Consider the following 57671-nt stretch of genomic DNA (forward strand, 5'->3'; position numbering starts at 1 on the left):
GTTGCGGCGGAGCGTACCAGCCATTGACGTCGCGTCAGAGCGGGCTTGGCGCGAATCGCAATCGGCATCGAACACCCCTCGTCGAATCACGACGAAGGTGTGCCTGTTGAGTTTGACTCGCGGCTGAAGCTTTTACGACAGGTCGATGACGCGGCAGAATCGTAGGATGGGTAGAGCGACTTGTCCGCCGTAGCTCAACGAGCGAAGGCGGAAGCAAAACCCATCAATCCCAACGCGGAGGCATGATGGGTATCGCTTCGCTCCACCCATCCTACAAATGAATTACCGCTGCCAGTCGCAGATGCCGCCGGACTTGCACGGCCAGGTCTGGATCCGCGTGTCGCGGGCCTGGGCGTCGAGCGGATTGGTATGGCGGCGCGCCTGCTTGGTGCTGACAGCAGCGCGCGGCTTCTGCACGCGCTCCTGCACGACACGAGTCCTGGGTGCAGCGGCCTTGGGTGCAGCAGTTTTGGGCACAGCAGTCTTGGGTGCAGCAGCAACCTTTGGCGCAGCCCCCTTGGGCACGACCACGCGCTCCGTCTTCACCGGCTTGCGATCGGTTCTGGCCTCGATCCGGACCGGGGCGAATCGCGTCTCCGGGCCGAGTCGCTTCGGTGAGAGCAGGGCTTGGGAAGGATCGAGGCTGAAGAGTTCGCCCGCGCGATACTCGTCTGCCAGCGCGGCGCTGCCTGACATCAGGAGCCCCGTGTAAAGTGCTGCGGCAATAGCGCTTTTCAGGACCATTGCAGCCTCGTGAAATCAACCCAAAGAATCAAGAACGGCCGACATGTAGGGAGCCGGCCGGACAATTCCAGCCGGGTTACCGGTGACTGAGCCGGGCTGTGAAAGACTTCACGTGCCGGATGAACAGCCCCTATTCGGCCGCCTGCGCCACCGGCAGGCCGATCGCCGCTTCCAGCCGCGTGCACTCCGCACGGTATTTCGCGACATTGGCTTCCTTGACATGGCCATAGCCGCGAACGAGTTCCGCTGATTTCGCCAGCGCCACCAGACGCGGCCAGTCATGCAACTTGGCCCTATCGAGATGGCGGAAGATCATCGCGGAATATTCGCCCGGTAAGGCCCGCTCTATCCGCCGCTCGGCCGTATAGCCGAACGGATCGAATGCAGTGCCGCGCAGGAACTTGAAGCGGGTCAGGATGTCGAAGGCGCGGAATATCCAGGAGCCGAATTCGCGCTTGCGCAAATGCCCGGTCAGTCCATCGCGGGATACCAGCAGCGGCGGCGCAAGGCTCACCTTGACGCCCGGGGCATCGTCGAACTGCTCTTTCAGCGCCTTTGCAAACTCGCCATCGGAATAAAGCCGAGCGACCTCGTATTCGTCCTTGTAGGCCATCAGCTTGAACAAGCCCTTGGCGAAAGCCTCGGTCAGTTCATGCGAGCCCGGCGCGGCCTTGGCTTCCGCGGCGCGGACGCGCTCGACGTCGGCGAGGTATCGCTTCGAGTAGGCCTCATTCTGATAGTCCGTCAGGAACTTGGCACGGAACGCGATGCTTTCGTCGAGCGTGCGGCGGACCGGCGCCGCGCCCGAACTCTTGAAGCGGGCGGCGCTGACGACGCGCGGCAGATCGTGCGCCGCCAGCCGGCCCCAGGAGAACGCGAGCTTGTTCATCTCGATCGCCGCGCCATTGAGGTCGATTGCCTTCATGATCGCTTCCAGCGACAGCGGGATTGCGCCGCGCTGGAATGCAAAGCCGAGCATGAAGGCGTTGGTGGCGATGCTGTCGCCCATCAGCGCGGTGGCAAGCCCGGTGGCATCGAGAATGTCGAGGTCGGAGGCGCTGACCGCCTCATTCAGCGCCTCCCGCATCGTTCCCGCTTCGAAATCGATGTCGGGATTGATGACGAAGCTCGCGGTCGGCAGCAGGTCGGCATTGACGATCGCCCGCGTCACGCCGCGCTCGGCCCGGCTCAGCGCGGGAATGCTGGTGGCGACCACGATGTCGCAGCCGAGGATGAGATTGGCGCCGCCGGGGGCGATGCGGACGGTCGAGAGATCGTCGGCCTGCGGCGCGATCCGGACATGGCTCATCACGGCGCCGTTCTTCTGCGATAGCCCTGTGAAGTCGAGCGTCGAGCACGCCCTGCCCTCGACATGGGCTGCCATGCCGAGCAGCGCACCGATGGTGATGACGCCGGTGCCGCCGATGCCGGTGACGAGAATGTTGTAGGCGCCATCGAGCGCGGGTGTGGCGGGCGTCGGCAGATCGGCAAACAGCGCCGAGGGATCAGCCGCCGCGCGGTCGGCTTTCCGCAAGCGTCCGCCATGCACCGTGACAAAGCTCGGGCAAAAGCCCTCGATGCAGGAAAAGTCCTTGTTGCAGTTCGACTGGTCGATCCGTCGCTTGCGGCCGAACTCGGTTTCCAGCGGCTGCACCGAGACGCAGTTCGAAACGGAAGAGCAGTCGCCGCAGCCTTCGCAGACGCGCTCGTTGATGAAGACGCGCTTCGGCGGATCCGGATAGAGCCCGCGCTTGCGGCGGCGGCGCTTTTCCGCCGCGCAGGTCTGGTCATAGATCAGGACCGTGAGGCCTTTGACCTCGCGCAGTTCCTTCTGCACGGCGTCGAGTTCGCGGCGGTGGTGAACAGTCGCGCCTGCAGGAAAATAGTTGCTGGGATATTTCTCGGGATCGTCGGAGACGATGGCAAGCCGCTTGGCGCCCTCCGCCGAAACCTGGTGCGCGATCTGCGATACCGAGAGCCCGCCTTCGGCCGGCTGGCCGCCGGTCATCGCGACCGCATCATTATAGAGAACCTTGTAGGTGATATTGACGCCGGCGGCGGCCGCCGCGCGGATCGCGAGCAGGCCGGAATGGGTGTAGGTGCCATCGCCCAAATTCTGAAACACATGTGGTTCGCTGGTGAACGGCGCCTGCCCGATCCAGGTGACACCCTCCGCGCCCATATGCGAGATCGTTTGCGTCCGGCGGTTCGGCACCGACAGCGCCATGCCGTGACAGCCAATGCCGGCCATCGCGCGGCTGCCCTCGGGGATCTTGGTCGAGGTGTTGTGTGGACAGCCCGAGCAAAAATACGGTGTCCGCTGCAGCTTTGCGGCGCCGACGCCGTCCGCGGGACGGTCGAACGACTCGAGTTTTGCCAGACGCTGCTCAAGCGCCGGGCTGCGATGACCGAGTTTTCGCAACCGCGCCACGATGGCCGCCGCCACCATGGTCGGCGTTATCTCGCCTTCGCTCGGCAACAGCATGGCGCCGCTCTCGTCGCGCTTGCCAACCACCGAAGGGCGCTTCGCGGCGTCCATGTTGTAGAGAATGCGGACAAGCTGGTCCTCGATAAAGCCGCGCTTCTCTTCGACCACGAGCACGTCCTGCAGGCCTTCCGCAAAGGCCCGCGCGCCGGATTCCTCCAGCGGCCAGGTCAGCGCGACCTTGTAGATGCGCAAGCCCAGCGCCTGCGCTTCCACATCGGTAATGCCGAGATCGGCCAGCGCCTGGCGGAGATCGAGGTAGGCTTTGCCGGTCGCCATGATGCCGAGCCGTGCCGGCTTTGAATCCAGCACGATGCGGTCGAAGCGATTGACGCGCGCGAACGCGGCGACCGCCTGCATCTTCGGGCCGTGCAAGCGCCGCTCCTGCTCCATCGGCGCATCGGGCCAGCGGATCGAAAGCCCGCCCGGTGGCATCTCAAAATCGTCGGGCGTGATGATCTTGATGCGGTCGGGATCGCTGACGATCGAGGCCGAGCTTTCGACCGTCTCGGAAATCGCCTTGAACCCGACCCAGCAGCCGGAATAGCGCGACAGCGCAAAGCCCAAAATGCCGAGATCGAGATAATCCTGCAGCGTGGCCGGGTTGACCACCGGCATCAGCGCTGCCGCGAACACCTGCTCGCTCTGGTGGGCGAGCGTCGAGGACTGGCAGCCATGGTCGTCGCCGGCCAGCGCAATCACGCCGCCATTCGGCGAGGTGCCGGCGGAGTTGGCATGCTTCAGCGCATCGACGGAACGGTCGACGCCGGGGCCCTTGCCATACCAGATGCCGAATACGCCATCGACCTTGGCGCCCGGGAACATGCCGACCTGCTGGCTCCCCCATACAGCGGTAGCCGCCAGATCCTCGTTGAGACCCGGTGAGAACTCGATGTCATGCTGCTTGAGGAAAGTTTTGGCGCGCCACAGCGCGTGATCGTACATGCCGAGCGGCGAGCCGCGATAGCCGGAGATGAAGCCTGCGGTGTTGAGCCCCTGTGCGCGATCGCGTTCGCGCTGCAACATGGGAAGGCGGACCAGCGCCTGCGTACCGGACAGAAAGATCCGTTTCGCATCCAGACGGTACTTGTCGTTCAGTCCCACTTCCATCAACGCCATTCGTCCGCTCCCCGTCGCACGTTCCGCCGGCTATTTGAACCGGTCTAATTGCGAACAGCATGCACCGATTTTGCTATGCGTGCCCAGCGTGAATTCATGGCCGCAGGGCATATCTCGCCCGTGGTGTGGATCGGCGGGCCTCTTGCGGGAGCCCGCCTTCTTTGAAACGCTCGGGAATTAAAGGGAGACGCCACGGATGACAGAACCGGCCTTCAGGACCGAGATATTGGAGAGCGACAATCTGCTGGTCGGGCCGTGGCGGAGCCCGAGGCAGATGCTCCACGCGCAGGTCTATGATTCGCACGCCTCGATTCACGACGACGCGACCGCGCAGAAGCTCGGCTTTCAGGGCGGCACCATCGAGGGCCCGACCCATTTCAGCCAGTTCGCGCCGCTGTGTGAACGCATCTGGGGCCAGGCCTGGTTCGAAACCGGCTGCCTGTCCGCGCACTACCGCAATCCCGCCTTCGAAGGCGAAGAAGTGCAGGCCAACATCGAGAAACCGAAGCCGGGACAAACGCCCTGTGCGATCGGCATGACCAAGCACGACGGCACCGAGATTTTGCGCGGCACCGCTTCCGTCGGCGACGTAATGGAAACGGCGCTTTCCCGGCGGCTCGGCGAATTGAAGCCGCTCGTCGATCCGGTCATCCTCGCCGACGTCAAGGTCGGCATGAAGACGCCGCGTCAGACCGTGAAAATGGATTTCGATCAGCACATGGGCGATCTCCATCCGTTTTCGCTTGCCGAGAAGCTGAAGGTGATCACCGAGCCTTCAGCGTATTATTCGCAGGAGCTCAATCCCTGGGGCCGCGCGATCATCCCATTCGAAATGCTGAGCGTGTTGTTTCAGCACCGCGCCCGCGAGGACCGGCTGCCGGTCCGCGGGCCCGCGGTCGGGCTGTTCGCGGACCAGGAGATCCGGCTGCTGCGCGGCCCGCTATTCGTCGGCGAGAACTATGCAACCGAACGCGAGATCGTCGCCCTCAGCGGCAGCCGCCGCACCGAAAGCGTCTGGGTCCGCACGACCGTGTTCGCAGCCGACGACACACTGGTCGCCACCATGCTGTTGAACATGGCGAGCATCAAGGATTCCTACGCCAACTACGAGCGGGAGCACCAAGCGCTCTACGGCTAGAGCATGATCCGGAAACAGTACCCAATCCCGGGAGTGGAATGAGATGCGCCTGAAAGATCGTGTCGCCATCGTCGTCGGCGCCGGCCAGAGCCCCGGCGAAGGCATCGGCAACGGCCGCGCCACCGCGCTGACCTTTGCACGCGAAGGCGCCAAAGTGCTGTGTGTCGATCATAATCTAGCCTCGGCGCAGGAGACCGTCGATATGATCGCCGAGAGCGGCGGCACCGCGGCGGCCTTCAAAGCCGACGTTACCAAAAATGCCGAGCTCAAGGCGATGGTGGCAGACGGGCAGGCACGCTGGGGCCGCGTAGACGTGCTGCACAACAATGTCGGCGTCAGCCTGGCCGGCGGTGACGCCGAACTGCTCGAGATCAGCGAGGAAGCGTTCGACCGCTGCGTCGCGATCAATCTTAAGAGCTGCGTGTGGGCGGCCAAGCACGTCATCCCGATCATGCGGGCGCAACGAAGCGGCGCCATCATCAACATCTCCTCGATGGCCGCGATCACGACTTATCCTTACGTCGCCTACAAGGCGACCAAGTCGGCGATGATCGCCTTCACCGAACAGCTCGCCTACCAGAACGCGCAATACGGCATCCGCGCCAACGTCATCCTGCCCGGACTGATTAACACGCCGATGGCGGTCGACACCCGCGCCCGCGAGTTCAAGAAGAGCCGCGCCGAAGTCGAGGCCGAACGCGACAGCAAGGTGCCGCTGCGCCAGAAGATGGGCACCGGCTGGGACGTCGCCAACGCCGCGCTGTTCCTCGCCTCGGACGAAGCGAGTTTTATCACTGGCGTGACACTGCCGGTCGATGGCGGCGCGAGCGTGCGGCGGGGATAAAATTGTAGGGTGGGCAAAGGCGCCCTTGCGCCGTGCCCACCATCCAACACTCCGCTCGCTATGGTGGGCACGCTTGCGCTTTGCCCACCCTACAGCCGACGAAACAACCGCGCCATTTACCTATCGTTAGTAACTTTCTCTTAAGCCTTGCGGCGATTGGGCGGTCTTTTTGGCGCCCGTGCTCACGCGACCTGCGCCGGCGTCATTTGTTTTTGGCCCACGCGCGTGATTCGAAAAAATCGATCGATTCCAATGACACGATGATGTGACAGCAACGCCGTCGCTTGTCGAAATCCCGTCTCGTTGCGGTCGCACGAATTTCATGTGCGCTCGCTATGAGGCGCCACAAGAATTGTGGGAAGCCGAGGCACTATGAACGAAGAATTCGACTACGAGCTCACACCGGCCCAGTGGGAAACGCTGAGGGCATTGCGGACGCCGGAGTCGCGGCTGCCGCGCATGAGCCGCACCACGATCGACGGCCTGATCGCGCTCGAACTCGCCGTGATGCATGGCGACGCACCCGCCATCACGGCAAAGGGACGCAAGGTGCTGATTCGCGGCTCGTCGCTGCTGCTTCAGGATCTCGCGGCGTGATTCGTGACGCAAGCGCGACTGCAGTCCTGGGAGAGCATGAAGCGACAGGTGTTGGGCTGCGTTCCCCGGATGCCGCGCAGCGCGCCGCTTGCGGCGTGGTGCGCTGCTGATCCGGGGTCCATACGCTGGCGGGAGTGGTCCCGGCTCTGCGGAGCAGCGTTACACGCTGCGCCGCGGCCGGGACACGGAATGCTCACACCGGCTTTTCGTCATCCGTCACCGGAGAGGTGATCACCAGAAACACCAGATCGGCCAGCCCCGAATTCGAAATGGCGTGTTCGACGCCGGGCGGCAGGAAGATGACGTCGTGCTTGCGCACCACGTGATTTTTTCCCGCGATCTCCATCAGCCCCTCGCCTTCGAGCACGTGATAGATCTGCTCCTGCACAAGGTGCTTGTGACGCGCGACATGGGCCATCGGCTGGTACATCGAGATGCGATAGTCGATGTGGCGGGAGCCCGCGGTCTCCGGCATCACCAGCGGCTTTGATAGGGCGCCGCCAAAGTGATTGGGGAATTCGCGCCAAGGTACCTCGGCGATATTGCGGATGAAGGCGCCGTTGTTTTCTGGAGCCATGCTTGCCTCCTTTGCCGGTCAGATCACTAGCGCCCCGCCATCGATATAGACAATCGATCCCGTCGCAAAACCGTTCGCCATGAAGCTCAGGATTTGCCGCGCGATGTCCTCAGCCGCGCCGACGCGCCCGACCGGCAGCGCCGCCGCCGTCTTCGCCAGCATGTCGCGCCGCGCCTCTTCCGGCATCGCAGCGCGGATCGGCGTGTCGATCACGCCCGGCGAGACCGCATTGACACGCACCGGCGCCAATTCCAGCGCGAGCGCTCTCGCTAGCGATTCCAGCGCGCCGTTGGCGGCGCTGACGATCGCCGAGTTCGGCCGCGGGCGAACGCTGAGAAAACCCGAGACCAGGGTCAGTGATCCGCCGGCGCGGATTTCGGCCTCGCGCGCGACCCGCCACGCGCCCCAGAACTTTCCTTCCATGGTGGTCCGCACATCCTCCATCGCCACGGTCTTGAACGGGCCGGTGCGAAGCTGCGCCGCCGTGACCACGACATGATCGACCGGACCGCAACGGCGGAACAGCTTTGCCACGCTGTCATCGCTGGTAACGTCGGCGGGGATCGCGATGGCATTCAGCTTCTCCGCCACCTGGTCGAGCTTTTCGACATTGCGGGATGCGACGATGACATCGGCACCCTCGCGCTTCGCCATCTCCGCCGTCGCCAGACCGATGCCGGAGGAACCACCGACGACGACGACCTTCTTGCCTGCTAGCAGCATGTGATTTCCTCGAAGTGAGATCAGGCGGGCTGGTAGCGCGTGCCGATGCCGGCCTTGCTCTGCCCGAGCCCGGGCAATTCCCAGACGCCGGCACCGACCGGATTGATGTCGGCGGCGATATCGACGTCGATCAGGTAGGGCTTGTTCGCCGCGATGCCTTTGCGGATGGCCTCGCCGAGATCGCCGGCGCGATCAACGCGCACGCCCTCGACGCCGCAGGAACGCGCCATCGCGGCGAAATCCGGATTGTAGCGCTCGCCGGTGTTGGGATCGTGGAAATCGGTCGCGAGCTCGCGGCCACCGAGATAGCCGCGCTGCAGCCCGCGGATCGAGGCGTAGGCGTAGTTGTTCCAGACCACCCAGACCACGGGCAGATTATATTCGACCGCCGTCCCCAGCACGTTGGCGTGCATGAAGAAGGCGCCGTCGCCGCACACCGACACGCAGGGACGGTCGGGTGCCGCGAACTTCGCGCCCATCACGCCCGCAACGCCAAAGCCCATCGGACCGAACCCCATCGAGCCGATCAGCGAATCCGGCCGCTTCGGTTTGCAGAAGCCGAGCAGCCAGTTGTGATGCACGCCAATGTCGCTGACGAGGATCGCATCCTCCGGCAGCGCCTTGTCGATTTCGAGCGCGGCCCGCTGCGGATTGATAGGCGTGGTGTCGTCGGAAAATCCGGGGGCGACGAACTTGTCCCACTCTTTCCGATAGCCATCGATCTGCGAGAGCCACTTCTTGCGCGCGTCCAGCTTCTTCGAGAGATCTCCGCGGCGATCGAGTTCGGCATGAACCTGCCGCAGGAAGGTGCGCACGTCGGCCATCAGGCCGAGCGCGACCGGATAGTTGCGGCCGATCTCCTCGGGATCGATGTCGACATGGATCAGCCGTGTCGGCGGAATGGTGAAGGAATAGCCCGGGATCCACGAACTCGACGTGCGGTCATCGAACCGCATTCCCATTGCCAGCAGCACGTCAGCCTGACGCGTTGCATGATTGGCTTGATAATGGCCGGCGCGCGCGACGAGGCCCAGCGCCAGCGGATGGTTGCAGTCGATCGCGCCGAGGCCGCTGGCGGAAGCTGCGACCGGTATCTGCAGCCGCTCGGCGAGCCGCAGCAGTTCCTCCGCTGCGCCGCCATAGCGCACGCCCTGCCCGACAATGATCGTCGGCCGCTCGGCACCGAGCAGCATGTCGACGGCTTTCACCACGCCCTCCGGATCGGCGCCGCAGCGGCTCGATATGTTGGCATTCCATTCGATCGCATTCGGCGCCTCCTCGGCCGCCGATTCCATGAACGCGTCGAACGGCACGTCGAGCACCACGGGACCGGGCCGGCCGGTCGTCATGGTCTTCCAGGCCTGCCGCACCGCCAGCGGCACCATCTCACCGCGCGTCGGCTGGAACACCTTCTTGCAGATCGTGCGCACGGTGGAAGGAAAATCGGCCTGATGATGCCGGTACATCTCCTGGAAGGCGCCGCGGTTGAACTGGCTGGTCGGCACGTTGCCGGTCACCGCCAGGAACGGCACGGAATCGAGAAAGGCATTCGCAAGCGAGATCGGCAGGTTCGCCGAGCCGGGCCCGCAGGAGGTAAACGTCGCCGTCGGCCGGCCCGAGACGCGGTAGTAAACGTCGGCCATGAAGCCGGCGACGCTCTCGTGATGAACCGAGATCGTCTTGATATCGTGGGAACGTTCGTACAGCGCGTCGATGAACTGGATGTTGCCGTGGCCACACAGACCGAACACCTGCGGTACCTTCTCCTGGATCAGATAGTCGACGATGACCTGGGCGCCGTTGAGCATGTTACGCGACATCGACCACTCTCTCCCTAAGCCCAACGAATTCGCCTCCGCATCTTTACCGCGCGCGGTCGGCTGCCTCGCGAACCTATTTCTCATAATACTGTACGTCAATTGCTATTGTGGTATGCTTCGGATCGCGCCTCCGACCGGGGGTGATGCCGTTGAAGGGCAAGGGCGGCCTGCTAGACTTCGCCTCGCCCATTTGGAGAACTGATTCTGTGAAGCCGCGCACCAAGCCGAAGACGAGCGACAAGCCTGCAGGCCCACGCAAGGTTTCGATCGCAAGGCTGATGCCATCGAGCGAGCCCAATATCGACGACGAAGCCGAGGAGCGCGCACGCGGCGGGGTGCAGTCGCTCGGGCGCGCGTTTTCGATCCTGGAAGAAGTCGCGCGCCACCGCGAAGGCATTGGATTGGCTGATCTCAGCAAGCTGGTCGGCCTGCACAATTCCACCACCTTTCACCTCGCCAAGACACTGGTGTCGCTCGGCTATCTCAGGCAGGAGCGCGATTCAAAACGTTACCGCGTCGGCCGGCCGCTGTTTGCGCTCGCGGCAAGCGCGCTCGACGAAATCGAGATGGTCAATCTGGCTACGCCGATCCTGGAAGAGCTGTCGCGGGAGACCGGCGAAAGCGGCCACTTTGCCGTGCGCATGGGCGATGCGGTTGTGGTGATCGCCCGCACCAGCGGGGCTGGCGCGTTCCAACTGACCGACCGCGTCGGCGTGGTGCGGCCTGCGCACTGCACCGCGCTCGGGAAGATCATGCTGGCCTCGCTGCGCCCCGATCAGTTGAAGCGCTTTCTCGAACGCGTCGAGCTGAAGCCCTCGACGAAAAAATCGATCACCGATCCCGCCGTGCTGATGCGCGAGATCGCCGAAATCCGCCGCAGCGCGATCGCCTTCGACGACGGCGAATACAACGCAGAAGTCCGCTGTGTTGCGGTGCCGGTGTATCATTTCACCGGCGAAGTGATCGGCGCACTCGGCATCTCCGGCCCGATCTGGCGCATGACCGACCAGGTGGTGCAGAGCCGCGCCAAGCTGGTGCAATCGGCCGCCAGCCGGCTGTCGATCGAATTCGGCGCGCGGGGTCTGGCGAAATCCTCCTGATTTCCTGAACTCACTCTTTCTGAATTGCCTCAATGCGCGGTGCTGCGCGGCCGCGACGCATTTGGCGTTGACAGCCGACGCCGCGTCCGGAAATATCCTACAATAATAAAAGAACGTCTCTCACATTGTCGCATAGCGGTAATCGGAGGGAGAACGTCAAGGCGAACTCTCGGGAGGAGATCAGTCATGACCCGCTTTAGCCGACGCACTCTGTTGAAGGCCGGCGCCGCTTTTGCCGGCGTATCCGCTATCGGATCTCCCGCCATCGTTCACGCACAGGCCGCGCGGATCAAAATCGGCCATCTGGTGCCGCTGACCGGTTCCTCGGCGCGATCGGCAGCTACGCCCAGCTAGGGGTGAAGATGGCGGCGGAAGAGATCAACGCGTCCGGCGGCATCATGGGCAAGCAGATCGATCTGATGTCGGAAGACTCGGTCAATCCCGCCACCGCTTCGACCAAGGCGCAACGCATGATCGAGCAGGACGGCGCCGTGCTCTTGTTCGGCGAAATCTCATCCGCCTCGTCGCTGACCATCATGCAGGTCGCCGAACGCAACAAGAAGGTGTTCTTCTCGACCGGCGCGCGCTCGGACGCGCTGCGCGGCAAGGATTGCAACCGCTACTCCTTCCATTGCGACATTCCCAACACGGTGATGGTCAATGCCGTCGGCACCGCGCTCAAGCAGAAGGGCATGGTGAAGGGCAAGAAGTTCGTCACGCTGACGGCCGACTACATTTTCGGCCACGACCTCTTGAAGGCGGCGAAGGCCTTCTTCAGCGCCAACGACGCTACTTTGATCGGCGACGAGCTGATCGCGACAGACGTTACCGACTTCAGCCCGTACCTCCTGAAGGTGCGGCAGGCCAAGCCCGATGTCGTCTGCTGCAACCTCGCCGGCAACCAGGTCACCAATCTCGTCAAGCAATATGCCGAGTTCGGCTTCCCCTACCCGCTCGTCGGCTTCAACCTCAACACCGGCGACGCCTGGGCGATGGGCGAAGGCAATCTTTCCGGCACCTGGCCGACGGTCTGGTACCACACGCTCGAGAATCCGGCGTCCAAGGCCTTCGTCGAGGCCTTCAGCAAGAAATACGGCAAGCCGCCGGAGAACCATGCCTGGATCGAATACATCACGCTGAAAATGATCGCGCAGGCGATCACCGAGACCAAGTCGACCGAAAGCGACGCGCTGATCGGTTATTTCGAGAAGCAGACGCAGTTCGACATCATGAAGTCGCGCAAGGCGTATTTCCGATCCTGGGACCATCAGCTCGTCCAGGAGGCCTATCCCTTCACGGTGAAGGCGAAGAACGAGATGAAGGACAAGTGGGACATGCTGGTGCTCGGCGAAGCCGTTCCGGCCGCGGGCGCCGAGCTTGAAACGATCTACCCGACGAAGACGCAAAATCCCTGCAACATGAAGGCTTAAAAGCTCGAATCCGGGCGTCGGGCACACTGGCGTTAACGGCGCCGGCACACAACCGCCGGCGCCGTCTCTTTTTAATCTTGCAGGTCGCACATGCAGTTCGGATTTCTGCTGGAGCAGGTGGTGAATGGCCTGGTGCTCGGAGGCTATTACCTCCTGATTGCGCTTGGGCTGTCGCTGATCTTCAGCGTCGGCGGCATCGTCAATCTCGCGCATGGCGCGTTCTATGCGCTCGGCGCCTACATCTCCGTCGAAATCACGAAGTATCTCGGCTTCGGCTCGGCCGTGGTGCTGTCGCCGATCGCCGTGGCGCTGCTCGGCATTCTCTTCGAGCGTTTCATCCTGCGAAGGTTTTACGATGCCGATCCGATCCTGAGCCTGTTGGTGACGTTCGCCCTTGCCATGGTGACCGAACAGGCGATCCGCATTGTCTGGGGCGCGCCGCCGATATCGGCCGCGATCCCGCAGGCGCTTCGCGGCTCGGTGTTCCTCGGCGATTTCCTGTTCTCGCGCTATCGCTTGCTCATCCTCGCCGTCGTCGCTGCAGTCCTGCTCGGTGTCTGGCTCTTGCTGCACAAGACGTCGTTCGGTCGCGTGGTGCGCGCCGGCATCCAGCGGCCGGACATGGTCGCCGCACTCGGCATTCGCCTGCAGCCCTACATGACCGCGATCGTCATGCTGGGCGTCGGCATGGCCGCGCTCGGCGGCGCGTTCTTTGCGCCGATCACGATCGTGCATCCGGCGATGGGCGCCGAGATCATCACCGTCGCCTTTGTCGTCGTCGTGATCGGCGGCCTCGGCAGCTTCTGGGGCGTCGTAATCGCGGCGCTGCTCGTCGGGGTCGTCAGGGGCATCACCATCCACTTCGCGCCGGCTGCCGGTGAAGCCTCGATCTATGTGCTGATGTTCCTGGTGCTCATGGTGCGGCCGCGCGGGCTGCTCGGCGAACGTATCGAGAAGTTCGAATGATGACGTCTGCCGCCAAATATCGTCCGCTGCTGCTGGCCGCGCTCGCCGTCATCGTGCTGCCGTTCGGCCTCTATCTGCTCGGCCTGTCACTCAACACCGGCACCATGGTGGTGGCGCTCGCCATTGCCGCGATGGGGCTCAACCTCTGCATCGGTTATACCGGGCTGGTCTCGTTCGGCCACGGCGCCTGGTTCGGCATCGGCGCCTATGCGGCGGGACTGATCCAGCGCAACTGGTTCAACAACGACATCTTCCTGCCGCTGCTGCTCGCGGCGATCGTCGTCGCCGTCATCTCAACCTTCGTCGGCTTCGTCATTTTGCGCCGGCGCGGCGTCTATTTCTCGCTGCTGACGCTGGCGCTGTCGGCGCTGACCTACACGATCGCTTTTCGCTGGACCGCGGTGACCGGCGGCGAAGACGGCCTCGGCGGCCTGAAGCGGGGTAGCCTCGGCCCGTTCAGCCTCGATAACGCGCTCAACTATTACATCGTCGTCGCCGCACTCTGCCTCGGCGTGCTTTATCTCCTGCTGCGCCTGGTCCGCTCGCCGTTCGGCCATGTGCTGATGGCGATCCGCGAGAACCAGTTGCGCGCCAATTTCCAGGGCTATCCGGTCGAGCGCTATAAGCTCGGCGTCTTCGTGATCTCGGCGGTCGTGACCGGCTTTGCCGGCGGGCTGATCGGATTCCAGAACTATCTGGTCTCCGCCGAAGCGGTCTCCGTCCCCTTCTCAGGCGAACTGCTCGCCATCGTCGTGATCGGCGGCATGCGCAGCATGCTCGGGCCGGCGATCGGCGCGCTGTTCTTCATCCTGTTCCGCGAGTTGTTTTCGATCTGGACGCCGAACTGGCTGCTCTGGTTCGGTCTCGTCTTCGTCGCCTTCGTGCTGTATTCGCCAGGCGGCCTCGTCGGCATCTGGGCGACGCTGGCAAAGCGCTGGTGGCCGCCGCCGGAAGAAGCCGCCGCGATGAGCAGGCGAAAAATCTACCAAGGCCTGCCTTTGCCGGCCTTCCTGCGGCCCAAAGCGCTCGAGGGTATTGTGCTCGACGTGCGCGGCGTCTCAAAGAGCTTTGGCGGCATCCGCGCGGTGACCGATGCGAGCCTCACGGTCGGCGCGGGCGAAATCCACGCCTTGATCGGGCCGAACGGCGCGGGAAAAACCACGCTATTCAATCTGGTCTCCGGCCTCTATCCGACCGACAGCGGCACCATCAGGCTGAACGGCCGCGAGATCCAGGGCGTGCCGTCGGAGGCCATCTGCCATCAGGGGCTGGCGCGCTCGTTCCAGATCACCAACCTGTTCAAGGGGCTGTCGATCTACGAAAACCTCCGCCTGTCGCTGCAGGCGCAGAGCCCCGGCCGTTTCGACCTGTGGCGCGACATCGACCACTACAGGGACATCCACGCCGAGACCGCGGAGCTGATCAAGTTCCTCGGCCTCGAAGGCATCGAGACAATCGAAGGCGGCGAACTGTCCTATGGCGGGCAGCGGCTGGTCGATCTCGGCATCGCACTCGGCTCCAAACCGCAGGTGCTGCTGCTGGATGAACCGCTCGCCGGGCTTGCCGCCGCCGAGCGCGAGCGCGTCTCGAACCTCGTGAAAAACATCGCCGCCAACATTCCGGTCCTGATCGTCGAGCACGACATCGATCGCGTGCTCGGCTTCTCCCGCACCGTCACCGTGATGAACCAGGGCGAGGTGCTGATGACCGGCACGCCCGAGGCCGCGCGCGCCGACCGCAAGGTGCAGCAAATCTACACCGGCACCGGCGTTCCCGAGGTCGAGCACATCGCGAGCGAGCAGGCCCGCGAGAGCGCAGCGCAGATCCTGCGCTTCGAGCGCGTCAACACGTTTTACGGCAAGAGCCATATCCTGCACGACGCCACCCTCGGCGTGCGCGAGGGTGAAATCGTTGCGCTCCTTGGCCGCAACGGCGCCGGCAAGTCGACGCTCCTAAAGACGCTCGCGGGCTTGGTGCCGCTGTCATCGGGCACGATTGAGTATGCCGGCATGGACATCTCCCGCCTGCCTGCGCCCGAGATCGCGCGCGCCGGCATCGGCTATGTGCCGCAGGGCCGCGGCCTGTTCGCCGGGATGACGGTGCGGGAAAATCTGTCGCTCGGGCGTCTCGCGCGCAAAACCGACGGCAGCAACGGCGCGGTGTGGGACGAAGCGCAGATCCTCAACTATTTCCCGCGCCTGCGCGAGCGCATGGACGTTGCGGCGGATTATCTTTCCGGCGGCGAGCAGCAGATGGTGGCGGTGGCGCGCGTGATGTCGGGCAATGTCAAACTCCTGCTGCTCGACGAGCCCTTCGAGGGTCTGGCACCGGCCGTGATCCTCGAACTGTTCAAGGTGTTCGACCGGCTGCGGCAACACATCTCTATCGTGATCGTCGAGCACAATCTCGACCTGGTACTGGCGCTCGCCGACCGCGTCTTCGCACTGGAACGCGGCGCGGTGTTCCATCAGGGACCGGCGCAACCGCTGCTGACGGATCTTGAATATCGCAAGAAGATTCTGTGGCTGTGAACTTGCCACAGTCATTGCGAGGAGCGTAGCGACGAAGCAATCCATGGTTAAGCAGGCGGAAGTATGGATTGCTTCGCTTCGCTGGCAATGACGGCTTCTAGCTGGGCGCGATATCGGTCCACTCACGAAAGTAGAGAATCTTCCTGCGGCCGCGTGCGCGCGATAATCTCTGCCGCGCCCTTGTCGAGCAGATCGAGGCCGACGGCGCGACCGAGTTCGCGGGGCCGATCCGCCGCGCCGGTCCGCGACACCTCGATAAAGCGGTCGCCGGCTTCATCCAGCACGGCGGCCGTCAGCGTCATCTCACGATCCGCCAACGTCGCATGGCCGGCGATCGGCGAGTTGCAGTGGCCATTCAAAACCCACAGCACTTCGCGCTCGGCCTCGGCGCAGATGCGCGACGAGGCGTCCTCGATCTTGGCGAGCCGGCCGCGCGTGACCCAGTCCTTCTCGACGCATTCCACCGCGACGATGCCCTGTCCTACCGCGGGCAGCATTTCCCGGGCCGAAAAGTCATGCACGATGCGCGACGCCATTCCGATGCGCTCGAGCCCTGACCTTGCCATCACCAGCGCATCCGCCGGTCCCACCTCGCCGCCATCGGGAAGCCGCTGCTTGTCGCCGTGGTCGAGTTTTGCGACGCGGGTGTCGGCCGCGCCGCGGAAGTGAATGACGGTGGCCTCGGGAAACAGGCGGCGCAGATAGGCGGCGCGGCGCACCGCATTGGTGCCGATCTTGAAGCCTTTACCTTGCGATGCGCGAAACGCATCCAGCGAAAGGCCCGGACGCAACACCAGCGCGTCGTTGGCCGGATCGCGCGGCAGGGTCGCCGCGATGATCAGGCTAGGAGTCTCCTCGTTGCCGGGAACGTCCTTGAGCGAATGCATCGCCGCCTGCAATTCTCCGTCGCGCATCGCCTCGCGAATTTCAGCGACGAACGCGCCGCCCTTGCCGCCATGGCGCAGCAGCTTGCTGGTCTGGTCCTGGTCGCCGCGGGTTTCGAACTTGACAATCTCGACATCGAGCGCCGGATCGGCCGCGCGCAGCAGCCGCGCAATTCCTTCCGTCTGCGCCAGCGCCATCGCGCTCTTGCGCGTGCCAATCTTCAAGGTTTGTCCTGACACAAGGTCTCCGTTCGAACGTAAGCCACGGCTGTCGTTTCCAGCCAGTACGGGATAGAACAAGCGGCCCATCAGAACAATGACCTTGGCCAGCAGCGGAACGCGTTGCCGCCTGTGTGGACAGGGCGTGCCTATCGGCTCCGATGCTGCCGGGCTGCTATACCAAAACGCAGATTGTGCGCCGCAACACCATGAATAGATTGCGCTCCGCAAGAGGGTTTTTCGTTGTCCGATACCAGTGCCGATGCCTTGGCCGCTTCAGGCCACCGCCCGATGGGCTTCCCCGAATTCGTGATCGTGATCGCGTCGATCATGGCGCTGAATCCGCTTGCGATGGACATGATGCTGCCGGCGCTGCCGGACATCGCGTCCGCCTTCCACATCACCTCGGCCAACCGGCCGCAGATGGTGCTGTCGATCTTCCTGGTCGGCTTCGGCGTCGGGCAGTTCGTAATGGGCCCCTTATCCGACCGGTTCGGCCGGCGGCCGGTCCTGCTCGGGGGCATGGCCGTCTATTGCATCGCCAGCCTGCTCGCGATTGCCGCCCCGTCTTTCGAAACGCTGCTGCTGGCTCGCGCACTGCAAGGCCTCTGCACCTCGGCAACCCGCGTGATTGCGACATCAATCGTGCGCGACTGCTATGCCGGCCGGCGCATGGCCAGCGTGATGTCGCTGGCGATGATGATGTTCATCGCGGTGCCCGTGGTCGCCCCGGCCTTCGGCCAGGCCGTGCTGCTGCTGACGCAATGGCGCGGCATCTTTATCGTACTGATGCTGTATGGCGTGGTAGCGCTGATCTGGAGCGCGCTGCGCATGCCGGAGACGCTGCCAGTCGAAAAGCGCAGATCGCTCGCCGTCGGCGAGGTGTTTGATGCGTTCCGCCAGACTCTGACCAATCGCCAGACGCTGGGTTATGCGCTGGTCGCCGGCGGTATATTGGGTTCGCTGTTCGCGTTCGTGTTCATTTCGCAGCAGGTGTTCACCGAGATTTACAAGCTCGGATATTATTTTCCGCTTGCGTTTGCCGGCGTCGCCGTCGGAACCGCCATCGCCGGCTTCGTCAATTCCCGCCTCGTCGGCCGCCTCGGCATGCGCGTGATCTCCCACGCTGCTCTGCTGGGCTTCGTGGTCATCGCCGCAACCATGCTGGTCGCGGCGAAAATACAGATGCTGCCGTTGCCGCTGTTCATGGTGCTCTCGATATCCATGATGTTTGCGTTCGGGTTGATGATCGCCAATTTCACCGCGCTCGCCATGGAGCCGCAGGGCCATATCGCCGGCACCGCTGCGTCGCTGTACGGCTCGATCACCACCCTGCTTGGCATCGGCATCGGCGCCACCATCGGCCAGGATTACGACGGCACGCTGGTGCCGTTCGCGACCGGTTTTCTGCTCTGCACGCTGGCGGCGCTCGCGGTGGTGCTGGTGGTTGAGAAAGGCCGGCTGTTCAGGCCGCACGTCTTGAAGCTGTGACGAGCATGGCAGATACCTGCCCTGCGCTGGGCGTTATCTCGCGAAGCTGATAACAATTGCTCACATCGCCTTTAAGTCAGGAATCGGAAGATGGATAACCGCAGTAGCATCTGGCGTGGCGTTGACACCATCAAGCCGCGCTTCATAGAGTTGAGCAACCGGGTCTGGGCGACGCCCGAGATCTGCTACACCGAGGCGCGTTCTTGCGCCGAACATCTCGCCGAGCTGCGTCATCAGGGTTTCCGCGTCACGGAGCAGGTCGCAGGCATTCCCACCGCCCTGACGGGCGAATGGGGCGAAGGCGGACCTGTGATCGCCTTCCTTGGCGAATATGATGCCCTGCCCGGTCTCAGCCAGGAGGCTGGCGTGGCCGAACCGCGGCCGCTGGAAACCGGCGGTCACGGCCATGGTTGCGGCCACAATCTGCTCGGCTCCGCCGCCCTGCTCGCGGCCACGGCCGTGAAGGATTGGCTAGCCGAGCACAAGGTGCCGGGGCGCGTGCGCTATTACGGCTGCCCCGCGGAGGAAGGCGGAGCGGCAAAGACCTTCATGGTGCGATCAGGCGCCTTTGACGACGCCGATATCGCGATCACCTGGCACCCCCACAGTTTCTGGGAAGTGGCGGTGACGCCCTCGCTCGCCAACACCCGCGCCGATTTCATTTTCACCGGCCGCACCTCGCATGCTGCGGCCTCGCCGCATCTCGGCCGCAGCGCGCTGGATGCAGTCGAATTGATGAATGTCGGCGTCAACTACATGCGCGAGCACATGCCGAGCGATGCGCGCGTACACTATGCCCTGCTCGACACCGGCGGCATCGCCCCCAACGTGGTGCAGGCCCATGCCCGCGTGCGCTATTCGATCCGCGCCCGCGATCTGCCCGGCATGAACGAACTGGTGGAGCGCGTCCACAAGATCGCCCAAGGCGCGGCGCTGATGACCGAAACGAGTGTGGAGATGCGGATCATTTCCGCCGTCTCCAATTTGCTGCCCAACACCCCGCTCGAACAGGCCCTTCACCGCATCATGGAGGAACTCGGCCCGCCGCATTTCGACGAGACCGACAAGGATTTCGCGCAGAAGATCCGCTCGACGCTGACCGAGAAGGATATCGCCACCGTCTATCATGCGATCGGCATGGAGCCGACCGAGCGACCGCTGGCCGATTTCATCGTGCCGCTGGACGCCAAGCGCAACCCGCTGATCGGCTCCACCGATGTTGGCGACGTGAGCTGGGTCGTACCGACCGTCCAGGTTCACGCCCCGACCATTGCCATCGGTACCCCCTTGCACACCTGGCAGGTGGTGGCGCAGGGCAAGAGCCCGCACGCCCACAAAGCCATGGTGCAGGCCGCCAAGGCCATGGCGGGGCTGGGCGTCAGCGCGCTAACGGAACCGGACTTGATCGCGGCCGCCAAGGCCGACCTGAACAAGCGCACCGCCCGCACCCCTTATGTCAGTCCGCTTCCGGACAGCGTGGTCCCGCCGCTGGACATGTCGCTGGTCTGATCCTGATCCGACCCTGTCCTGATTTGGCCTGGCCGATCCGGCGAACAAATTTTTTGCAGTGCAAAGCGCAGTTTTGCGCGCTTTGACGCGCCGAGACCGCCGGAATGCCAACGCGATGTGCGCCGCAACGGGGTTTCTGCACAAGCAGAAATCATTGGCCGCTTCCATGCTGCCATTTGTTGACAGGCAGACATTGACCTCCGGGGCATTTGATGTGCCATCTTGTCCTGGGACATCTGACGCTGCCGCCCGGCGGCGCGCGGCACAACGCCAAAACCAGACGGGGACAACGATGCTGGACACCGAACTGCGGACCATGATCGACGAGGTGAAGGACGGCCGCATGGATCGCCGCGCGTTCGTTCAGCGGATGCTTGCCTTCGGTCTCACCGCGCCGATGGCGACGCAGATCCTCGCGGTCGGCGGCGTGGCCATGGCGCAGAGCCCCGCGCCCTACAAGCCGACCAAGCGCGGCGGCGGTGGCCCGCTGAAGCTGCTGTGGTGGCAGGGAGCGACCTTGCTCAATCCGCATTTTGCCACCGGCACCAAGGACCAGGACGGTTCGCGCCTGTTCTACGAGCCGCTCGCGAGTTGGGACGCCAACGGCAACCTTTGTCCGATTCTCGCTGCGGAAATCCCGTCGACTCAAAACGGCGGTCTCGCTGCCGACGGCAAGTCGGTGACCTGGAAGCTCAAAGCCGGCGTCAAATGGCACGACGGCAAACCTTTCACCGCCGACGACGTCGTGTTCAACTGGGAATACGCCCGCGACCCCGCTACCGCGGCGCTGACGATCGGCGTCTATCAGGACATCACCGTCGAGAAAATCGATGACCTCACCGTCCGCATCCTGTTCAAGAATCCCACCCCGTTCTGGGCCGACGCCTTCGTCGCCGTGGTCGGATGCATCCTGCCCAAACATCTGTTCGCGGAATACAAGGGCGCCAAATCCCGCGAGGCTCCGAACAATCTGAAGCCGGTCGGCACCGGTCCCTACAAGTTCGTCGAGTTCAAGCCGGGCGATCTTGTGCGCGGGGAAATCAATCCCGACTACCACATGCCGAACCGCCCCTACTTCGATACGATCGAGATCAAGGGCGGCGGCGATGCCGTCTCGGCGGCTCGCGCAGTGATCCAGACCGGCGAATATGACTATGCCTGGAACATGCAGGTGGAAGACGAGGTCCTGCTGCGCCTGGAGAAGGGCGGCAAGGGCAAGACCGTCTACACGACCGGCGGCGATATCGAATTCATCGCACTGAACTTCACCGATCCCAACACCGAGATCGACGGCGAACGCTCGTCGATGAAAACCAAGCATCCGCTGTTTTCCGATCCAGCCGTACGCAAGGCGCTGGCGCTCCTGATCGACCGCGAAGCCGTTCAGAAGCACATCTACGGTCGCGCCGGCCGCACCACGGCCAGCTTCCTCAACGGTCCCGAACAATTCGTCTCCAAGAACACGAAATGGGAGTTCAGCGTCGAGAAAGCGATCCAGGTGTTGGAGGAGGCTGGATGGAAGGCCGGGGCCGACGGGATCCGTGAGAAGGACGGCAAGAAGCTGAAAATCCTGTACCAGACCTCGATCAACGGCCCGCGGCAGAAAACCCAGGCGATCGTCAAGCAGGCCTGCCGGAAGGCCGGCATCGACATCGAACTGAAATCGGTGGTGGCCTCGGTGTTCTTCTCCTCCGATGTCGCCAATCCCGACACTTATTCCAAGTTCTACGCTGACATCCAGATGTTCCAGATTCCGATGACCCAGCCCGACCCCGCTCAGCACATGCGGCGCTTTCACTCGCGCTTCGTGGCCACCAAGGAAAACAAGTGGCAGGGCCGAAATTTCCCGCGCTGGGTCAACAAGGAGTTCGACGCGGCGATCGATGCGGCCGAGGCTGAAACCGATCCGGTCAAGCGTGCGGCACTCTATATCAAGGCCAACGACATCATGTGGCAGGACACGGTGACCATCGCCGTGCAGCACCGCCTGAAGGTCGGCGCGGCAGTTAACTCGCTGCGGCCGGTGCTCAGCGGCTGGACCAACGACACCGACAATATCCAGGACTGGTATCGAGAGGCCTGAAAGCCGGCATAGGGGCATCATCCTCATGCGGCAGTATATCCTGCGTCGCCTGCTGATCGCAGTGCCGAGCCTGCTCGGCATTTCGCTCGTCCTGTTCACGGTGCTTGCGCTGGCGCCCGGCGATCCGTTCGCAGAGCTCGTGACCAATCCAAACGTGCCGCCCGAAGTGGCAGCGGCGCTTCGGGCCAAGTTCGGCCTCGACGATCCGGTCTCTGTCCGCTACCTGCGCTGGCTCGCGGCGATGGCGCAGGGCGACTGGGGCTTTTCCTTTGTCAGCCGGATGGACGTGGATACGCTGATCCTGCAGCGCCTGCCCACCACGCTCTACGTGATCGGCTCGGCGCAGGTGCTGGCGCTGCTGATCGCCATACCGGTCGGCGTCTTCGCCGCCACCCGGCCCTATTCGATCTTCGACCAGATCGCCAACACGCTCGCCTTTATCGGCTTTTCGCTGCCGACCTTCTTTACCGGGCTTTTGTTCATCCTGGTGTTTTCGATCACGCTGGACTGGCTGCCGTTTGTCTATACGACCGACATCAAGGCGACCGGTATCCGCTGGGTAATCGAACAAGTGCGGCAGGCCATCATGCCGGTGATGGTGCTCGGCCTGTTCCAGGCGGCCTCCATGACGCGCTTCGTGCGCTCGGCCATGCTCGATGTGATCCGCCTTGACTACGTCACAACTGCCCGCGCCAAGGGCCTCGGGCAACCGAGAGTGATCGTCAAGCACGCGATGCGCAACGCGATGATTCCGGTCGTCACCCTGGTCGCGTTGCAGATGCCCGCCGTGTTCGGCGGCGCCATTGTCACCGAGCAGATCTTCCGGATTCCGGGAATCGGTTCACTGCTGATTTCCTCCATCCTCTCCAACGACACGCCGGTTGTGATGGCCGTGACCTTCGTCTTCGCCTGTCTTGTGGTGCTCTTCAACCTGATCGCGGATATCCTCTATGGCTGGCTTGACCCTCGCATCTCCTTCCGCTGAGCGGCGGCCGGCCTGGTCGCCCTGGCGCGAGACTTGGCGGCGCTATCGCCGCCACAAGCTCGCCGTGGTCAGCGCGTTCCTGCTGCTTGTCCTGATCGCAGCGGTGGTATTCGGCCCATTCGTCTGGCGCGTCAGCATCAACGATATCGATTTCACTGCGCGCCTTGAGGGCCCCTCGCTCGCCCACCCCTTCGGCACCGATGATCTCGGGCAGGATATCCTCGCCCGCATGATCTATGGTGGACGTATCTCGCTCGCGGTTGGGCTTGCCGCCATGGCGGTCGCCGTCCTCGTCGGTACGCTGATCGGTGCGCTCGCCGGCATGTCGCGCGGGGCGCTCGGGCACGCGCTGATGTGGCTGACCGACCTGTTCCTCTCGCTACCGCAACTGCCGCTGCTGCTGCTTCTGATCTATCTGTTCCGCGACGGGCTCAAATCCGTGTTCGGGCCCGAGGGCGGCATCTTCATCCTGATCGTGCTCGTCATCGGCGGCCTGCGCTGGATGCCGGTCGCGCGGCTGGTGCGCGCTCAGTTCCTCTCCTTGCGCGAGAAGGAATTCGTCGAAGCCGCGCGCGCGCTCGGCGCCAGCCCGTTGCGGCAGGTGGTGCGGCACATCCTGCCTAACGCAGTCGGCCCCGTAATCATCGCCGGCACCATCGACGTCGCCGCCGCGATCATCGCCGAATCGACGCTGTCGTTTCTCGGCCTCGGCTTTCCGCCGGATACCCCGACCTGGGGACGGCTATTGTTCGACGCCAAGGACTATCTCGACATCGCTGCGCATTGGGCGATGTTTCCGGGCGGCGCCATCTTCATCGCGGTCGTCGCGATCAATTTCATCGGCGACGGCCTGCGCGATGCGCTCGACGCGCGGCGGGTGATCTGATGACCCCATTGCTCGAAATCAAGGGCCTGAAAACCCACTTCGCCACCGACGACGGCATGCTGAGGGCGGTCGACGGCGTCGACATCACGCTCAACAAGGGCGAGACGCTCTGCGTGGTCGGCGAGTCCGGCTGCGGCAAGACCGTCACCGCGATGTCGATCCTGAAACTGATCGCAATGCCGCCCGGCCGCATCGTCCAGGGCCAGATCCTGTTCGAGGGCCGCGACCTCGTGCCGCTCTCGAGCCACGAACTCGACGACATCCGCGCCAAGGATATCGGCTTCATCTTCCAGGAGCCGATGACCTCGCTAAACCCGGTGCTGTCAGTCGGCGAGCAGGTTGCCGAGAGCCTGCGCCGCCACGAGGGCCTCTCGAACAAGGACGCGCTCGCCCGCACGGTCGAGATGTTCAAGCTGGTGCAGATCCCCAACGCGGAAGCCCGCGTCCATGATTACCCGCATCAGTTCTCGGGCGGCATGCGCCAGCGCGTCATGATCGCGATGGCGCTGGCCTGCAAGCCCAAGCTCGTCATCGCCGACGAGCCGACCACAGCGCTCGACGTGACCATCCAGGCGCAAATCCTCGATCTTCTGCAGGACATGAAGGAACGCTTCGGCATGGCGGTGATGCTGATCACCCACGCCATGGGCGTGGTGGCCGAAACCGCGCAGCGGGTCGTCGTCATGTATGCCGGCAAGGTGGTCGAAGAGGCCGATGTCGACAGCCTGTTCGAAAGCCCGCGCCATCCCTACACGCAGGGCCTGATCCGCTCGATCCCGCGCATCGATCTTGCTGCCGCGCACAAGACCCGGCTGGAAGCGATCGGCGGCTCGGTGCCGATTTTGATCAATCCCGCGCCCGGCTGCCGCTTCGCGCCGCGCTGCCGCTACGCCTTTGGTCGTTGCGCCGAACAGGAACCGGTGCTGCGCGAGGTCGCACCGGGCCATCGCATGGCGTGTCACCTCGAAGACGTGCGCGGAGAGACGGCATGAGCGAACCCCTGCTGCGTGTCACCGGTCTGAAAAAGCATTTTCCCGTCAAGGGCGGACTCCTTTCGCGCGAGGTCGGGCGCGTGCATGCGGTGGACGGCGTGTCGTTTGCAGTCAATCGCGGCGAAACGCTCGGGCTGGTCGGCGAGTCCGGCTGCGGCAAGTCCACCACCGCGCGCTGCGTGCTGCGCCTGGTCGAACCCAGCGAAGGCGAGATCGTCTTCGATGGGCGCGACGTGCGAGGCCTTTCCGGGGGCGACCTGCGCGTCATGCGGCGCAACATGCAGATCGTCTTCCAGGACCCCTTTGCCTCGCTCAATCCGCGCATGACGGTCGGCGCGATTCTCGGCGAAGCCTTCACCATCCACGCGCTCGCTTCCTCGGCAAGCGAGCGGGATGAACGCGTGGCGAGCCTGCTCGTCAAGGTCGGGCTGAAGGCCGAGCACATGCGCCGCTACCCGCACGAATTTTCCGGCGGCCAGCGCCAGCGCATCGTGATTGCGCGAGCACTTGCGGTGGAGCCCAAGTTCATCGTCTGCGACGAACCGGTTTCCGCGCTCGACGTCTCCATTCAGGCGCAGGTGATCAATCTGTTGGAAGACCTGCAGGCCGAGCTCAAGCTCACCTATCTGTTCGTGGCCCACGATCTCTCAGTGGTCGAGCATATTTCCGACCGCGTCGCGGTGATGTATCTCGGCCGTATCGTCGAGCTGGCTGACGCGAGCGACCTCTACCGCAATCCCCGACATCCCTACACGCAGGCACTGCTTTCCGCCGTGCCGGTGCCGGACCCGAAGGTGAAGCGCAAGCGGATCCGGCTGCAGGGCGACGTACCTAGCCCGATGAACCCGCCGCGGGGTTGTCATTTCCACACCCGCTGCCCGATCGCCGAGGCGCGCTGCCGGGAAAGCGCGCCCGAACTGAAGCAAGGCAGCGACGGGCATTTCGTGGCGTGTCATCTGGCCTGACAGCGACGGCTTATTCCGCCTGGCTATCCGCCGCGTCTCATGCGGCGGCGGCAAAGAATTCAATCCCTGAAAACAATACGGCCCCGCCCCGGCAGCGGTCGAACCACTCGTGCCGGGGCGGGGCCGTAATCAGATCGTGGGCGCTAGTCTAGCGCGTTTGGATGCCGTTTTTGCGGATCAGGTCCGAAAGCTGGGACAAAAGCTCCCGAAGCCTGGCATTCTCCTCGATCAGCGCATGGGCTTCGTCGGCCTGTTCGTTTCGACGAAGAGCGGGCTCGTCCCCGCGCAGGGCATTCTCAAGCAGTGAAAGAGCGTCGTCGGTCGGTTCCTCAACCCAAAATGAAGGTTCAGCGCGGCGGTCTCGCTTATTAAGCTGCGGATGGTCTACTCGCATGATTGATACTCCAATTTTTAAAAAGCGGAACGTGCCCCCAGTCACCCTGTCTCGCGCGCGGAGAATGAGGTGAGTCGGCAGGCAAATTTGCGACTAAAATTGGAATCGTGCGGAGACGACCCCGGCGCTAAAGCGGCGTGATTGCGGCAAATCGTAAGGCCCGCGCGGGGCAAGCATGCAGCCTGCGCGTGCGATCTTAGAGAAACGTCGACAATTGATAGAGCGCGTAAAGGACTTCCAGCCCCATGAGAACGAGGGCTGCGATCATCAGATAATAACCAAAATGCATGCGGAATTTGAAACCAATGCCTCTCGCGGCCCGTGCGGAATCGCGCCAGGCCGTAAATCAAACTCGATACGCGTCGGAAGGGACAAGCCTCCGGCGAACGATGCGTCGGGCAACCAGGAACAAAAAGGCCTCCGCCGCCGCGGAAGTGACGCCTTTGCCTCTGCCTTGGTCGCGAGCCTCTTCTTGACCGGAGGTCTCTAGTTCGACGCCAGCTCGCCTGCTCACACGCCGTGGAAAATCTTGATTCCCCACAGCACGATGACGATGGCCAATACCAGCGTAGCCGCCGTCAGTACACTTTCTAAGGAAGCGACTCTCATACTAACTCTCCGCTTCCCAGCCCCGCTAACGGTCTAGGCGATTCGTTGATTCGACCGCAATCGCGCGATCACAATGGCTTGAACGTTGCTTGGCGGTTGTGTTTTAGAAGTCACACATATGGGTATGACGGCGCGTTTCGCCGCCGCGACGACGCAGCCACGCGCCTGCGAAAGCGGAAATGCCCCGCCTCTTACGACGCTTCTCGATTGCAGGGTTTATTCGGGCCGGCTTGCCGGAACGTAGCGACCGGGCGGAACCGGCGCACTTCGCCGCCCTTCGGCGAGCGCCGCCAGGCGATCGTATTCTTCCGCTACCTTGAGCAGGCGCCCCTGATCTTTGACGGCAACCGCAGCTAGCTCCCTCGTCCGTTCCGCGCGCTTGCGCCAGTGCTCCGCATTGGTCAGGAAATCCGTCATCGGTACGCCCCTAAGGTGGTTTGCTCCCCAGCCCACCCCGACACGCCAGAAAGTCCGGCGGTACGTCAAAAATTAGGCCTAATCCGATCTGCCGTGTGACTCGAACGACGCACGAACTATCTGGCGAGCCTTTTCGCCGTTGCCTTTCCGACGCAAATTTGCCCCGGACTCAATGGAAAGTTCGTCGCTGAAAAGGCGACTGTGCCACCTTGTGATCAGGAAATTGTCATGAGTACCGAACATTCACCGCGTGCCAGACAGGCCGGCGTCGATGCATTTCGGGACGCCGGACATCGCGACAACGTCGTGCCGCTGCGTCAGGGCAAGTACGAGCTTCAAGCGCGCGACGCGCCGCTTCGAGGCGACGCCCTCCTTGCTGCGCTATCGCCCCTGCTCGACGAAGCCGACGAACTTCGCAGAGATAGCGCGCGGCAGCAGGAAAGCGGCAATCTCGGGCTGCTGCTCGAGGAGAATGTCCGGCTGCGAAAGCTCGCGGTCAGGCTGTCGAATCTTCTTGGCGACCTTCCCGAACAAGGCAAGTGAGACCCGCCTTGCCGCGGCTCATCACGCATACGTCGCGGTAACGCTCCCGAACGGGCCGAAATCCGCGACATAGATCTCACCGGGCTTCGGCCGCAGCATGCCTGTCAGCGTTCCCGTGCTGACGGTCTGTCCCGCCTTCATGCCGATTCCGGTGCGCGAGAGCTCGTTGGCGAGCCAGGTGAGCGGCACCATGGGATGGTCGAGCGCCTCCCCCGCCGTGCCCTTTCGGCGCAGCGTGCCGTTGCAGGTCAACGACACTTCCTGCCCGGCGATGTCGCGCGTCTTCCAATCGGGGATCGCGGCGCCGCAGACGATGGTGCCGCTTCCCGCGCCGTCGGCGAGGATCGCGGGCAGCGGCGGAAACGCGGCGTCGTGGACGAAGCGGCATTCGGCGAGTTCGATTCCCGTATGCAGCGACACTACCCCCTCGGTGACCTCCGCCAACGTGTAGGGCTTTTCGCGCGGCGGCAGATCGACGCCCAGGCGCGCCTGATACTCGACTTCGGGAATCGGGCTGCAGAGTTTGGCATGCTCGACGCTGGCCGGCGACTCCATGATCGGTGCGAACACCCGGCCATAGATCGGCGAGTCCGTGCGAAGCTGACGCTGCAGCCCCTCCTTCATGCCGGCGATCTTCCAGCCGACGACCTCCCAGCCCAGTTCTTCCGCGACCATGCCGGCGACGCGATAGGCTGTCGCCTTGTCGGGCGGCACCAGCCGTCGATCGAGGCCGCTCTGCGGGCGCCCCTCACGGCGCAGCGTCGCGAGCAGGCGGGCGAGTTCACGTTGGTGCGCGATGTCCATGACCTACCCCTGCACCAGCGCGGCAGCCTCGCATCGAGACCGGCGCATCGCCGAGCAGCAAATCGATCGCTGCGTTTTCCCAATGCTGCGCCTGCAGATTGGTCGACGAAGGTTCGGCCAAGCGATGCTCGAGCACGAAACGCGAAAGCAGCAGGCGGCGTGCATCGCCGCCGGCATTGCCGAGGCGCGTGCCCTCGGACGCCAATAGCGCGGCCGTCGTGGCGTGGTAGAGCTTTCCGGCGGCGATCCTGCAAAAGCGCTCGTTCTCGGGATCCGCCGCAACCTGCTCTGCAAACCGCATCGCATCCGTCAGCGCGCCGGAAAGGCGCGTCCGAAACTGACCCGGCATCCCGCTTACGTCTTCCAACCGGCGGCCGAGATCGTCGCGCAACGCTTCATGGCCGCGCGCCTTTCCGACCGCGCGCTGGACCGCATCGAGCGCGTTGATGTTGCTGGTGCCTTCCCACAACAGGCCGAGATGGGCATCGCGAACCAGCCGCGCGTTCGGCCAGTCCTCGATGTAGCCATTGCCGCCGCGGGCCTCCATCGCCCCCGTGGCGACCGTGACGTTGTCCCGGCACGCCCGGTATTTTGCGATCGGCGTCAGCAGCCGCAGCACCTTGTCGGGCGCGGTTGCCGCGTACAGTAGCGCCGACAGCGCCTGCTCGGTCGGGACCATCAGCTTGAGCAACTGCCGGCGCATCAGTGGATGACCGATCACGGCGCGCCCGAACGCGCTGCGATGACGCGCGGCGATCATCGCCTCATTGAGACATCGCCGCATCATGCCGGCCGCGCGTGCAAGGTGCGACACCCGGCTCGAATTCACCATGACCAGCATGTGCTTGAGGCCCTGATCGAGCTCGCCGAGCTGGTAGGCTGTGGCGCCCTCGAACACGATCTCGCCGCTGGCCATGGTGCGGCTGCCGAGCTTGTCCTTCAACCGCAGGATTCGGTATGAATTCCGCCGTCCATCGGGTAGCACTTTTGGCATCAGGAACAGGCCGAGCCCGCGGCCGCCCGCCACCGCGCCCTCGGGCCGGGCTAGCAGCACCGCCAGTTCAGCGTCGGCGTTCGAGCAGAACCACTTTTCGCCCCACAGCTTCCAATCCTGGCCATCGCTGACAGCAACGAGTTCACCGGCGCCCACATCGGAGCCGCCGGCTTTCTCGGTCATGAACTGCGCACACTTGAGCAGCGTGGTGGGATCCTGGCTCCACATCCGTTCGAGAAATCGCTGGCGCAGCTCATCCGTGCCGAAACGGCGCACCAGCTCCGAGGAGCTGTCGGTGAGGTTGACGGGACAAAGCAGGCCGAACTCGGCTTGCGAAAACAAATAATGGAATACGTATTTTGCGATCGGCGGCATTGGCGACGGCCAACCCAAGACACCGGCGCGGTTGCACATCGCGTGCATGCCGAACCTTCCGAACGCGATGCTTTCCATCTCGCGGTACGCAGGGTGATACTCGACCCACTCCTCGTCGCGGCCGTAGCCGTCGCGCGGATGCAGCACCGGTTGATGGCGCTCGGCCTGATCAGACAAATCATGCAACCGGCCTCCGGCGAGTTCGCCGAGTTCCGAAAGGTGCGGCGCGAGATGCGCCAGCAATGAAGCCTCCATGTATTGGGGCAAGAGGCCGCGCAGGCTTTGATCGAGCGAATAATAGTTCAGCCCGCGGCAGGTCGGCGCCAGTGCTCTGGAGCGCCGGGCTGCCGCCTCGCGGCCGGTCAGATCGACATGAATGGTCATGGGCATCTCCCTCGGCTCCGCCCGCCCGGGCCGCACCGGCCTGGACGAAACTTGCGGAAAATATCGGCGTATGAGCCGGGGAGCGTCCGTGCAAACGACTTCTTGGGTCGGGGGCTTGAGCCAGACTCAACGCTGCGGTTCCCCCCGTTTGCCGGCCAGTCCTTTTGAACTAAGCTCCCGCGATGGCATCACGACGACTTCCTCCCTTGCATGCGGTGCGGGCGTTCGAGGCCGCTGCACGGCACTTGTCGATCACCCGGGCAGCCGACGAACTGAACGTGACCGTCGGCGCCGTGAGCCGGCACGTCCGCGCCCTGGAAGCGCGAATGGGGACCGCGCTCTTTCTGCGCGGCTCGCGCGGTCTGGTTCTCACCTCTGCAGGCAAGACCTTCGCCGATTCCGCCCGCGAGGCACTGGACCGGATCGCAGATGCCGCCGACGGGCTGCGGTTGCGGCGTTTCAGGCGGCTTTCGATCGGGGTCTATGGCTTCTTCGTCTCGCGTTTCCTGCTGCCGATCTGGCCCACGCTCAATGCGGCCTATCCCAATCTGGAAGTCGACCTGCACACGAGCTCCAATCCGCTCGACCTTCTCGCCAGCCGTTACGATGCGGTGATCGCCGTCTCGGACGGGCAGCCCCGCGCCGGGCTCGTCACCCATTCGCTGATGCCGATTACGACCGTGCCGGTCTGCGCGCCGCAATTCATGACGAACGGCGCGGTGGATTTCGCAACCGTTCCTCTCCTGCATGCGCGGCCGCGCCCGGACGATTGGCGGCGCTGGCTCGATCACGCCCAATTCGCCGACGTGCCCGTGCAGGGCGGCAGCAGCTTCGAAAGCCTCGGCCTGACCATTGAAGCCGCCGCCGCCGGCATGGGCGTCGCTATCGCCATCGACGGCCTTCTCGCGCCCGACCTCGCACGTGGCAATCTCGTCAAGGCCCACCCGTTCGCCCGACGCGCCGGCAGTTCGTGCTCGAATACGAGCAGCGCATGGCTGACGATCCGGCGCTGACCGCTTTCGTCGCCTGGCTAAATAATGCATCCGGCCAGCAAGCGCCGAAGAAGCCCGCCGCGAAGAAGACTGTGATGAAGGCAGGCGCAGAATACACGCGTTGAGTTTTGCCGTTGAGTTTCACTCAAGCTCGAATATTTCGGCTTCGGTGGATGAGACCTAGACGGTAGCGAACGCGCAGCATCCTCGCATCAAGTATCTTGGCTCACCGCGATCCGCCGCTCCGGCCGCCGGATATTTTCACGCTCGCCGTATGAGCCAAACTCGCGCAAGATCTTGTCTCTGTCTTCGGACGAGATGACCGATCTGGGCACCGACCACCGGCTGGCCTTTTTCTCGAGCAAAGCGTGCCGAAAGCCAAATCGGCAGATCACGCTATCCAGGCTCTCATCGTTGCGCCGAAGGCGGCGGCCATGAAAATCCATCCACTTCTCGATCCGCTGCAAACTCAGGCGTCCGAGGCCAGGCTGCCCAAGGAGTTCGCCCCTGGTATGGAGCGATGCAATCTCGAGGAGATAGTTGATGCGCGTGGATGGTTCCTTGCTGACGAGCCCCGCGTGGTGACTGCGAACCAATATGGTTGCAATTCGCTCCGGCAGATAGCTATCGATATGCTGCTCGAGAGGGACGGATTTTATCATGACCGGTTCCACGTTGAATATCTGCCGATGCGGTTGAGAATGAATCTATCAGCACCGCAAGCGTGTATGATCTGGGCTTGCGTCAGTTAGATGGATTCTAAGTCAGATCACCTCTACCACAGGGCCTACATCCGGGGGTTGCATACCGTTGTACATTGGTCAATAAGCCCGTGGACATGACCAACTCCCTGAAGGCTCGACAACGACCATTTGCCGCATCGCTTTCAATGGCGCGTGCAAGCGTCTCCCTCGCGTGGTCGATCGCCGTTAAATGCGCGACTCCGCGGGATCAATTGCGCGTGCGATGCTTGGGCGATGCGGATATCTCGAGGCCGGTCGGACAGTTGGAACCGGAAGAGATCGTTCTCTGGCTAGCGGCGATACCTCCATCGCGGGAGATCGCTACCGGAGAACCCGCCATGCTCAGCGTCGATCGAGCTGCGAAAGTACTCGATGCCGATGAGATCGATCGCATGGGGCGATTTCTGCACATCGAAGATCGAACGAGCTATCTGGCTGCGCATGCGGGCGTTCGCCTCATGCTTGGCGGGCTTGTCGGTCAACCGGCCGAAGCCCTGCGGTTTCAGCCATCGGAGCATGGCAAGCCCATGCTCATTGCTGGCCCAGTGGAGATCGACTTCAGCCTGAGCCACGCGAGGGGCAGTGTGGCCGTTGCAGCGGCCCGCATGCCGATTGGCGTCGATATCGAACCGCTGCGGGAAATCGTCGATATGGATTCGGTCGCCGAAATCGTTCTGGCGGCAGAAGAGCGGGAGGTTCTACAGAACGCTCCCGCGGCGCGTCGGTCCCAGCTCTTTCTTCGCTACTGGACCCTCAAGGAAGCCTTGCTGAAGGCGGCCGCCCTCGGATTCACGATAGCTCCGAACAGCGTGATCGTCGACGCGGGCCCGTCACCCGCCGTGCTGTCGGTGCCGGCCGCGCTTGGATCGGCCGCTCAGTGGCGATTCATCGCGCCCGCCATCCGACGCCCTACGCGATGAGCTCGCGGCGCGAAATCGTCGAAAGCAGCGATTCTGCGATTTCCTGCGAGCGCGTGGCAAGGACGGAGAGCAGCGTGTCGCTCAGGCCGTGAGAGGCCTCCGAATATCCCTGGAGATGGATTTGCGGCCGAAATGCCGGAGTGGTGACGAGCTTGTAGTTGCGGTCCAACACGGTGTCGCGAATGTAGCGCTGGATCGGCTCCAGAAACGCATGCGGCGTCTCCCTGTCATAGCCCGTCGCCAGAATGACGGCATCGTAGGTGGATCGGCGCTCTGCACCGCCGAACTTGTCAACTGTGCCGATCTCGATGCCTTCAGGTGCGGCATCTGTACTCGTTATTTCGCTACGCGGGTGCAACGCGATCCCTGTCGTGCCGCTGACGCGCTGCTGGTAGAGCAATCGATACAACTGGTCGAGGAGGTCGGAATCGACCACCGCATAGTTCGTGTTCCGGAAATTGCGAACGATCGCATCTCGCCGCTCGGCAGGCTGCGCGTAGATGAAATCGGTGTAATCAGGATTGAAAATCTCGTTGACGAACGGGCTGCTGTCGGACGGCTTCAAAGCATGGCCGCGAAAGATCAGATCAATGCTCGCGTCCGGAAATCGCCCGCGAAGGTCGACCGTCACCTCGGTCGCGCTCTGCCCTCCTCCGACCACGGCCACGCGCGCGGCCTTTCCGTCGAGGCCGATGTCATCGACCGTGTCGAGATAGCGGCTGGAATGCAACAATCTCGGATCATCGGCGATCTCTACAAATACTTGTGGGATATACGGTCGCCCTCCCACCGCGACCACCAGGTTCCTTGCAAGCCGCACCGTTTCCCCGTCGGCGAGCGTTCGTGAATGAACGCGCAAGGACGTCACCGACTGCCCGACGGTCACCGGCTCAATGGCGACGATGGTCTCGCCGTAGGCCGCCTGAGACTTGAACTGGGCTGCTACCCACCGCAGATAGTCGTTGAATTCAATCCGGCTCGGATAGAACGTTCGGCAGTTGATGAAATCCTGCAAACGGCCGCGCTTGTGCAGATAGTTCACGAAGGTGAACGGACTGGTCGGATCACGCAACGAAACGAGGTCCTTGAGAAACGAGATCTGCATGTCGCTGCCTGGAAGCAGCATGCCGCCGTGCCAGGTGAATTGCGGCTGCTTCTCCACGAACAGAGCGGCGCATTTCAGACGTGATCTTCTGGCGCATTCATCCAATGCGATCGCAAGCGCAAGATTGGACGGCCCGAATCCGACGCCGATAACGTCGTGCTCGATCGCAAACTGGTGAGACATAGCTGCGCTCCGTTCGGGCGTTAGGACGTGGTCGCCGGGCTGGTCGCTGCCGGCAGCCACAGCCGGTCACCAAAGAAGCGTTCGCGCAACAGCATCACGAGCGTGGCCCGCTTGTGCGGAAAATCGAAGTTCTTGATCTTTGCGAATCCCGAGACTTCCAGATTGCGGAGCTGCTGCGCATGCGCCGCCGCCGGCTCGCCGACGATCCGTTGCGTTCGACAATCGTCCAGGAACATGTAGTGCATCAGCGATGGCAGCCAGGCGCTGATATAGCGGCGCCCGCGATAGGCGTCCTCGCCGACGACGACATGCCAGCCGCGATCGTAATCGTCGGCATCGTAGAACGGCGCGATACGATTCTCCTTGGCCCAGTAGAGCTCGAAATAGCCAAACGGCTCGTCGTCGAAGCAGCCGATGAGCGGCAGCATGTGCGGGTCCGCCAGGATGCCGGAGAGATAACGCCGATGCTTCTCGAGATCGCCCGCTTCGTTCCAGAACGCGTCGACACGGGGATCGTTCATCCACCGGTGCAGCAGATGCAGGTCACCGTCCACGTTGGCGACGCGAAAGGAGATCACTTCGGCGAGCCAGGGTATGAAGCGGGCATAGACCTTCCCCACCGGCTTTGGCGAGCGTCGCGGATGGCGCTTGCCGTCCGTCATGACGTGGAGTTGCGGCAATGGCGGCCGTTTGGCATTGACCAGCCAATTGTCCCGCCGCTGCATGATCAGTTCGGGAAGCAGCACGAAGTCTGCCCCCGCCATGAGAGCGAGACCGTGGTTCATCAGCTCGCGCGCAAGCTCCACGCTGGCTGACTCCAGCACAAGCCGGTCAAGTGTCGGCCGCCATCCAAAAATGGCTTCGGCCGCCGCCGAAATCGCCGAGATCGCCAGTTGCGGATCGTCAGGAGTGGTCAATATTCTTAGATGACCGAGCTGTTCATCGAGACGCAGGCGCATCACCGTCGTGATGCCTACAGCGATGCGGAGATCTCCCCCACCGTCTTGAACGACGGTCAAGGAAAAATCCGGTCCGATCGGGAATGCGCGAGGCCCCGTCGCGGAGCTCGAAGCTTTGTTCATCCGGCCCTCGCATCGCAAGCGTGGTTGCTTGAAACAGCACGCGATCTTGACGCGCGCCTGCGATGTAAAGCACTCGCGTACAGGATGACAAGAAATGCAGGCACACGCAGTTTAGATTTCTTACAAATCTGACAAAACGGCGTCGCCAAAGACATCGCACGCGTTCCCCGGCGCGCATCTCGAAAGAGCCTGAACTTCGATGCAAATTTTCCGGAAGAATAAAATAGCTCTAAAGAGATGCGTCGGTTGGAACCGATGACGACTTGATGATGTCATGGGTTTTCGCATCGCCCGCGACAATTTTGCCGTGCCGCAGTCGCACCAGATGATCAGCCACACCGAAATAACGGTCATCATGTGAGATCACGATGATCGTCTTGCCCATGCGCTTCAGGTCCGGCAGCAGTTCCGTGTAAAAAATATGCCGGAAGGCAGGGTCCTGATCCGCGGCCCACTCGTCGAACACGAGTACCGGCCTCTCCTCGAGCCAGGCATTCATCAGGGCCAGCCGCTTGCGTTGACCGGTCGACAGGTCCGTCGTCGTAAACACGCCATTCTCGACCGAGACCTTATGCGCGACCTCCAACCGCTGCAGATAGCGCTCCGCGACGTCAGGCACCATTCGCGCTCCCTGCAGAAGATCTTCGAACAGGTAATAGTCGGAAAAGATTGTCGTGAAGAGCTGCCGGTAATCATCCCGCGTTTCCGTCACGACGGGCAGACCGTCGCGAAGCAACGTACCGCTCTGTGGCGCGTAGAGACCCAGCAGCAACTTGATCAGCGTGGTTTTTCCGCTTCCGTTTTCACCGACAATGAAAACGATGTCTCCCTGCCGGACGTGCAGGTCAATCGGTCCGAGAACGAAGGGGTTGCTGCCGGGCACCGCGCGGAAGCCGTACGATACGCCACGGAGCTCGATCGATTCGATCCTGCCTGATCCATCCGGCGCGACCGAGGGCGCGGCCAGCAAGCCCTGCTCTGGCGTCGCGAACTGCTCCGAAAGCTCGGCGATCCGCTTCATCGCCACTTGCGCGCGGCCCAATGCCGGCAGGATGCCGATCACCTGATCGATAGGCCCTCGCATATAGAGCAGCACCAGGACGAAGCCGCTGGAGACGGCGGCCGGGCTGTCAGGCCAGAGGAACGGACGCAACGTCAGCGCGACGCCGATCACGACGAAGAACAACATCGTACCCAACGCCCGCGCGGTCACAAAGAGGTTGATCGATTTGATCTGCACCGCGCTGATCCGGTCGACGGTGCGCTGAAGCTGGTCGACATAGACGCGCTGACGGCGGGCGCGGTTCAGGCGCAGCTCCTTCGCGCCCTCGGCGATCGCGCGGTAGTGCTTCTGCAACTGGTCTTCGGAATCGCGGGCGACGTTGAAGCCCTGAACGCCGCGCGTTCGCGCATATGCATGCGCGAGCGAGCCGAGAACGATGACCAGCCCCGTGATCAGGAAAAGCGGCCACGACAGCACCGCCAGGTAGACCATGCAGCCGAGCGTGATGACCACGGACACGAAGAAGGAGGAGAAGAAGAACGCGAAATCGCTGATGGTGTCGACGTCATGGGTGAGGACCGGAATCAATCGATGCGTCCGGTAGATTTCGAGCTGATCGATCGGGGCCGCCAGAATTTTCGCGGCGAGCGACTTGCGCAGCTCGGCGATGATCCGCTGTCCAACATAGTTGGCGCTGATATCGGCGCCGATCGAGCCGATCAGGATCAGGAGACACAGGCCCGCAAACGCGAACAGCAGCGTGGCGACGTCGTCTTGCGACGCGTAAAGTCCGCGATTGACGACTGCGAGCAGTCCCGCAACGCTGGCGCCACCGACAACGCCGAGAACGGTGCCGCCCAGCACGATCGGCCAGTAGGGCCGCAGGAGATGCAGAATCTGCGCCGTCAGGCCGCTTCGTGGATTCATCATGAGTGCCGCGCTGGAGTAGAGCTGAAGCGAACCTACACGGCCCGTCGTAATACGAATAGCCTTGCGGGAGTGATGCGAATACATGATGGCAGCATCGCTCTTCCGGAGCTTATTTTTCGGCCTCTTTCGATCGATTCTAATTTGTGATCGGCAACGCGTTTAATAAAATGCGAGTAGTAGAGCCTTTGCGTCGCAGCCGGCGAGCGAGTGGGACATGGATCCACTAGGGACTTGGATCCACTAGCGACATGGATCCGGTGTCGGGCTGCGATATCCGGAAATCGAAGCGTGCGCAGGCCAGCATCGGGCAGGCCCGACTGGAGAGATGACCTTGGATTCGCTTGTTTCCGAAACCCGCATCCCAATTGCTGATGCCGCCGGCCTTGCTGCCCGAATGATCGATCACCTTGCCGAGCATGATATCGCCTTCGAGAACCAAGGTGGCCTGATGGTGGCGAAGCTGCCGTTTGGAACCAGTTCGCTGGCCGTCGAGGCCGAGGCGCTCAGGATCCGCGTCGAGGCCAACGACAAGGGCAATCTGGAAATGCTGCGCTCGGTCGTCGCTTCCCACGTCATCGAGTTCGCCGGCGATGAGCCGCCGATCATCGTCTGGTCCGGCCATGAATCGAACGGCGGCATGCTGGCCAATTTCCGCGAGGTGCGGCTGAAGGCAGCGATCGACCTGACGCCCCGGATGCGCCGGCTGACCTTCACCGGCGACGACATCGTCCGCTTCGTGAACGACGATGACCTGCACGTCCGCCTGTATTTTCCGCCCGAAGGGCTCGCCAAGCCTGAATGGCCGTGGCCCGCGCCCGACGGGCGCATCCTGTGGCCGGAACCGGAGCGCAGACCCGTCACCCGCTACTACACGATCCGCCGCATCGATCTGCAGGCTTGCGAGATCGATATCGATTTCGTGGTCCACGATCACGCCGGACCGGGCTCGGCCTTTGCTCTCAATGCGCAAACCGGCGCCATTTGCGGCATGGCCGGTCCGCTCGGACGAGGCATTCGGCCGGCGCGCTGGTTGCTGCTGGCGGGCGACGAGACCGCCCTTCCCGCCATTGCGCGAATTCTTGAGATGCTGCCAGCGACGGCAACTGGTGAAGTCTTCATCGAAGTCGCCGACCGGCTTGAAGAGGTTCCGCTGATCGCACCAGCCGGCGTATCGATCCAATGGCTTCATCGCAGCGACCGTCCGGCCGGGACGACGCAGCTATTAGTCGATGCCGTCAAGGCTGTGCGATGGCCGGATCATCGCGAGGTCTTTGCATGGGTCGCGTGCGAAGCGCAGGCGTTGAAGGCGCTGCGAAGCCATCTGCGTGACGAGCGGAAGCTCGCCCGCGAGCAGCATCTTGCGGTCGCGTATTGGAGCCTGCGGCAGCCATGACGCATCCGCAGGCCGACGGGACAACATTCACCTCGCACCGCATTACCCCCGCAGGCACTTTCTCATGCATGTAGTTCGGCCAACCGAAATCGCGCAGGCCGCGCCCGATGCGGCCGCGCCCTTGTTCGAACTGGACCAGGTGGAGTTCGCTGTGGCGGGCCGCGCGCTGCTCGAACCGCTCACTCTCTCGCTTCCCGCGCGCAGCGTCGTCGGCCTGATCGGGCACAACGGCTCCGGCAAATCGACTTTGCTGAAGTTGCTGGCGCGGCAGCAGCCAAGCTCATCCGGCACGATCCGGTTCGAAGGCCGCGCTTTACGCGAATGGAGCGATCGGGAGTACGCCCGCAAGGTCGCCTATCTGCCGCAGCAGACGCCGCCAGCCGCCGGCATGCTGGTGAAGGAGTTGGTCGCGCTCGGGCGCTATCCCTGGCACGGCGCGCTGGGCCGGTTCGGCGACACCGACCGCGACAAGGTTGCGGAAGCCATGGCGCTGACCCACATCGAGCCGTTTGCGGACCGGCTGGTCGATACATTGTCAGGCGGCGAGCGCCAGCGGGTCTGGATCGCCATGCTGGTTGCGCAGGATGCCGAATGCCTGCTGCTCGACGAGCCGACTTCGGCGCTCGACATTGCCCATCAGATCGAAGTGCTGTCGCTGGTGAAGCGGCTCGCGCGGGAGCGCAATCTCGGCGTGGTCGTCGTGCTCCATGATGTCAACATGGCAGCACGCTTCTGCAACGAGATCATCGCCCTGCACTCGGGCAAGCTGATTTCGCGCGGCGCGCCGGATAAGATCATGACGCCTACCGAACTCGAAACCATCTACGGCATTCCGATGGCGGTGATGCCGTCTCCGGATCACAGCCATCTCATCAGCTTCGCACCGTGAGCACTTCACCGTCTCATCCGCGCTGCGGTCGCAACAGCCAGAGCAGATAGGGCCCGGCGAGCATCATCGCGAAGATGCCGGCCGGCATCTGGAACGGAAATATCACCATTCGCCCGGCCCAATCGGCTGTTACCATCAGGATGGCTCCAATCAGCGCGGCCAGCGCCGTCTGATGGAGCGCGCGCTGCGCCCCCATCATCCGCGCCATATGCGGCGCGATGAAACCGACCAGGCTCAGTAGCCCGACCATCAGCGTCGCGGTCGCCGTCAACAATGCGGTCAGCAGCATGATGATGATGCGGCTTCTCGCCATCGATACGCCTACCGAACGCGAGGCCGCCGAGCCGAGCGGCAGAATGTCCAGCCAGCGTGATAGCATCGGTACCATGATCAGCAGAAGGAGCGCTGCGGCGGCAAGCACCGAGGCCTCGGCCGGACTGATCTGATAGAGCGATCCGGTCAGCAACGACAGCAGCATGCCGATGCGCGGATCGCCGGTCGCCAAGGCCATGGCGATGATCGCGCCGAATGCCGCGCTCATGGCGACACCAGCCAGCAGCACACGCTCCGGACTGAATTCGGACCGCCGGCTGAACAGCAGAACCAGCCCGAGCACGATGAACGCTCCGATCCCGCCGCCTGCAATCTGCGCCACGCGGGTGTGGGAGGGAAGGAGATAGAGAAGAACGATCATACCCATCGCGGCGCCGTAGCTGATCCCCATCACCTCCGGAGCCGCCATCGGATTTCCGGTCATGCGTTGCAGCAGCGTGCCAGCCACCGCCAGCGTGGCCCCCGCGGCCAACGCCGACACCACGCGCGGCCAGCGCCACGGCAGGAATTCCTGGATGCCGGCGAGACCACTCCAGCTCCAGCCCTCGGCGCCGACCCCAACTGCGAGTGCGACCCAGACCACGAACAGCAGCAAGGCCAGACCAAACAGGATCACCCGCCACGGATGATCAAGACGTGGTGGAACGGATGGTGTGAGGTTTCCGACTGGAGCTGCGGACCGTAGCCGCGGCAACAGCACCAGCAACATGGGCGCGCCGATCAAGGCCGTGGCTGCGCCGGCCGGCATCTCGCGATAGCCCGGAGGAATCAGCAGCACAAGCTCGTCTGCCAGCCACAGCAAGCCAGCGCCGCAGAGCGGCGCCCAGATCAGCCGATCGCGGAAACGCCGCGCGCCTGCAAGCATGGCGAGAGCTGGTGCGGTCAGACCGACAAAGCCCAACACGCCGACGACGCTGACCACCGAAGCGCTGAGAGCGATCGCAATGCCAAGCGCGCAGACCCGCGCGCCTGTCAATCCGAGGCCGAGATTGCGCGCGGTCTCGTCGTCGAAGCCGAGCAAAGTCAGCGGGCGGACCATCGCCGCGATCAGCACGAACGAAATCAGAAACCGCGGCGCCAGGAACGCCGCATTGCTCCAGTCCTGCTGGTTGAGATAGCCCGCGCCCCAGATGAACAGGCCGATCAGGTAGTCATGGTTTAGCAACACCAAGGCTTGGGTCGTCACAGCGCAATAGTAGCCAACGATCAAGCCGGCCAGCACCAGCACGACCGGCGATAGCGCACGTTTCCAGGTGAGGCCGAACACGAACAGGAACGCCGCGAATCCGCCGACCAGAGCAATCCACTCGCGGCCCAAAGCAAGCAGCGACGGCGCCCACAACGTCGTCACCGCCAGCGCAAGATAGGCGCCGTTCGAGATGCCGAGCGTGGTCGGTTCGGCCAGCGGATTGCGCAGCACCTGCTGACAGACGGCGCCTGCAAGGCCCAATGCTGCGCCGGCCAATAGCGCCACCGCAATTCGCGGAAAGACGGTATAATGCACGAGCATCTGCTGCGGATCGTTGATTTCAGGACGCCACAGCACCGGCAACCACGCGTTAGCAGGCAGATATCCCGACAGATGCCGAAAGGTCAGCGCCGCCGCCGCCGCAAACAATACGCCGATCAGTATCGCAGGATGCATCTCGATCCCGGATCGGGCGGGCAGCGCGTCAACCTTGCTCATTTTTTTCCTGCGGCAAACGTTCGGCGAGAAGGCGTGCGAAGCGTTCGGCCGCCGGCACGCCGCCATAGAAGAATTGATTTCCCAGCACCGTCAGCCGCCCCGAGCGGAGGAACGGCAAGGTCCGCAGCACCGGGCTTGCGTTGAGCAAGGCTTCAATATCGGCAACCCGCGAACTCATCAGAACCAGCCGCGCATCCGGAACCGCAGCGAGCACTTCAAGGCCAACGCTGGTATGTCCCCACGGACCGCTCTGGCCGGTCCAGGCATTCTTCAACCCGAACTGACTAAGGACTTCCTGGTAAAGGCTGTTCGGCCCGAACACGAGCGCACGGTTGCGCGCGATTTCGCTGACAAGATACAGCGGCTTGTCGTTGCGACCGCGAAGCTGATCACGGTAACGGGTCATGGCGGCATCGAAGCGCGCCAGATAGGTCTCGCATGCGGCTTGCACGCCGAGACGCTGCGCCAGCTCCATCGTCGAACTGCGCGCTGTTTCAAGCGGATGGCGGTCGGGCTTGAAAATCGTGAAGACTTCGACCGGGGCAATCAGCTTGAGCCGGGGTATTGCGGCCGTGATACTGGGATCGATGATGATAATATCAGGCGCGAAACTCTGCAGCAGTTCGAGATTTGGCTCCGAACGCAGGCCGATTTCCTGAACGCTTGACGGGACAGCCGGCTCGACGACCAGCCGGCTGTAACGCTCGATCTCCGGCACAACCAGCGGCACGACGCCGAGCGCCAGTATCGTCTGCGCGCAGGCCCAGCCGAGCGCGGCGATGCGGGGGCCTCCTTGCGGTGCGGCGGCTTGCGCGAGCGCCATCGGCCAGCCGCCTGCAAGCACCCCGCCGCCGATGCCCGCGCCCGCTGCGAGAAGCGCACGGCGAGACAGCTTGTAGTCGGAGCGTGAATTCTTCCTCATGGGGTGCGGCTCGGGAACGGCTTGCGGCGAGGCTGCGAGAGACGGGAGTTATGACATAGCGTCATATGCCATACCTTCATATGCTCTGTCTTTCCATGCCCGGCCACCGCCTTTCGCCTGCGGCGCGAAACGCGCCGGCCAGCGCCTGCCCGATCGCCGCCCGCGCCTGCAGGGCATCGGCCACGACATTGCCCATGCGCAGAAACTCGTGGATCATGCCCGGATAGATCTGCAGGTCGACGGGAACGTCGGCGGCGCAGAGTCTTGCTGCGTAGTCGCGCCCTTCGTCCACCAGGGGATCGTATTCGGCAAGCACGATGAGCGCCGGTGGCAGCCCCGAGAGATCTTCCGCAGCCAGCGGCGCAAACCGCCAGTCGTCACGGTCTGAATCGTCGCGGAGATACTGCCGGAAGAACCAGTCGATAGTGCTGAGTTCCAGGAGATAACCGGAGCCGTATCGTTCGTAGGAATTAGACGTTTGCCGGGAGCTCAGACCGGGATAGGCGAGCACCTGGAGGACAGGCTGCGGCAGGTTTCGGTTCGCCCTTGCTTCGATGGCGAGCGCCGCGGCGAGCGTGCCGCCAGCGCTATCGCCGCCAACGGCGACGCGATCGGCATCCAACCCCGCAGCAGGTCCCTCGCGGCCGATCCAGGCCAGCGCATCGACCGCATCCTTGAACGCGGTCGGAAACTTGTGCTCCGGCGCAAGCCGATAGCCAACCGACAGCACGGCCGCGCCGCTGTCTTCGGCGAGACCGCGGCACAATGGCTGATGTGAGTCCAGACTTCCGACGACAAAGCCGCCGCCGTGCATGTAAAGAAGGACCGGCGCCGGATTGCGACGGCTCGGCTCCTCTTTGGCGTAGAGCCGCGCGTCGATCGTGGCTCCATCGCGCGTCGGGAGCGCGAGTTGACGCTCATACGCGAGCGCCGGCGGATCGAGATCGAGCAACGACGAGGATGCATCGAAATCAGCGCGTGCCTGTACGGCCGTCAATTTCGGAAACGGAATGCGTGATCCGCTTTCGGTGCCAACCTGCACCATCTCGAGCAGTGCGGCGATATCGGGATCAAGGCTCATGCGAATGTTCACTCCGCCGGTTCCGGCACCGTGTCCTGCGACGCCGCGGACGCCGTCTCCGGCACGAGCAGCCCGCAGATCTCGTCGAGCAAGCCGGCATCCCTCAGGATCGTGAAGTGGTTGTCTCCGACGACGCCGCGGTCAATGGCATCAGGCAGTTGCATCTCCAACCGATCGCGCTGCGTCAGGCGGCCCGGCGTCCACCAGCACAATGGCCTGGTTGCAAGACGGCGCGGCGGCGCGGCATTCTGCGTCAGGCTCTTGAGGTGCCGGCCTACTGCGAAGGCTGCTGACAGGTCGTCGACGCCGAGCAGTGTGTCGTCCGTCGATGCTCCCTCCCCCAATATCCGTGCGACCAGACGCCGGACGCTCTCGGATGTCTCCGGCATGCCTGCGGCCTTCGCTTCCTCCACATGCGAGCTGATACGAACGGCTGCGGCATGCGGAAGGACGGCCGACAGCAATCCCGCGAGATCATCGGCCCAGTGGGCTGCTGCTGCCTGCCGCTCCGATCCGCCGTGCTGCCGCAGCACAAAACTGTCGACCATCAGGAGACAATCGACGCGTTCACCGCACCGTTCGAGTTCGGCTGCAACAAGCGTGACGAGTAGGCCTCCGAGCGACCAGCCGATCAAACTATAGGGACCGTTTGGCTGAAGCTGCCTGATCTCGCTCGCATAGTCCGCCGCCATCGCGTCGAGCGACCGATCGCTCCACGAACTGTCGACCAGCATTCTGGACTGCAGCCCGATCACCTGTCGCCGTCCTTCGAGGCGGCGCGCCAGCGGCCCATAATCGAAAACAGTGCCGAAGCCACCATGTACAGAGAATACCGGATGCGCTCCGTGAACCGCGGCATTCAGCGGCAGCAGCGCTGTCGGCGGCGGCGCAGCGGCGGGCGCCGGGGAAGCATTGTCCGCGAGCAGCGCGCGGATCGTGGGCTTCTGCAGGAGATCGCGCAGCTTGATCTCGATGCCAAACGTCTTGTCCTGCCGCAGCCGGGCCACGACCTTCAGGCTGAGAATCGAATTGCCGCCGAGCTCGAAGAAATTATCGGTGACGCCGACCTGCGGCAGCTTGAGAATGTCGGCCCACAGCCGCGCCATCGCCGTTTCGGCCGGCCCTTGCGGCGCAACGAAGCTTCGCCCAGCCGAGTCGGGAGCCGGCAGCGCGCGCCGGTCAACCTTGCCGCTCGACAACACCGGCAGCCGCTCAAGCACCATGATCCGCGCCGGCACCATATAAACAGGCAAGGTGTGCTTCAGGAATGAGGTCAATCTGCCGACCAGAGCCTCGGCAGCGTCTCCCGCTGCGTTCATTGCCGCCTTCGGCGCGACATAGGCCACGAGTTGGTTTCCGGCTGCGCCCGCTAGCGCCACTACGGCGGCCTGTTCGATCTCCTCGTGACGAAGCAGAGAGGTCTGGATCTCTCCAAGCTCGATCCGGAAGCCGTTGACCTTGACCTGGTCGTCGCTGCGGCCGAGATATTCGACGGTACCGTCCTCGCGCCAACGCGCCAGGTCACCGGTCCGGTATAGCCGCCCGCCCGGCACCGCGGAGAATGGATCGGGCACGAAACGCTCGGCAGTCATGCCGGCCTTGCCGTGATAGCCGCGCGCCAGTCCGAAGCCGCCAAGATAGAGCTCGCCCGCGACACCGGCGGGAATGATATTGAGCGAACTATCGAGGATGTAGGCGCGGCGGTCACCGACCGGCAGACCGATCGGTGCATAAGGCGTCTCGCATTCGCCAGTGCCATCGACCTTCCAGACCAGCGGCGTAACGACGGTTTCGGTCGGACCGTAACCGTTGATCAGGATCCGCGGCTTCAGAACGCGCCTGACCTTGTCGAAGCCCGCTTTCGGCATCGCCTCGCCACCGAACGAGTAGAGCTTGACCGGTGGCGGATTGCCCGCCTGCTCGACCGCCTCCGCGACCTGCTGCAGATAGGCCGGCGGCAATCCGATATGGCTGACACGATGTGCGTGCAGGTTCTCGACCGTCTGCGCCGGCGTCCACAATTCGGCGTCCCGCATCAAGAGACGCGCGCCGTGCGACAACACCGTCAGCCAGCGTTCATGGGCGCCATCGAAGGCCAGCGACAGGAAATGCAGTTCGCACGAGCTCTCGTCGATCTCGTAAAGCCGGCCCGTGACGTGACAGTGCATCGCGAGCGGCCCATGGGCGACGGCCACGCCCTTTGGCGTTCCTGTCGAGCCGGACGTGTAGATCAGATAAGCGAGGTTCTCGGGATGCAGCTCCGGTTGCGGCGCATGGTCCGGCCCGGCATCGAAATCAAATGTCGAAAGGGAGATTCTCTCGACACGATCCAAGCCTTCCCGGACATCGAGTTGTCCGGTTAGCAAGAACGATGTCCCGGCATCGCGCATGACAAAGGCGCGCCGCTCGGCCGGAATCTCCGGATCGAGCGGAACGTAGGCCCCGCCCGCCTTCAGGACGGCCAGCAGCGCGACCATAGTAGCCTCGGTTCGCTCGACTACGACACCAACGCGCTGCTCAGGCTTCAGCCCACGACCGATCAGGTGATGGGCAAGACGGTTGGCTCTGGTATCGAGCGCCCCGAACGAGAGCGCTTTGCCGCCGATGGTAAGCGCCGTCCATTCCGGATGACGCCGCGCGTGGATGCTGATCGACTCGTGAACCAGCGGCAATGCGACCGCTGATGTCCCATGGCGATTACAGTTTTTGGCGAGCGCGGCGTCGACCGCCGTGACCGGATCGAGACTGCCAAGCAACGCCGTCCCGTCGCGCGTCAGCGCCTCAAGGAGATGCTCGAACTGCGCCTTGATCCGCCCCGCCTGTGCCGCCGTAAAATGGCTCGGCATATAGGTGTACTCGACCTGAAGCGTGTCCTCGACGAGTACCGACAGGTCCATCGGATAGTTCGTCACGTCGACATTCCTGAGGCCGCCGAACTGCAGCGAGCCATCGCCCCGGTGCATGCTCCGCTCGATCGGATAGTTTTCGAACACGATGATGCTGTCGAACATGGCCTGCCCGGCGCGGCCGGCCCAGCTCTGGATATCGTAGAGCGGCGTATGCTCGTAATCGCGGAGCGCCGAATTGCGATCCTGAAGCGCCCGCAGCCATTCTCCGACCGTGCTCGCGGACGGTGGCGTTTCAATCACGGGCAGCGTGTTGATGAACAGCCCGAGCATCTGCTGCGATCCGTCGAGACTGGCCGGGCGGCCGGCAACCGTAACCCCGAACGTCACGGTCTGCTGGCCGGTATAGCGTAGCAGCAGCAACGCCCATATGCCTTGAATGACGGTATTAATCGTGATCCGCTCACGACGCGCGAATGCTTTCAGCTCCGCGGTCGCCGACTCTCCGAGTCGCGTGTAGCAGCGCTCGTGGCCGGATGCATCATGGCGGCGAGCACCGAAAGCGTCCGCCAGTTGCGTCGGCTCTTCGAAGCTCTTGAGCTGTTCGTGCCAGAAACGTTCGGCAGCCTTGGCGTCCTGCGCCAGCAGCCAGGCGATATAGTCGCGGTAACGCGTCGGGTTCGCCGCGGGCGCGCCGCCATAATAGCATTCCAGCACTTCCCCGACGAACCTTGCCGAACTCCATCCGTCCATCAGGATGTGATGATAGGTCCAGATCAGGCGGTAGAGATCGTCTTCGAGGCGCAGTAGCCGCACGCGCTGCAACGGCGGTGTCGAGAGATCGAACTCGGCGGCGCGTTCGCCGGCAAGCGCCGCCGCAATCCGATCCTCATTGATGGTTTGCCCGCGCCAGTCCTCCTGTTCGAACGGCGCGACGGCGTCGCGATAGACGGCTTGCAGCGGAGACCCGGCAAGCTCGCGCCACAGGAATCCGGTCCGAAGCATCTGATGGTGTGCGGTCATCTCGCGCCATGATCTCCCGAGACGCTCCGCATCAAGTCCGCGGATTTCAACACTGACCTGGTTGATGTAGACGCCGCTGCCGGCATCGCGCAGGCTGTGGAACAGCATGCCCTGCTGCATCGGCGATAGCGGGTAGACGTCCTCGATGCGGCTCCAGTCGAGATCGAGCCGATCGAGCTGTTCGCTGGTCAAACTCGAAAGTGAGCCACGCGCCGATGCCGGAGTGTCATTGTTCGGGCTGACGTCGCGGGACAACGCGGCCAGCGCTTCGATCGTCTGGTGCCGGAAGACATCGCGCGGCTCGATAGATACGCCTTCGCGGCGGGCGCGGCTCACCATCTGCAGCGAGATGATCGAGTCGCCGCCGAGCTCGAAGAAATTGTCGGTGACGCCGATACTGGGTTGGCGCAGCAGATCGGCCCAGATCGCGGCAAGCGCTACTTCGACCGGCGTGCGCGGTGCCACGTGCTCGGTTGATGTCGCAAGCTGGTCCGAGGCGGGCAGCGCCTTGCGATCGATCTTGCCGTTCGGTGTCAGCGGCAGCCGGTCCAGCACCACGATCCGCACTGGGACCATGTAGTCCGGCAGCGCCGACGACAGCGCCGTCTTGAGCGTGGCCGCATCCAGCGACGCAGCGCCGTTGACATAGCCGACGAGCTGGCGGGCAGCGCCAATTTCGCGCGCCACCACCACCGCCGCGCGCACGCCATCCTGCGCCAAGAGCCGCGCCTCGATCTCGCCGAGCTCGATCCGAAAACCGCGGATCTTCACCTGGTGATCGGCGCGGCCGATATATTCGATCACCCCGTCGGCGCGCCACCGCGCTATGTCGCCGGTGCGGTACAACCGCGCGCCTGATGTGCCGAACGGATCGGGGATGAAGCGCTCCGCGCTCAGCGCACCACGCCGCCAGTAGCCGCGCGCAAGGCCTGCGCCGCCGATATAGAGCTCACCCGCGACGCCAACCGGCGCCAGGTTGAGGTCGTTATCCAAAATATGCAGCGTGGTGTTGCCGATAGGGCCGCCCAAAACTGGACGGTCGTCCTCGGCATCCAGGCGGTGGCGGGCTGACCACACCGTGGTCTCGGTCGGGCCGTACAGGTTCCAGACTTCGCCGGCCTGCGCCACCAGCCGCCGCGCCAGATCCGGCGGCAAGGCCTCGCCGCCGCACAGCACGCGACAGCTCGCGGGGAGCGACGGGCCGTCATGGTCGAGCAGCATCCGCCAGGTGGACGGCGTCGCCTGGATCATGGTGACGCCGTGCTTGACCACCATGGCCTTGAGCCGCGACGGATCATGCGCCGCGGCGCGATCGGCCAGCACCACGCATGCCCCGCGCGTGAGTGGCAGCCACAATTCCAGCACCGCGATGTCGAACGACAGCGAGGTCAGGCCGAGCACGCGATCCTTGGCCGTCATCCCCGGCTGCTCCGCCATCGTCGCCAGAAAGTTCGTCACCGCGTCATGGCGGACCATCACGCCCTTGGGCAGGCCGGTCGAGCCCGAGGTGTAGATCACATAGGCTAGGCTTTCGGGGTGGACGGCGACGCCGAGATTCGCCGCATCATCGCTCTCGCCACCTCCGTGCTGCTGCTCGTCGAGCAACCACGCCTCGGCGTCGGTCTCCTCCAGCACGGGCGCAAACTGCTCCAGCAGCGTCCGTTGCGTCAGCACCAGCGCAGCGCCGCTGTCGCGCAGCATGTGCGCCAGCCGCTCCGCCGGGTAATCCGGATCGAGCGGCAGATAGGCCCCACCCGCCTTCAACACCGCAAGCAGCGCGAACATCATCTCGACACCGCGGTCGAGCGCCAACCCCACCACCACGTCGGTTCGAACGCCGCGATCGCGCAGCCGCCGCGCCAGCCGATTGGCGCGCGCGTTCAACGCGGCATAGCTCAATGTCTCATTGCCAAACACCAGCGCAACAGCGTCCGGAGATTGATCGACCTGCGCCTCGAACTGCTCGACAATTCCGCGGCCCGGCGCGGCGCAGCGCGTGTCGTTTGCCCGGGAGAGCAGCGCATCATCAATGGGATCGCTGGCCGCGATCATGCCGACAGGCCGATCGGCATCGATACTCAACGCCTCCATCAACCGCACAAAGGCGCGCTGCAGCCGCGCGATCTGCGCCTCATCAAAATGCCTGCGCTGATAGTTGAAGACCAGCCGCAATCGCTCATCGAGACCTACGCTGGCGAACAGCGGATAGTTGCTGGTCTCGACGATCCTGGTCTCGCCGACACGGATCTGTCCATCTTTCCCCATCAGCGCGTGGTCGACCGGGTAATTCTCAAACACCAGGATGCTGTCGAACAGCGGCCGCCCGGGACGTCCCGCCAGGCGCTGGATCTCGTAGAGCGGCGTCCAACCGTATTCGCGCAAGGTCAGATTGCGATCCTGCAAGTGACGCAGCCATGCGCCGACTTTCTGCTGCGGACCGACGTCGTCGATAACAGGCAAGGTGTTGATGAACAGGCCCACCATGTCCTCGGCGCCGGCCAATTCCGGCGGCCTGCCCGATACGGTGACGCCGAAGCAAACCGTTCCCTGCCCTGTATGTTGCCGTAACAGTTGCGCCCAAGCCGCCTGCACCAGCGTGTTCAGCGTCACACGCTCGCGTGCAGCAAATTGTTGCAGGCGTTCAGTCACGGCAACATCCAGCTCCATCGCGAGCATACCGTGACCGGGCGCTTCCGCGTCGGCATGTTCGGTCGAGCCTCCTGCCAGGAAGCTCGGTTCTTCCAGCTTTGCCATGGCATTGCGCCAGAACGCCGCCGATGCATCTCGGTCCCGGCTCTGCAGCCAACCGATGTAGTCGCGATAGCGGCGCTGCAATGCAGGCAACCGGCGGTCACCATTGTGCTGCATCACCTCGGCGATCAACCGCGCCGAGCTCCATCCGTCGAGAAGAATGTGATGGTGCGTCCAGATCAGCCAATGACGATCTTCTCCGAGCCGGATCAGCCGCACCCGCTGCAGCGGCGGCTTCGACAGGTCGAACCCCTCCACCCGTTCGCGCAGCGAAACATCGGCCAGCGCAGCGTCCAAGTGGGACGGCTCGAACGCTGCGGCCCGCGCGCGCCAATCTTCTTCAACGAACGGCACGTCAGCCCGACGATAGACGATCTGTTGCGGCGAGCCTGCCAGGTCACGCCAGACGAAACCAGTTCTCAGCACCGCATGGCGATCGCTGACCGCCTGCCAGGCGCGATGGAGCTTTCCGGCATCGAGACCGCGCACTTCCGCGGCAACCTGGTTGACGTAAAGCCCGCTCTCGCCGTCGTGCATGGCATGGAACAGCATGCCCTGCTGCATCGGCGATAACGGATAGATGTCCTCGATCTCTCGCCAGTCCAACTCCAGCCTGTCGAGATCGGCTTGGCTAAGCCCTGACAGCGCCACATCCGACGGCGTCACGCCGCAGGCGCCGCTGGTGCAGTGATCGACCAGTTCGCGCAGCGCCACCTGGTACAATCCAGCCAGTCGCTCGATCGTCTCGCGCCGGTAGCGCTTGCGACCGAAGCCGAACGAGAGCCGCAACTGGCCGTCGCGCACGGTGCCGTTCACGCTGAGCCAGCGCCGCAACGGGCTCGATGCGTCACGCGAGGCACCCGCGCTTTCCGATGCCATGGCAAACAATGCCGCGCCTTCAACGCCGCCGTCGATCTGGCCGAGATAGTTGAAGACAATCTTCGGCTCGGCAATGTCAGCCAGTGCCGCGCGCTGCTCTTCGGAGCCGAGATAGCGCAATACGCCATAACCGAGTCCCCGGCCGGGAATGCCGCGAAGTTCCTCCTTCACGGTCTTGATGAGTGACGAGGGATCCTCTGACCCGCCAGCCAGCCGCACGGGAAAGGCGGTGGTGAACCAGCCGACGGTGCGTGAAATATCGAGGTCGCCGAACAGGTCCTCGCGGCCGTGGCCTTCCAGCTCGACCAGTACATCGTCCCGTCCGCTCCATTGCCAGATAGCGCGTGCAAGGCCGGCGAGAAGAAGATCGTTGATCTGTGTGCGATAGGCGGATGGCGCATCCGTCAGCAGGCGCTGCGTCAATTCCCGTTCGAACGTGAGCAAAACTTCATCGGCATCGGCGATATAGTCGGTGCCGCCATGATCGTCGTCATAAGGAATATCCACATTCGCACGGCGATCGACCCAATAGGACAGTTCAGTCGCCAGTTCGAGCGACCTTACATAATCTTGCAGCCGCTTCCCCCACACGGCATAGGCATGGCTCTTCGCCGGAAGCGCAACCGCCGCGCCGCCGTTCACTAGCTGCGCGTAGGCGGCGGCGACGTCTTCCAGCAGGATCCGCCACGACACGCCGTCGACCACCAGATGATGGATCACGATCAGCAGACGCTGAGTGCCATCGGCGACGTCGATCCCGACCGCCCGCAGCAGCGGTCCCCTCGATATCGAAAGACTTGCCTGCACTGATGCCGCCAACGCCGTCACGGCTTCGCCGTCGGCCGCCCTTCGTATCCAAAGCAAATCGCCGGCGGCGGGTGCGGCGCCATGCTCCGCGCGCCACCTTCCTTCGGCCTCCTCGAAGCGAAGCCGCAGCGCGTCATGATGATCGACCACGGCCGCTAGCGCGCGCCGCATCATTTCCCAATCGAGACGATCCCTCGGCCGCAGCAGCACCGCCTGGTTCCAGTGATCGCGCTTTCCCGCGTCCTCTGCAAAGAACCGCGCCTGGATCGGCAGCAACGAATGCGGGCCGGTGACCTGCCCCTGATCGGCGAGCGCTTCGCTGCGCTGCTCGGCACGCGCTGCCAGCGCCAGCGCTTCGAGCGTCTGATGCTGAAACACATCGCGCGGTTCGATCAGGTAACCGGCGCGGCGGGCCCGGCTTACCATCTGCAGCGAGATGATCGAATCGCCGCCGAGCTCGAAGAAATTGTCGGCGAGGCCGACGGCAGGACGGCCGAGCAGTTCGACCCAGATCGCCGCGAGCGCAAGTTCAGCCGGCGTGTTCGGAGCCTGATACCCAGCGCCGGTGTACGCCAAGTCGGGCGCCGGAAGCGCCTGGCGGTCGACCTTGCCGTTCGGCGCCAGCGGCAGCCGCTCCAGCACTGCGATCCGCGACGGCACCATGTAATCAGGCAGAACGGCCGACAGCGCCGTCCGCAGGACCTGTTCCTCCAGCTCACGCGCGCCACTGACGTATCCGATGAGTTGGCGGCCCAATCCAGCCTCGCGCGCCACCACGACCGCAGCGCGGACACCGGGCTGCTCCAGCAGCCGTGCCTCGATCTCGCCAAGCTCGATGCGGAATCCGCGGATCTTGATCTGGTGATCGGACCGCCCGACATATTCGATCGCGCCATCGGCACGCCAACGCACCAAATCACCCGTTCGATATAGCCGCGCGCCAGGGCCGCCGAAGGGATCGGGTAGGAAGCGTTCCGCCGTCAGCGCCTGGTGTCGCCAGTAGCCCCGCGCCAGCCCTGCTCCGCCAATGAACAACTCACCGGTCACGCCGGCCGGGATCATGTTCAGGTCGTTATCGAGGATCCGAATGACCGTACCCGGAATCGGCCGTCCGATCGGCACCCGCGCCGCGCCATCGTCGCGACAATTCCAGAACGTGGCATTGATCAAGGCTTCAGTCGGACCGTAGCGGTTATCGAAGCGCACATTGGGAAACGCTGCGAGCACACGCGCCTTCAATTCCGCCGACAAGGCTTCGCCGCCGGAAAACAGGCGCTTGAGGCTGACGCAGCGTTTCGCTTCGGGCTCGGCAACAAAATGCTCGAGCATCTGCGGCACGAAATGCAACGTCGTCACGTCGTGGGCGATGATGGCATCGACCATCAGCCGCGGCTCCCGATGCGCGCCCGGCGCTGCGACCGCAATCCGTGCGCCGGTCGCGAGCGGCCACAGGATCTCCCAGACCGAGACGTCGAAGCTGAACGGCGTTTTCTGCAGCAAGGTCTCGCCGGCATCGAGGCAGTATTCCGCCTGCATCCAGCCAAGCCGCGCGGCCAGCGCACCGTGCGTGCACGCCACGCCCTTGGGCATGCCCGTCGATCCCGACGTGTACATCACATAGGCCAGGCTGTCGGCATGAAGCGCTACGTCGAGATTGCGGACCGGCCCTCCGGTCGGTGCCCTAGTCTCTTCATCGATGGGCCAGGCCTCGACGGCAGCTTCCGCGATCACAGGCGCAAGGCGCTCCGCTAACCGGCCTTGCGTCAAGACCAGCGCGGCTCCGCTATCGCGCAGCATGTGCAGAAGACGGTCCGGCGGATAGTCAGGATCGAGCGGCAGATAGGCTCCGCCGGCTTTCAGCACGGCGAGAACCCCGACAATCAACTCGACGCTGCGCTCCAGTGCGAGCCCGACCAACCGGTCGCGGCCGATGCCGTGGGCCTGCAACCGCCGCGCCAGACGATTGGCGCGAGCGTTCAGCTCCTCATAGCTGACCTGCTGGTCGCCAAATACCAACGCAATCGCGGATGGCGAAGCAGCCGCACGAGCCTCGATCTGAGCGACGATACTATTTCCAACATTCGGCGCCTTGGCAAAGCCACCGCTCCAGCCGAGCATCTTACGCGTCTCATCGGCATTGAGCCCGCTGAGCTCACCCAGCGGTCGGGAGGCATCCGCGACGATCTCGGCAAGGAGCCGCGACAGCGTGAGCTGCAGATATCTGATCTGGTCTTCATCGAACCGGGCTCGGTCGTAGCGGAAGCCGAGATTGATGCCGTCGGTCTTGGCGAACACCGCCACCGTGAGCGCATAGTTGGTAATCGAGACCTGCTCGACCCGTCCGAAGCGGCGACCGCTTTCGTTCTCGCCGCGCAAGGCCTGATCGATCGGATAGTTCTCGAACACCAGGATATTGTCGAACAGCGGCCGGCCGGATCGTCCGGCGAGGCGCTGGATCTCGTAGAGCGGCATCCAGCCGTGATCGCGCAAATCGATGTTGCGTTCCTGCAGGTCCCGCAGCCATGCACTGACATGAGTTTGCGGGTTTGCCCGATCCACAACCGGCAGGGTGTTGATGAACAGGCCCACCATTTCCTCGGACCCGCCGATCTCTGCCGGCCTGCCCGACACCGTCGCGCCGAAGCAGACCACCCGCTGGCCAGTATGACGACGCAACAACTGCGCCCATGCGCCCTGCAACAGGGTGTTCAGCGTGACGCGTTCGCGCTTTGTAAATGCCTGCAGCTTGGCCGTCAGATCGGCAGTGAGAAGCAGATCGAGCGAACCATGGCCGGACGCACCGGTGGATGCAGGTCCTCCCAGCGTATCCGCCAGGAAACTTGGCTCATCGAGCTCCGACAATGCTGACCGCCAGAACGTCGCCGCCGCGTCACGGTCCTGCCGTTGCAGCCAGGCGATGTAGTCGCGGTAGCGGCCCTGCACTGCGGGCAAACGATGGCCGCGTTCGTGTTGCAGTATCTCGGCCACCAGCCGCGCCGAACTCCAGCCGTCCAGCAGGATATGATGATGCGTCCAGATCAGCCAGTAACGGCTTTCGTCAAGCCGGATCAGCCGCACGCGCTGCAACGGCGCCTGCGACAGGTCGAATCCCCTAGCGCGCTCGGCCTGCGACGCCTTCGCCAGCGCCGCCTCGAATTCACCGCGGTCCATGGCTGCGGCCTGCTCGCGCCAGTCTTCTTCCACGAATGGCAGCGTCACATGGCGATATACGACTTGCTGTGCCGCGCCTGACAGTTCGCGCCAGGCAAAGCCGGTCCGCAGCACAGCGTGGCGCGCGCTCACCTGGTGCCAGGCTGCGCGTAACCGGCCGGCATCGAGGCCTCGCACTTCGAGACCGACCTGGTTGACGTAATTGCCGCTTTCTCCGTCGCGCAGCGCATGGAAAAGCATGCCCTGCTGCATCGGCGACAGCGGATAGATGTCCTCGATGTCGCGGCAATCGATCGCCGCGCCCAGGCGATCGAGATCGGCTTGGCTCAAATTCGACAATGCGAAGTCCGACGGCGTGATGCCGCGCGCGCCGCTTGTGCAATGGTCGACGAGTTCTCTCAGCGCCGCGGCATAATGCTCTGCGAGGCGTTCGATCCTGGCTCGCCGGTAACGCCTGCGGCCGTAGCTGAACGACAGCCGTAGCTGGCCTTCCCGCACCTGGCCGTTGATGCTCAGCCAGCGGCCAAGCGGCGCGCTGTCGCTGCGCGACGGCCCGGCGCTCTCAGGAGCGATCCTGAACGGTGTGCCCTCACCTACGCTGGAATCAAACTGGCCGAGATAGTTGAAAACGATGCGTGGCTCGGGCAGCGCGGCGAGCGCATTGCGCTGCGCCTCGGTGCCGAGATGGCGCAATACGCCGAAGCCCAACCCGCGGGAGGGGATCGCCCGAAGCTCTTCTTTAACGGATTTGATCAGGGAAGCATCATCGCCGGAGCCGCCCGGCAAGCGCACCGGGAAGGCGATGGTGAACCAGCCGACCGTGCGGGAAATGTCTACCCCGGCAAAAATGTCCTCGCGGCCGTGTCCTTCGAGCTCGACGACAACGTCCTCAATTCCACTCCAGCGCGATACCGCCCGCGCCAATCCCGCCAGCAGCAGATCGTTGACCTGGGTTCGGTAGGCGGACGGCGCTTCCTTGAGCAGCCGCGTCGTCAGCCCGGCATCGAATGCCAGCAGGAGTTCCTCGCCCTCGGCAACCCGGTCGACGCCATCATGATCGTCATCGCAGGGCAGATCGGCGCGCGATCCCCGTTCGAGCCAATAGGGCAATTCGGCAGACAGCCCTTCGGTGCCGCTATATGCCTGCAACCGCGCGCCCCAGGATGCATAGGATTGGCTCCTCGCCAGCGCGATCGACGCTGCGCCTTGCTGAAACTGCCCGTAAGCCGCAGCAAAGTCTTCGAGCAGCACCCGCCATGATACGCCGTCGATGACGAGATGGTGCACCACGATGAGAAGCCGCTGGCTGCCGTCGGCGAGATCCATGCCGACCACGCGCAACAGTGGACCTGCCAGCAACAGGCTCGCCTGGGCGGCAGAAGCGACGGCCGTCACCTCGGCTGCATCGCGGATGCCGCTCCGAATCCAAAAAAACTCCGAAGTTGCCGGTGCGGCGCCATAAGTTGCGCGCCAAGCGCCATCGACTTCCTTGAAGCTAAGACGCAAGGCGTCGTGATGCGCGACAACGGCGGCGACCGCGCGCTCAACGCTCGCCCAATCCAGCGGCGATTTCGGTGCCAGCAGGACGGCCTGATTCCAGTGATGACGTTTGCCGGCATCCTCGCTGAAGAAACGCGCCTGGATCGGCAACAGCGGATGTTCGCTGCCCTCGAGATCTTCTTCGGGCGCCTCTTCCACCGACCGTTCAATGCGCGCGGCCCGCGCCAGCTTCTGCAAGGTCTGGTGCCGAAAAACATCGCGCGGTTCGATCACGAGGCCCGCCCGCCGGGCGCGACCGACCAGTTGCAGCGAGATGATGGAATCGCCGCCGAGTTCGAAGAAATTGTCGTCAACCCCAATGAGCGGCTGGCCAAGCAGCTCGGCCCAGATCGCGGCAAGCGTCGCCTCGGTCGCGGTGCGCGGCGCGACACGTCCGGCCGCAGTAGCTTGCACATCGGGCGCCGGCAGCGCTTCGCGGTCCACCTTGCCGTGCGCGGTGAGCGGCAGCCGCTCAAGCTTCACGATACGGGTCGGCACCATGTAATCGGGCAGTTCGTCCGAAATAGCCGTGCGCATTGCCGCTTCATCGAACGCGCCTTCGCCGGCGACATAGCCGACCAGTTGGCTGGTTACGCCGGCTTCGCGCGCAACGACCACCGCCGATCGCACGCCCGGCTGGCGCATCAGCCACGCCTCGATCTCGCCGAGTTCGATCCGGAAGCCGCGGATTTTCACCTGGTGATCGGAGCGCCCGACATACTCGATCACGCCATCGGGGCGCCATCTCGCCAGATCGCCGGTGCGATACAGCCGCGCGCCGGGC

40 protein-coding genes (2 of these 40 cut by a window edge) are annotated in these 57671 nt (G+C 63.7%); 21 read left to right on the plus strand and 19 right to left on the minus strand.

Features of this window, described 5'->3' with window-relative positions; all coding sequences use genetic code 11:
* From KJQ96_RS26485 to KJQ96_RS26495, 3 genes are all read right to left on the minus strand, one after another.
* Positions 1-68, minus strand: the 5' end (the start) of a protein-coding gene (locus tag KJQ96_RS26485; protein WP_213289336.1) for an alkaline phosphatase. The gene continues 1507 nt to the left of window position 1, outside the view; 68 of the gene's 1575 nt are visible here — the first part of the coding sequence; its start codon is at positions 66-68; its stop codon lies beyond the left edge, outside the window.
* A 214-nt stretch (positions 69-282) separates the two neighbouring features.
* A complete protein-coding gene (locus tag KJQ96_RS26490) occupies positions 283-744 on the minus strand; it encodes a hypothetical protein (protein WP_213289337.1) in 462 nt (153 codons plus the stop codon).
* A gap of 130 nt (positions 745-874) precedes the next feature.
* Positions 875-4348 (minus strand): indolepyruvate ferredoxin oxidoreductase family protein, encoded by a 3474-nt coding sequence (locus KJQ96_RS26495; protein WP_213289338.1) that lies wholly within the window; start codon positions 4346-4348, stop codon positions 875-877.
* Between the two features lie 196 nt (positions 4349-4544).
* On the opposite strand from KJQ96_RS26495, the gene KJQ96_RS26500 reads away from it, so the two are divergent.
* The 3 genes from KJQ96_RS26500 to KJQ96_RS26510 all read left to right on the plus strand — a co-directional run bounded on the left by KJQ96_RS26500 (position 4545) and on the right by KJQ96_RS26510 (position 6927).
* Positions 4545-5486 (plus strand): hypothetical protein, encoded by a 942-nt coding sequence (locus KJQ96_RS26500; RefSeq protein ID WP_213289339.1) that lies wholly within the window; start codon positions 4545-4547, stop codon positions 5484-5486.
* Positions 5487-5529: 43 nt separating this feature from the next.
* Positions 5530-6330, plus strand: coding sequence for an SDR family NAD(P)-dependent oxidoreductase (locus KJQ96_RS26505; protein ID WP_213289340.1), 801 nt, complete (start codon positions 5530-5532; stop codon positions 6328-6330).
* A gap of 372 nt (positions 6331-6702) precedes the next feature.
* Positions 6703-6927, plus strand: a complete 225-nt coding sequence (locus tag KJQ96_RS26510; protein WP_213289341.1) for a hypothetical protein — start codon at positions 6703-6705, stop codon at positions 6925-6927.
* A 193-nt stretch (positions 6928-7120) separates the two neighbouring features.
* Here KJQ96_RS26510 and KJQ96_RS26515 read toward each other — a convergent pair whose 3' ends face one another.
* Genes KJQ96_RS26515 through KJQ96_RS26525 form a run of 3 tightly spaced genes read right to left on the minus strand, consistent with a single transcriptional unit; the run spans position 7121 to position 10047 of the window.
* On the minus strand, positions 7121-7504 hold the full coding sequence (locus tag KJQ96_RS26515; protein ID WP_213289342.1) for a cupin domain-containing protein: 384 nt from the start codon (positions 7502-7504) through the stop codon (positions 7121-7123).
* An 18-nt stretch (positions 7505-7522) separates the two neighbouring features.
* Positions 7523-8227 carry an SDR family oxidoreductase gene (locus KJQ96_RS26520; RefSeq protein WP_213289343.1) on the minus strand — a complete coding sequence of 235 codons (705 nt, stop codon included), beginning with the start codon at positions 8225-8227 and terminating at the stop codon, positions 7523-7525.
* Between the two features lie 20 nt (positions 8228-8247).
* Complete coding sequence (locus KJQ96_RS26525) at positions 8248-10047, minus strand: thiamine pyrophosphate-binding protein (protein WP_213289344.1); 1800 nt, start codon at positions 10045-10047, stop codon at positions 8248-8250.
* Between the two features lie 206 nt (positions 10048-10253).
* Between KJQ96_RS26525 and KJQ96_RS26530 the strand changes: the two genes are divergently transcribed.
* The 5 genes from KJQ96_RS26530 to KJQ96_RS26545 all read left to right on the plus strand — a co-directional run bounded on the left by KJQ96_RS26530 (position 10254) and on the right by KJQ96_RS26545 (position 16074).
* Positions 10254-11147: an IclR family transcriptional regulator gene (locus KJQ96_RS26530; protein ID WP_309142475.1), complete on the plus strand. Its 894-nt coding sequence runs from the start codon at positions 10254-10256 to the stop codon at positions 11145-11147.
* Between the two features lie 186 nt (positions 11148-11333).
* Positions 11334-11501 carry a hypothetical protein gene (locus KJQ96_RS40450; protein WP_249734555.1) on the plus strand — a complete coding sequence of 56 codons (168 nt, stop codon included), beginning with the start codon at positions 11334-11336 and terminating at the stop codon, positions 11499-11501.
* An 8-nt stretch (positions 11502-11509) separates the two neighbouring features.
* Entirely contained in the window at positions 11510-12577 is a 1068-nt protein-coding gene (locus tag KJQ96_RS26535; protein WP_249734557.1) for an ABC transporter substrate-binding protein, read from the plus strand.
* 90 nt (positions 12578-12667) lie between these two features.
* On the plus strand, positions 12668-13543 hold the full coding sequence (locus tag KJQ96_RS26540; protein WP_213289346.1) for a branched-chain amino acid ABC transporter permease: 876 nt from the start codon (positions 12668-12670) through the stop codon (positions 13541-13543).
* Positions 13540-16074: a branched-chain amino acid ABC transporter ATP-binding protein/permease gene (locus KJQ96_RS26545; protein WP_249734559.1), complete on the plus strand. Its 2535-nt coding sequence runs from the start codon at positions 13540-13542 to the stop codon at positions 16072-16074. The genes KJQ96_RS26540 and KJQ96_RS26545 overlap by 4 nt, the downstream gene beginning before the upstream one ends.
* A 122-nt stretch (positions 16075-16196) precedes the next feature.
* Here the strand turns inward: KJQ96_RS26545 and hemC are convergent, their stop codons facing one another.
* The gene (hemC, locus tag KJQ96_RS26550; protein WP_256441667.1) at positions 16197-17183 is read right to left on the minus strand and encodes a hydroxymethylbilane synthase; all 987 of its coding nucleotides are present in this window, start codon (positions 17181-17183) and stop codon (positions 16197-16199) included.
* Positions 17184-17420: 237 nt separating this feature from the next.
* On the opposite strand from hemC, the gene KJQ96_RS26555 reads away from it, so the two are divergent.
* The 7 genes from KJQ96_RS26555 to KJQ96_RS26585 all read left to right on the plus strand — a co-directional run bounded on the left by KJQ96_RS26555 (position 17421) and on the right by KJQ96_RS26585 (position 26088).
* On the plus strand, positions 17421-18668 hold the full coding sequence (locus tag KJQ96_RS26555) for a multidrug effflux MFS transporter (RefSeq protein ID WP_213289348.1): 1248 nt from the start codon (positions 17421-17423) through the stop codon (positions 18666-18668).
* A gap of 90 nt (positions 18669-18758) precedes the next feature.
* Positions 18759-20177 (plus strand): M20 family metallopeptidase, encoded by a 1419-nt coding sequence (locus KJQ96_RS26560; protein WP_213289349.1) that lies wholly within the window; start codon positions 18759-18761, stop codon positions 20175-20177.
* A gap of 292 nt (positions 20178-20469) precedes the next feature.
* Entirely contained in the window at positions 20470-22260 is a 1791-nt protein-coding gene (locus KJQ96_RS26565) for a peptide ABC transporter substrate-binding protein (RefSeq protein WP_213289350.1), read from the plus strand.
* 25 nt (positions 22261-22285) lie between these two features.
* Positions 22286-23245 carry an ABC transporter permease gene (locus tag KJQ96_RS26570; RefSeq protein ID WP_213289351.1) on the plus strand — a complete coding sequence of 320 codons (960 nt, stop codon included), beginning with the start codon at positions 22286-22288 and terminating at the stop codon, positions 23243-23245.
* Positions 23211-24131 (plus strand): ABC transporter permease, encoded by a 921-nt coding sequence (locus KJQ96_RS26575; protein WP_065744628.1) that lies wholly within the window; start codon positions 23211-23213, stop codon positions 24129-24131. Before KJQ96_RS26570 ends, KJQ96_RS26575 begins: the two co-directional genes overlap by 35 nt.
* Complete coding sequence (locus KJQ96_RS26580) at positions 24131-25123, plus strand: ABC transporter ATP-binding protein (RefSeq protein ID WP_213289352.1); 993 nt, start codon at positions 24131-24133, stop codon at positions 25121-25123. Before KJQ96_RS26575 ends, KJQ96_RS26580 begins: the two co-directional genes overlap by 1 nt.
* Complete coding sequence (locus KJQ96_RS26585) at positions 25120-26088, plus strand: ABC transporter ATP-binding protein (protein WP_213289353.1); 969 nt, start codon at positions 25120-25122, stop codon at positions 26086-26088. Before KJQ96_RS26580 ends, KJQ96_RS26585 begins: the two co-directional genes overlap by 4 nt.
* Positions 26089-26236: 148 nt before the next feature.
* Here KJQ96_RS26585 and KJQ96_RS26590 read toward each other — a convergent pair whose 3' ends face one another.
* Entirely contained in the window at positions 26237-26482 is a 246-nt protein-coding gene (locus tag KJQ96_RS26590) for a hypothetical protein (protein ID WP_028346859.1), read from the minus strand.
* Between the two features lie 825 nt (positions 26483-27307).
* Positions 27308-27508, minus strand: coding sequence for a hypothetical protein (locus tag KJQ96_RS26595; RefSeq protein WP_213289354.1), 201 nt, complete (start codon positions 27506-27508; stop codon positions 27308-27310).
* A 228-nt stretch (positions 27509-27736) separates the two neighbouring features.
* Here KJQ96_RS26595 and KJQ96_RS26600 point away from each other — a divergent pair, with 228 nt between their 5' ends.
* A complete protein-coding gene (locus KJQ96_RS26600) occupies positions 27737-28051 on the plus strand; it encodes a hypothetical protein (protein WP_213289355.1) in 315 nt (104 codons plus the stop codon).
* Between the two features lie 21 nt (positions 28052-28072).
* Here the strand turns inward: KJQ96_RS26600 and KJQ96_RS26605 are convergent, their stop codons facing one another.
* Complete coding sequence (locus KJQ96_RS26605; RefSeq protein WP_213289356.1) at positions 28073-28855, minus strand: 2-keto-4-pentenoate hydratase; 783 nt, start codon at positions 28853-28855, stop codon at positions 28073-28075.
* Complete coding sequence (locus tag KJQ96_RS26610; protein WP_213289357.1) at positions 28833-30608, minus strand: acyl-CoA dehydrogenase family protein; 1776 nt, start codon at positions 30606-30608, stop codon at positions 28833-28835. Before KJQ96_RS26610 ends, KJQ96_RS26605 begins: the two co-directional genes overlap by 23 nt.
* A 215-nt stretch (positions 30609-30823) precedes the next feature.
* Here KJQ96_RS26610 and KJQ96_RS26615 point away from each other — a divergent pair, with 215 nt between their 5' ends.
* Together KJQ96_RS26615 and KJQ96_RS41445 are read left to right on the plus strand one after the other, a co-directional pair.
* A complete protein-coding gene (locus KJQ96_RS26615) occupies positions 30824-31621 on the plus strand; it encodes a LysR substrate-binding domain-containing protein (protein ID WP_309142476.1) in 798 nt (265 codons plus the stop codon).
* Positions 31600-31725, plus strand: a complete 126-nt coding sequence (locus KJQ96_RS41445; RefSeq protein WP_256441668.1) for a hypothetical protein — start codon at positions 31600-31602, stop codon at positions 31723-31725. The genes KJQ96_RS26615 and KJQ96_RS41445 overlap by 22 nt, the downstream gene beginning before the upstream one ends.
* 87 nt (positions 31726-31812) lie before the next feature.
* Here KJQ96_RS41445 and KJQ96_RS26620 read toward each other — a convergent pair whose 3' ends face one another.
* Entirely contained in the window at positions 31813-32262 is a 450-nt protein-coding gene (locus KJQ96_RS26620) for a hypothetical protein (protein WP_213289359.1), read from the minus strand.
* Positions 32263-32438: 176 nt separating this feature from the next.
* Between KJQ96_RS26620 and KJQ96_RS26625 the strand changes: the two genes are divergently transcribed.
* Positions 32439-33263: a 4'-phosphopantetheinyl transferase superfamily protein gene (locus KJQ96_RS26625; protein ID WP_249734564.1), complete on the plus strand. Its 825-nt coding sequence runs from the start codon at positions 32439-32441 to the stop codon at positions 33261-33263.
* Here the strand turns inward: KJQ96_RS26625 and KJQ96_RS26630 are convergent.
* The 3 genes from KJQ96_RS26630 to KJQ96_RS26640 all read right to left on the minus strand — a co-directional run bounded on the left by KJQ96_RS26630 (position 33253) and on the right by KJQ96_RS26640 (position 37566).
* Positions 33253-34551, minus strand: a complete 1299-nt coding sequence (locus tag KJQ96_RS26630; protein ID WP_213289361.1) for a lysine N(6)-hydroxylase/L-ornithine N(5)-oxygenase family protein — start codon at positions 34549-34551, stop codon at positions 33253-33255. The genes KJQ96_RS26625 and KJQ96_RS26630 overlap by 11 nt on opposite strands.
* A 20-nt stretch (positions 34552-34571) precedes the next feature.
* On the minus strand, positions 34572-35570 hold the full coding sequence (locus KJQ96_RS26635; RefSeq protein ID WP_249734561.1) for a GNAT family N-acetyltransferase: 999 nt from the start codon (positions 35568-35570) through the stop codon (positions 34572-34574).
* A gap of 292 nt (positions 35571-35862) precedes the next feature.
* Entirely contained in the window at positions 35863-37566 is a 1704-nt protein-coding gene (locus KJQ96_RS26640) for a cyclic peptide export ABC transporter (RefSeq protein ID WP_213289363.1), read from the minus strand.
* 331 nt (positions 37567-37897) lie between these two features.
* Here KJQ96_RS26640 and KJQ96_RS26645 point away from each other — a divergent pair, with 331 nt between their 5' ends.
* Both KJQ96_RS26645 and KJQ96_RS26650 read left to right on the plus strand, forming a co-directional pair.
* Positions 37898-38959 carry a siderophore-interacting protein gene (locus tag KJQ96_RS26645; protein ID WP_213289364.1) on the plus strand — a complete coding sequence of 354 codons (1062 nt, stop codon included), beginning with the start codon at positions 37898-37900 and terminating at the stop codon, positions 38957-38959.
* A 64-nt stretch (positions 38960-39023) separates the two neighbouring features.
* On the plus strand, positions 39024-39848 hold the full coding sequence (locus KJQ96_RS26650; protein ID WP_213289365.1) for an ATP-binding cassette domain-containing protein: 825 nt from the start codon (positions 39024-39026) through the stop codon (positions 39846-39848).
* A 13-nt stretch (positions 39849-39861) separates the two neighbouring features.
* Here the strand turns inward: KJQ96_RS26650 and fhuB are convergent, their stop codons facing one another.
* The 4 genes from fhuB to KJQ96_RS26670 form a co-directional block, all read right to left on the minus strand.
* Entirely contained in the window at positions 39862-41868 is a 2007-nt protein-coding gene (fhuB, locus tag KJQ96_RS26655; RefSeq protein ID WP_213289366.1) for a Fe(3+)-hydroxamate ABC transporter permease FhuB, read from the minus strand.
* On the minus strand, positions 41855-42790 hold the full coding sequence (locus KJQ96_RS26660) for an ABC transporter substrate-binding protein (RefSeq protein WP_213289367.1): 936 nt from the start codon (positions 42788-42790) through the stop codon (positions 41855-41857). The genes fhuB and KJQ96_RS26660 overlap by 14 nt, the downstream gene beginning before the upstream one ends.
* Before the next feature lie 76 nt (positions 42791-42866).
* Positions 42867-43871, minus strand: coding sequence for an alpha/beta hydrolase (locus KJQ96_RS26665; protein ID WP_213289368.1), 1005 nt, complete (start codon positions 43869-43871; stop codon positions 42867-42869).
* 8 nt (positions 43872-43879) lie between these two features.
* Positions 43880-57671: the 3' portion of a non-ribosomal peptide synthase/polyketide synthase gene (locus KJQ96_RS26670; RefSeq protein ID WP_213289369.1), read on the minus strand. Its footprint extends 2651 nt past the window's final position; only the last 13792 of its 16443 coding nucleotides appear in the window; its start codon lies off the right edge, out of view; it ends in the stop codon at positions 43880-43882.

It is taken from the genome of Bradyrhizobium sp. sGM-13, from assembly GCF_018398875.1.
Lineage (GTDB): Bacteria > Pseudomonadota > Alphaproteobacteria > Rhizobiales > Xanthobacteraceae > Bradyrhizobium.

Excerpts from the sequence above, each read along its gene's own strand:
- KJQ96_RS26490 (WP_213289337.1), bottom strand. The coding sequence starts at position 744 with ATGGTCCTGAAAAGCGCTATTGCCGCAGCACTTTACACGGGGCTCCTG.
- KJQ96_RS26495 (WP_213289338.1), bottom strand. The coding sequence starts at position 4,348 with ATGGCGTTGATGGAAGTGGGACTGAACGACAAGTACCGTCTGGATGCG.
- KJQ96_RS26500 (WP_213289339.1), top strand. The coding sequence starts at position 4,545 with ATGACAGAACCGGCCTTCAGGACCGAGATATTGGAGAGCGACAATCTG.
- KJQ96_RS26505 (WP_213289340.1), top strand. The coding sequence starts at position 5,530 with ATGCGCCTGAAAGATCGTGTCGCCATCGTCGTCGGCGCCGGCCAGAGC.
- KJQ96_RS26510 (WP_213289341.1), top strand. The coding sequence starts at position 6,703 with ATGAACGAAGAATTCGACTACGAGCTCACACCGGCCCAGTGGGAAACG.
- KJQ96_RS26515 (WP_213289342.1), bottom strand. The coding sequence starts at position 7,504 with ATGGCTCCAGAAAACAACGGCGCCTTCATCCGCAATATCGCCGAGGTA.
- KJQ96_RS26520 (WP_213289343.1), bottom strand. The coding sequence starts at position 8,227 with ATGCTGCTAGCAGGCAAGAAGGTCGTCGTCGTCGGTGGTTCCTCCGGC.
- KJQ96_RS26525 (WP_213289344.1), bottom strand. The coding sequence starts at position 10,047 with ATGTCGCGTAACATGCTCAACGGCGCCCAGGTCATCGTCGACTATCTG.
- KJQ96_RS40450 (WP_249734555.1), top strand. The coding sequence starts at position 11,334 with ATGACCCGCTTTAGCCGACGCACTCTGTTGAAGGCCGGCGCCGCTTTT.
- KJQ96_RS26535 (WP_249734557.1), top strand. The coding sequence starts at position 11,510 with ATGGCGGCGGAAGAGATCAACGCGTCCGGCGGCATCATGGGCAAGCAG.
- KJQ96_RS26540 (WP_213289346.1), top strand. The coding sequence starts at position 12,668 with ATGCAGTTCGGATTTCTGCTGGAGCAGGTGGTGAATGGCCTGGTGCTC.
- KJQ96_RS26545 (WP_249734559.1), top strand. The coding sequence starts at position 13,540 with ATGATGACGTCTGCCGCCAAATATCGTCCGCTGCTGCTGGCCGCGCTC.
- KJQ96_RS26560 (WP_213289349.1), top strand. The coding sequence starts at position 18,759 with ATGGATAACCGCAGTAGCATCTGGCGTGGCGTTGACACCATCAAGCCG.
- KJQ96_RS26565 (WP_213289350.1), top strand. The coding sequence starts at position 20,470 with ATGCTGGACACCGAACTGCGGACCATGATCGACGAGGTGAAGGACGGC.
- KJQ96_RS26570 (WP_213289351.1), top strand. The coding sequence starts at position 22,286 with ATGCGGCAGTATATCCTGCGTCGCCTGCTGATCGCAGTGCCGAGCCTG.
- KJQ96_RS26575 (WP_065744628.1), top strand. The coding sequence starts at position 23,211 with ATGGCTGGCTTGACCCTCGCATCTCCTTCCGCTGAGCGGCGGCCGGCC.
- KJQ96_RS26580 (WP_213289352.1), top strand. The coding sequence starts at position 24,131 with ATGACCCCATTGCTCGAAATCAAGGGCCTGAAAACCCACTTCGCCACC.
- KJQ96_RS26585 (WP_213289353.1), top strand. The coding sequence starts at position 25,120 with ATGAGCGAACCCCTGCTGCGTGTCACCGGTCTGAAAAAGCATTTTCCC.
- KJQ96_RS26590 (WP_028346859.1), bottom strand. The coding sequence starts at position 26,482 with ATGCGAGTAGACCATCCGCAGCTTAATAAGCGAGACCGCCGCGCTGAA.
- KJQ96_RS26595 (WP_213289354.1), bottom strand. The coding sequence starts at position 27,508 with ATGACGGATTTCCTGACCAATGCGGAGCACTGGCGCAAGCGCGCGGAA.
- KJQ96_RS26600 (WP_213289355.1), top strand. The coding sequence starts at position 27,737 with ATGAGTACCGAACATTCACCGCGTGCCAGACAGGCCGGCGTCGATGCA.
- KJQ96_RS26605 (WP_213289356.1), bottom strand. The coding sequence starts at position 28,855 with ATGGACATCGCGCACCAACGTGAACTCGCCCGCCTGCTCGCGACGCTG.
- KJQ96_RS26610 (WP_213289357.1), bottom strand. The coding sequence starts at position 30,608 with ATGACCATTCATGTCGATCTGACCGGCCGCGAGGCGGCAGCCCGGCGC.
- KJQ96_RS41445 (WP_256441668.1), top strand. The coding sequence starts at position 31,600 with ATGGCTGACGATCCGGCGCTGACCGCTTTCGTCGCCTGGCTAAATAAT.
- KJQ96_RS26620 (WP_213289359.1), bottom strand. The coding sequence starts at position 32,262 with ATGATAAAATCCGTCCCTCTCGAGCAGCATATCGATAGCTATCTGCCG.
- KJQ96_RS26625 (WP_249734564.1), top strand. The coding sequence starts at position 32,439 with ATGACCAACTCCCTGAAGGCTCGACAACGACCATTTGCCGCATCGCTT.
- KJQ96_RS26630 (WP_213289361.1), bottom strand. The coding sequence starts at position 34,551 with ATGTCTCACCAGTTTGCGATCGAGCACGACGTTATCGGCGTCGGATTC.
- KJQ96_RS26640 (WP_213289363.1), bottom strand. The coding sequence starts at position 37,566 with ATGATGAATCCACGAAGCGGCCTGACGGCGCAGATTCTGCATCTCCTG.
- KJQ96_RS26650 (WP_213289365.1), top strand. The coding sequence starts at position 39,024 with ATGCATGTAGTTCGGCCAACCGAAATCGCGCAGGCCGCGCCCGATGCG.
- fhuB (WP_213289366.1), bottom strand. The coding sequence starts at position 41,868 with ATGAGCAAGGTTGACGCGCTGCCCGCCCGATCCGGGATCGAGATGCAT.
- KJQ96_RS26660 (WP_213289367.1), bottom strand. The coding sequence starts at position 42,790 with ATGAGGAAGAATTCACGCTCCGACTACAAGCTGTCTCGCCGTGCGCTT.
- KJQ96_RS26665 (WP_213289368.1), bottom strand. The coding sequence starts at position 43,871 with ATGAGCCTTGATCCCGATATCGCCGCACTGCTCGAGATGGTGCAGGTT.